This is a genomic window from Burkholderia sp. b14 (assembly GCF_900156195.1).
In the GTDB taxonomy this organism is placed as follows: Bacteria; Pseudomonadota; Gammaproteobacteria; order Burkholderiales; family Burkholderiaceae; genus Mycetohabitans.
The window spans coordinates 514,522-572,192 of the sequence record NZ_FTPJ01000003.1 but is presented as its reverse complement, the minus strand read 5'-3'; the positions used below and the strand labels follow the sequence as shown (position 1 = coordinate 572,192).

Sequence of the window (57,671 nt, the reverse complement as noted above, 5' to 3'; positions counted from 1 at the left end):
GTACGCCGGCCTGTTGAGTCGCCACCTGGGCCTCAAGTTGACACCAGAGCTGTTTTTTAGCCATTCTACCCTTGCGAAAATCGCCGCCTATTTACTAACACACCACCGGCAGGCGGTCGAAGCTTGTTATCGCGGTGAGGTGATCAGCGTAGCGGAGCCGTTGCCGATACTGGCTCCTGTCGTCGCGTCAACATCGAACGCCGACACGATCGCCATTATCGGGATCAGTGGCCGCTTCCCTGGCGCTCGCAATGCCGATGAACTGTGGCGCGTGCTGGCCGAAGGACGCGACATGGTGGGCGAGATCCCGACTGATCGTTACGACTGGCGTGATTATTACGGCGATCATCGCGAGGATCCCAGCAAGACGCGCTGTATTTGGATGGGCAGCGTGCCAGGAGTCAGTGAATTTGACCCCCTGTTTTTCGAGATTTCGCCCCGCGAGGCGAAAACATTAGATCCCAGGCAGCGGCTGTTGTTGCAGGAGTCCTGGAACGCACTGGAAGACGCCGGCGTCGGCCCGCGTCACCTTGAAGCGCAACGGGTTGGCATGTTCGTTGGCGTTGAAGAGGGCGACTTCCAGCGATTAGCGAGCGAAGAAAGCTTAACCTCGGGCCATAATGGTATCTTGGCGTCGCGGCTTGCCTATTTTCTCAACTTGACCGGGCCGACGATGGCGATTAACACCGCCTGCTCGTCAGCGTTGGTGGCGCTGCACCAAGCAGCGTTGAGCCTACGTAACAACGAATGCGAGATCGCGGTTGTCGCCGGAGTCAACCTCATTTTCTCGCCGGACGCTTTTATTGGCATGACTCAGGCAGGGATGCTGTCACCGGACGGTAAATGTTTTGCCTTTGACCGCCGGGCCAATGGCATGGTGCCGGGCGAGGCGGTGTGCTGCGTCGTGCTCAAGCCTTTGGGCCGAGCCGAAGCCGACGGCGACCCGATCTACGGCGTATTGCGAGGCAGTGGCATCAACTACGACGGCAAGACTAACGGTATTACTGCGCCAAGCGGCGCTTCTCAGCAGCGCTTATTGGAAGAAGTTTACCGGCGCGCGGGGATGAATACTGAAGCGGTGGAATATATTGTGACCCACGGTACCGGCACGCAACTGGGGGATCCGGTAGAGATTAACGCGCTCAACGATGCGTTCCGAGGCAACAAGCCAGGCCACTGCGCACTGACCTCCACCAAAACCAATCTCGGCCATACTTTTGCCGCGTCGGGCTTGGTTAGCGTGATTAGTCTGTTGCAGGCGTTCCGCCACGAAACCATTCCGGCCAGCCTACACTGCGAGCAGGAAAACGACTATATCCACTGGCAGCAAAGTCCGTTTTACGTGAACAAAACGAACAAGGCTTGGCCGGCGGCAGGCCGCGACAGCGAGCGGTTGGGCGCGGTCAGCGCATTCGGCATGAGCGGCACGAATGCCCACGTGGTATTGGAAAGCTACAGCCGCGAGCGTGACGCCTCACCGCTGCGCCGGCCCTGTTACTTGCTTGTACTATCAGCCAAAACCACTGAGGCACTGAAAGAAAAAATCGAACAACTGAGCGCGGCCTTGCAGCATGGTGGATACCGCGATCATCAGTTGCCGTCGATTAGCTATACCTTGCTGGAAGGGCGGCACCATTTTCGCCATCGCCTGGCGCTAGTGGCGGCGGATTTGGAAGAAGTGCTTTACACCCTTGAGCAATATCGGGCGGGTGAAAAGCGTCCCAACCTATTTGTCGGCGAGGTGGAGCGCGAATTTACTGCGCAGAAGACGATTGCGCGCTATATTAATCAGCTGCTGGACGACAGTCGCAATGCCAGCGAAGACGAGACCAGGGAGTTATTGTTTGGCCTCGCGGACTTCTATCGCCAGGGTTACGACATCGATGGCCGGCGACTGTTTGGCGAGGCACAAAACGGTGCTTATAGCATGCCGCCGCGTTTGCCACTGCCGGGCTATCCGTTCGCACGCGAGCACTATTGGCCCGAAGTCCGTCAGCGCCAACAACAGCCCACGCTCGTGGCGAACCAGCCTATGGATCGGCTGCACCCGCTGGTGCATCACAACATTTCGACGTTGGCGACGCAGCGGTTTGTCAGCCGCTTTAGCGGTCGTGAGACGTTCCTGGCCGATCACCGTATCGGCGACCAGCTGATCTTCCCTGGTGCCGCGTACCTCGAGCTGGCGCGTGAGGCGATCGTCAGGGCTAGCGAACTGCCGCCGCAGCAAGTCACGCTACAGAACGTGGTATGGCTGCGGCCGCTGGCTTTTGCGGTCGGTGGCAGCGACCGTGAGGTCGAACTGTACTGCGAGCTGGCCGTAAACGGCAACGACAGCGTGTCATTCAAAATTTACAGCGTGGACGGCGGGACGCAGCAACTGCACGCCCAGGGTGACGCACAGTTAGCGGCCGTCGCCGCACCGTTGCCGCAACCGGTCGACCTGGCGCAATGGGCTGCTCAATGCAATGCCAGTGAGCGAAGCCATGACTTGCTGTACCATGATTTCGACACGATGGGAGTCCATTACGGCGTGACATTCCGCGCTGCCGGCCAAATCCGCATCGGCCGTGACCGGGTGATCGGCCAGTTGACCCATGACGCGCTGGATCCCCAATTAGACGGTGTTCTGTTGCCGCCGGGCGTACTCGACAGTGCACTTCATATCGCAGCCTCATTGGAGCGCCGCCAGCAAGGCGCTGCTGAGCCGATGCTGCCCTTTGCGCTGGAGAGCCTGCGACTGTACGGTTCAGTGGAACAGGCGCTGAGAGCCGGGCCACTGACGGTTACCGCTGCTTACAGTGAAGCTCAGGGTGGCGGCGCGGTCGAGAAAATTGATCTGCAAATCTGCAATAACGCAGGCCAATGTCTGGTTCAGCTAGATGGTTTTAGCTCACGCAAGACGGGTGTTGAACCACAACCGGCCCAGGCGCAAGCCATCGTAGACAGCGACGAGGCTCTTGGTCGCTTGATTCGGACGCCGTTTTGGAAGCCCGTCGAAAGCCTCGGTGAATGGCTGCCGGCTGATGCCAAGTCGCAATGGCTGCTGCTTGGACTGCCGGAGGCGACGGTTAGCGAGATACGCCGGCAGTTTGGCAATCAGGTGAGCGTACTGCCGGGTATGCCAGGCGAAAATGACGCCGCGGCCTACCAAGCGGCAGCGCTGGCGCTGCTCGAGTGGTTACAGCGGTTGCTCGACGGTCATGCCGGCGGCTATTTGCAGCTCTTTGTGGGGCAGGGCCAAGACGATCTGCGCTTGACCGCACTGGATGCGATGTTGAAAACGGCGATGATCGAAAACAGCGCGTTGAAAGCTCGCTTGGTCGCGCTCGATCTTGAAATGGGCAACGACGCGATGGTCAAAGTGATCGTCGAGCAGAGCCGTTATCACAGCAACGAACTGGTGCGAGTCTTCGCTAACGGCAGCCTGTATAGCAGGCAGTGGCGTGAGCTAGCACCAGCGCAGCACAATGAGCAGACGCCGTTGCGCGACGGCGGTATTTATGCGATCACCGGTGGCGCGGGTGGGCTGGGCTTAATTTTCGCTGAACATATCGTTAGCAGCTGTCGCAACCCGGTGTTTTACTTGGCAGGACGCTCAATTGTTAGCCAGCCGTTGCAACAAAAAGCCGATCGGTTGCGAGCACTGGGCGCCCAAGTTCACTACCAGGCACTAGACGTCGGCAACGCAGCGGCGGTTAAGCAGTGGATTGACGACATCTATGCCAAAGAAGGTTCGTTACATGGGGTGATACACAGCGCGGGAGTCATCCGCGATAGCATGATCATCAATAAGTCTGCTAGCGAGTTTGAGCAGGTGCTCACGGCAAAGGTGGCCGGTATTGAGGCGCTTGATCAGGCGATCAATGAACGTGCGCTGGACTTCTTTGTAGTCTGTTCGTCTCAGGCGGCGATGGGCAATCTTGGGCAGGTGGACTATGCCGCCGCCAACGCCTATATGGACGCCTTTATGCAGTACCGCCAAAATTTGGCTGGCGACGGCAAGCGCAAGGGGCGTTCACTGAGCATTAACTGGCCGTTGTGGCGCGACGGCGGCATGAAGCTGGCTCCGGTGATCGAGCAGCAGATGCGGCAACGGTTTGGCATTGTGCCGATGCCGGTGGAGGAGGGCGTCAACAGCCTGTGGCAACTGTTGAATAACCCGGTCAGTGCTCAAGGCTGGGTAATTTATGGCGAGTTATCGCGGCTAGCGGGCATTGGTCAGCCGGCGGACGCCAAACCGCAGGCCCTGGCCAAGCCGGCACCGGGACGGGCTGCTGGAACGACGAGTCTCAGCGATCACGAACTGAGAAAAAGAATCGAAGCCTTTGTCACCCGGATTATCGCCGACGTAGTTCAGATCGATACGGCGAAAATCCATCCGTCGGAAAAATTCGAGGTCTATGGCTTCGATTCCATCATGGCAGTGGGCGTAACCAATGAGCTGGAAAAACATCTCGGCTCGCTACCCAAAACTCTGTTGTTCGAGCATGTCAATATTGCCGGCATGGTTGACCATTTCGCGGTGAAGTACCGTGACCATTTTGTCGCGATGTTCAGCGGTAGCGAAGATCAGCTGGAGACGCCGCATGGCGCTCAACTGCCAACCATTGAACCAAGTGCCGCCGAGCCTGCGTCAGCGCAGTCGTTACCAATGAATCGTTTCGCTGCTGCCCATTCCAACGCCAACAGTCCAACAACGCCAAGCGTCACGCCCGTTGCGACCGTCACGCCCGTTGCGCCGGCTGCCTCTGGTGAACGCGTCGAGGACAACGAGTTAGAAAACTATATCGCAGTGATCGGCCTTGGCGGTTATTACCCCGGGGCGGACAGCATCGATGAGCTTTGGCAAAACTTAGCCAATGGCGTTGACTGCATGAGCGACTTCCCTGTAGACCGGTGGGACCACAGCAAAATCTATTACAAGAACCGCAAGGTGCTAGGCAAGACCACCTGCATAAATGGCTCCTTCATCAAGGACGTTGACAAGTTCGACTACAGCTATTTCAAAATGCCCAAGGTCTATGCCGACCATATGTCGCCGGAGGTCAGACTGTTCCTGCAGGTGGCGGTGCATACCTTTGAAGACGCCGGTTACTCGAAAGAAACGCTGTTGAGCCGTTATAACGGCGATGTCGGCGTGCTGTTGGGTACCATGACCAATGATTACCACTACTACGGCTTCGAGAGCAACGTGTTCCGCGGCTCGATGGCTTCCGGGTCGGGCATGGCGACCATTCCGATGACGGTGTCTTATTTCTACGGCCTTACGGGTCCGAGCCTGTTTATCGATACCATGTGCTCGTCGTCCTCGACCTGTATCCACACCGCTTGCCAGATGCTCAAGCATGACGAGACCAAGATGGTGCTGGCGGGTGGCCTCAATTTGATGTATCACCCATACACCACGGTGAATACCTCCCAAGGCAATTTCACATCGATCACCTCGGAGTCGGTCAACAGCTACGGGGTGGGTGCTGATGGTACGGTGATTGGCGAAGGAGTCGGTGCGGTACTCCTGAAGCGTTTGGATCGGGCCATTGCCGATCGGGATCAAATCTATGGCGTAATCAAAGGCTCAGCGATGACTAACGCCGGTGAGCGTAACGGCTTCAACGTGCCTAACCCGGATTTGCAAACCCTGGCAATTCGCCAAGCGATGGAACAGGCCAAAGTGCACCCGTGCTCGATCTCCTATATCGAGGGCCATGGCTCTGGCACTAAGCTAGGGGACCCGATCGAGGTGTTAGGGCTGAATAATGCGTTTCGCTGGGCGACTGACGACAAGCAGTTTTGCTATCTGGGTTCGGTCAAATCAAATATCGGTCACCTGCTGGCGGCGTCGGGCATTGCCGGTTTGACTAAAACCTTGCTGCAACTCAAACATAAGCAGATCGCGCCGTCGATCCATTCGAGCCAGCTCAACCAGGATATCGATTTTGCCGATACGCCGTTTATCGTGCCACAGCAGTTAATCGAATGGCGCCAGCCGGAGCGCATCATCAATGGCCGCAAGCAGGTATTCCCGCGTCGGGCGGGGCTCACCTCGATTGCCGCTGGCGGCATGAATGCTCATATGATCGTCGAGGAATATCCAGAGCCAGCGGATAGCGCTGGACAAATCTCAGAAGATCAGCTGGTGTTTGTCTTCTCGGTGCACAAGCTGGCGTTGTTGGCGGAGAACCTGACAAGCTTTAGAGATTGGCTGGCGAGCAGTGAGGCACCGCTGGCGCAAATCGCCTATACGCTACAGGTGGGCAAAAACAACCTACGCAACCGGTTGGCGATTCGCTGTCGCACCCGCCAGGCGCTGTCCCGTGCGCTTAACGCTTGTATTGACGGGCATTATCAATCCAGTGCGGACAGCAAGATCTTCTATCGCTTCCAGGAAAGCGACGCGGTGCAGCTGCTGGAGCACGACTTAGACGATCCGTTGACACCGCTGTTGACCCAGTGGCTGAACGGCGATAGCCAAGTCGATTGGGCCAGTCTCTATGCCCAACTGCCGGTGCGGATCAGCTTGCCGGCCTACCGTTTCGAGAAAACGCGCTGCTGGTACACCGACGAAGGTTACGAGTCGTCGATCGTCAATCCTCTGATGTTTAAAAACAAGCTGCATCCACTGGTAGCAGAAAACTGCTCGACTCTGCAGCCAGGCGCGATATTCCGCACCGATTTCGTCGAAGACGAACTGCTGGATTACGTCTACAGTGGACGGGGCGGCCGGCGCTTTAGCGCTTTCAACTTTGCCGATGTCGCGCTGGCGATGCCGGCATTGGCATCTCGGTTTGACGGCCGCACGCTGTCGGTGTCTTGTGCTTTTGAACACTATATCGCCGACTGGGCAACGGTAACCGGGCTGGAGTACCGGCTATTCGAGATTGACAGCGAGCAACTGGAGCTGGAGTTCGATTTCCGTCGCAGTGGTGAACAGTCCGCCAACCTAGGCTTTGCCGTGATCAATCCACTGACCGGCGACGAGCCGCCCCTACCGCAACAGTGGTTGGACGATGCCCGCGAGCTGCTCAATCGCCAGGCGCTGCAGGCGGGCCGCCAGTTCAGTGCCGCCGAAGTCAGTCGGCGACTGGCACAAGCTGGTTATGATTTCGCCCCTTATCTGGACCATGACGGCGAATTAGCGATTGGCCGCAGCGGCTTGTTGCTGAAGGGCCGGCCGCCGGTTAACCGTCACAACCATTATGCTGACAATGTTCAGCTATCGCCTTACTTGGCGACGACCATTGACAAAGCATTTTACTTGTTGCTGGATGAGCTAGGGTTGCCGCAAGGCCGGGTCATTGTGCGTAATATCGAACGGCTTTGCTGCTACAACACGCCGGCAGCCGGCTTTTCCGTGGTGCTATCGGGAATCGGGCTGCACGATAACGAACTATCGCTTAGCTTACTTGTACTGGATGAGCGGGAGCAAATTTGCGTCAAGGTAGACAAAGTCAGCCTGTATCTTGGCAAACAAGAATTATCAAGTGTTAATAAAAACCACGACTTACTGACTGGGACAGTCGAAACGGCCAATATGCCGGCCGCTGTTCTCGCCCGGCCACTGCTTGAGCCGGCGGGACAGCTTACCGCAGCTAGGGTGGGAAAGCAGGATGCGAAGCCACAGGCCGATGAGGGCGAAGCGGGCTTGGGTGAAGCAATTCTGGCTTTTATCCAACAGGAGTTACAGGACAAGCTGGGCTTTGCGGCGCAAGACATCGGCGAATCAACCCAAGTGCATGACCTAGGGCTGGATTCGATTATGGTTGTGCAGCTGACCGATAGCGTGAACAAGCGCTTCGGTACAAAACTGATGCCTGATTTATTTTATGAAAAGCAGCAGCTCGGCGAGTTGGTGGCAAGGCTGGAAGCTGCCTAAGTCGATTGACTGCATCTGACGCATCGGCCCGGTAAGCAATGTTGCCGGGCACACCCGAACGGGAAGGGCATTTGGAGCCATGGAAAAGACAATTGCAAACGATCTAAGTGACATCAGCCTGCCCACCCAGCGGCGTGCCGGACAACGGCAAACCGTACAGCAGCAGACCCGACGGCAAATCGGTGCTAGCGTAGACAGCGGTGCCCAATCGGATCCGAACGCTAGCAAAGTGGCGATTGTGGGTTTTGCCGGGCGTTTCCCCGGCGCGGACAATACTGAGGAGTTTTGGCATTTACTGGTGCAGGGGCGCTCGGCAATCGGCGAGTTTCCTTATTGGAACCTGCCAGGCATCGCCGAACGTCGCCACCTGCGGAAAGAATTTGCATGCCCGGGCGGCTTCATCAAAGACCCGATGGCGTTTGACGCCGATTTCTTTAAGATCTCCGCGCGTGAAGCCGAAGCGATGGATCCTCAGCACCGCATCGTGCTGGAGCAAACCTGGGCGGCTTTCGAAGATGCGGGGATTCCCCCGCAAAGCCTGCGCGGTAGCGATACTGGGGTTTATATCGGCGTATCGTCAGCCGACTATAACGGCTTATTGGCCCGCACGGCGGCAGGCGCCCATGATGCTACCGGTAACGCCCACTCGATCATTGCCAACCGTATCTCTTACTTGTTCGATTTTCACGGCCCCAGCGCGCCGGTCGATACGGCCTGCTCCAGTTCATTGGTGGCGGTGTACAAGGCGGCACAAGCGATTCTTAACGGTGACTGCATGGTAGCGGTCGCCGGTGGGGTCAACCTCTGTTTTGAGCCCATGGTGTTCATTGGCGCTGCGAAGGCAGGCATGCTAAGCCCTAACGGCCGTTGCAAAACCTTTGCCGCCGATGCCGATGGTTATGTTCGGGGCGAAGGCGTTGGCGTGTTGATTCTCAAGGATTATCAACAAGCACTGGCCGATGGTGACAACATCGTGGCTACTATTATTGGCTCGGCGAGAAACCATGGCGGCCATGCCAATTCGCTGACTGCGCCTAACTCCACGGCGCAGGCCAATCTGATCAAACAAGCCTGTCGAAACGTTGATATTAACAGCATAGGCTATATCGAGGTCCATGGTACAGGCACCCGTCTCGGAGATCCCATTGAGATCAGCGGGCTCAAGCAGGCATTTGCCGAGCTGGGCCGTAGCAGCGCGCGGCGTTGTTACCTCGGATCGGTAAAAACCAATATTGGCCACCTCGAATCTGCTGCTGGTATCGCCGGATTGATCAAGACGTTGCTGGTTCTCAAGCACGGTTACCTACCCAAGAGTTTGCATAGCGAGCAACTCAATCCCTATATCGACTTGGCCGGCAGCCCTTTTAAAGTGTTGCAGCAAGCGCGGGAGTGGCCACAGTCCGACACGCCCCGTCGTGCGGGTGTCAGTTCATTCGGTTTTGGCGGTACCAATGCGCACATCGTACTGGAGGCGGTTGAGTCCCCCGTCGGCGTAACGGCACAAGGCAGTGCGGCGACGATCTTTCCAATATCGGCCAGGACGCCCGAAGCGCTCAAGTCGCGAATCAAGCAGTTGATTGACTTTATAGCGCAACGGCCTCAGCTTGCGTTACCGGATTTGGCCGCCAGTTTGCAGTTGGGCCGTGAGGCGATGGAATGCCGGCTGGCAATAGTGGCAGACAGTCGAGACAGTCTTCTGGACCAACTCGGGCACTATCTTGCCAACGGCTACGACCAGCGTGACGAACCTGCCGGCGACGTTGCGACGGGTGAGGTGCTCCGAGCGCTGCAACAACAGGATCGCGACACGTTGCTCGCGTTATGGTGCCGGGGGGCAACCGTCGACTGGCGTCAGCTTTATCCAGATGGTCGGGCGCGTCGAATCCCGCTGCCGACCTACCCGTTTAACCGTGAAATTTACTGGATCAGCGAGGCTCCGGTGGTTGAGCACTCGGGCGAGCCGATCCTCCATCCTTTAGTGCAGCGTAATACCTCGGATCTGGCGGGGCAGCGTTTTAGTAGCCGATTTAATGGCAACGAATTCTTCTTTGACGAGCATCGGGTCAATGGCGTCAAAATCCTGCCAGGGGTCGCTTACTTAGAAATGGCCAGGGCCGCGGTCGAACTGTCGCTTGCCGACGATGACGCGCTGGTCCAGTTCAAGCATATCGCGTGGCAGCACCCGATGCGCCATGACGGTGGTGAGCTGGCCATCGACATCGAGCTGTCAGAGCAAGACAATGGCGAGATTCTGTTCGAGATTGTCGGCGCTAACGTTGACGGTCCAAGCTACTGCCGCGGCGTGGCATTGGTCGGCGCCACTCAAGCCTTACCGCAGCTGAATTTGCTGGCAATCGCCGCTGCCACCGAGCAGCAGCGACTGGAGCCACAGCAGTGCTATCAAATCTTTGGCGAGATGGGGCTGGACTATGGAGAACACTTCCGCGGGATCAGCGAATTACAGGCGGGCAATGGCCAGGTGCTGGCTAAATTGGCGTTGCCTTGCGAGTTCTCAGAAGCCGGGGAGTGCGACGAGTCGCTACGTTTGCCTCCCGGCCTACTCGATTCCGCGTTGCAGGCAGCGTTAGGACTGGCGTTGGTGGATCCGGCTCAGTCGGACGCTCGCCGTCAGCCACTGGTGCCCTTTGCGCTGGATGGCGTGATTTTGGGTGATCTGAACCTGCTTGGCAATGGTTGCTATGCATGGGTACGTTATGCCGTTAATCACCATCCGGGACGGATTAACAAATTGGACGTGGATCTGTGTGACCCGCAGGGCCGGGTGGCGCTGCGTCTGCTTGGCTTCTCGTCGAAAAGATTAGATAGCGGCCAAGCTAAGCCACTGGTAATGGCGCCGGTCTGGCGGGATAAAGCGCCACGCCAGGACGGTGAACAGCACTATAACCGGCAATTGATTTTATTGGCAGGTAGCCAACCCATTGTATTGGACAAACTGGCAGACTGCTGCCAGGAACGGATATCGGGCCGGCAGATCAACGTTGAGCGATTGCCTGCCGCTGCTGAGGATCCCGCTTGCGCGTTGCAATCGTTGGCTAGCGTTTTGCTTGGTTATTTAAAAGAAAACCGATCGGATAGCTTGGTGCAGTTGGTTCTGCTTGACAGTGATCATGGCCCACGGCTCAGCACCTCAGTCTTCGCTTCATTGCAAGCGCTGCTCAAGACCGCCAAAAACGAAGGACTGATCGCTGCCGCCCAGTCCATCGAGGTGTCTGGAAGGCATTCGCCTGAGTTGCTGGCGCAGTTATTGATTGAGAATAGCTACCAGGAGGACGAGCGGGTCCGTTATCAGCATAGCGTTGAGACTCGGTATCAGCGCCAAGTGGCGTCTTGGCAGGAAACGGCGTTGGCCGCTACCGAAACCGCGCCGTGGCGCGCCGGCGGCGTCTACTTGCTGACCGGCGGCGTAGGTGGATTGGGGCTGTTGCTGGCCGAAGCGATTGCCCGGGAAGCGCATGGCGCCAAGCTGATCCTGGCTAGCCGCTCCGCTGACCAATTGTCGTCTAAAACCGCCGAGCGGATCGCCCATATCAAAAAGTTAGGCGCTCAAGTGCAGCTCGAGGCGCTGGACGTGGCTGATCGGACCGCGGTTGACGAGCTAATCGTGACGTGTGAGCGGGAGTTTGGCGGTATTCATGGCATTTTTCATTGTGCCGGTCTTACCCGAGACAGCTTGCTTAGCAATAAGAGCGAGGCCGATTGGGCGGCGGTGCTGATGCCTAAGGTGGCGGGGGCGCTGAATCTGGACCGGGCTAGTGCTCACCTTGCGCTAGATTGTTTTGTCCTGTTTTCGTCGGTTTCCGCGGTGATTGGTAATGTCGGCCAAGGTGACTATGCGCTGGCCAACGCCTTTTTGGACGAGTTTACCGGTTGGCGTAACCGCCAGACAGCTGCTGGTCACCGCCATGGCCGCACGCTCGCGGTTAACTGGCCGTTATGGCGCAATGGCGGGATGCAGATTGATCCTCAACGCGAGCAACTCATGGTTGAGCACACTGGCATCGAACCGTTGAGTGACCACGGTGGCCTGGAGTTGCTGCGTCGGGCGCTTGCCGATGCCAACGCACCCGAGCGGTTGATGGTTTTGGAAGGCGATACCGCCAAAATTAAAGCATTTATTGCGGCTCAGTGGCATGAGCCGGTGGCGGCTATGTTTGATGAGCCAGGCGCGGCCGAACAGTCTGCTGCGCCGACGACACAAGTTCTAGTTGACGAGCCGTCGCCGACAGCCAACGTCAATGACGAACCAGTGCATCGGGATTTGACCGAGCCGGCGATCCGTTATTTCAAGCAATTGCTCTCGACGACGCTGAAGCGGCCTGTAGAAAAAATTGATAGCGATGGCTCGTTCGAACGCTACGGCGTTGACTCGATCATCCTCACCGAGTTGACCACTAAACTGGAACAAAGTTTTGGCTCGCTACCGAATACTTTGTTATACGAATATCAAACGGTGCGTGAACTGAGCGAGTACTTTATTCACCATCATCGCGATGCGTTGCAGCAGCGGGTGTTGGGCGAGCCGGTTAATCGGCACACGACCGCTAAGCACGGAACAAAGGTAGCGCAGGCAGAGAGGGTAGAGCCAATAGCAATTGCTACGCAGCTGCCCGCGCGCAAGCGCCGTCGCCGAACCGCGCAGCAGGATACACCGTCTATGGCCAATTCAAGCCGTGAACTGGCGATCGTCGGTATAAGTGGACGTTACCCTGGCGCTGAAGATTTGGAGACGTTTTGGCATAAGCTGGCAGGCGGCGAAGATCTCATCAGTGAAGTGCCCACGCAGCGCTGGGACCATCAGGCTTATTTTGCTGAACAGCGCGACCGGTTTGACAAGACCTATTGTAAATGGGGTGGTTTTCTCGATGGGGTTGAAGATTTTGACCCGTTGTTTTTCAACCTGTCGCCTCGCGAGGCGGAAATCATTAACCCCAATGACCGGCTGTTCATCGAAACTTGCTGGAACTTACTGGAAAGCGCCGGGCTGACTCGACAACGGTTAAAACAGCAGTATCAGCAGCAGGTTGGCGTGTTTGTCGGCGTAATGTATCAACAGTACCAAGCGTTTGAAGCGGACTTCGTCAAAGAGTCGTTGGTATCCGTGACTTCATACAGCGCGATTGCGAACCGGGTATCTTATTTCTTTGATTTTCAGGGGCCGAGTTTGGCGATCGACACGATGTGCTCATCGTCGATCTCCGCAATCCATGCCGCTGGTGAGGCCCTGCGCAATGGCGATTGCAGATTGGCAATTGCCGGCGGCGTTAACCTAACGCTGCATCCGAAAAAATACATCGGCCTGAGTATCGGTAAGGTGCTTGGCAGCCACGCCAGCAGCCGTAGTTTCGCCGACGGCGATGGTTACTTGCCGGCGGAAGGGGTCGGCGCAGTCTTGCTTAAGACACTGGCCGACGCCGAACGCGATGGCGATCGGATCCTTGCGGTGATCAAGTCGACCGCCGTCAATCATGGCGGCCATACCCATGGTTTTTCGATGCCAAGCGCCAAGGCGCAGGCGGCGCTGATCGACAGCAACTTCAAGCGAGCAGGGGTTGACCCGCGCACGATCAGTTATGTGGAGTCAGCGGCTAATGGATCGGCAATGGGCGATGCTATCGAGCTCAGTGCGTTAAACCGAGTCTTTGGCCAAGCCGGCGTTGCCAACCAATCCTGTGCAATTGGCTCGGTCAAGTCGAATATCGGCCACGCCGAGGCGGCTTCGGGCATGTCCCAACTCAGCAAGCTAGTCTTACAACTGCAACACCAGCAACTGGTGCCGTCTCTATTGCTCGGCCCGCTTAATCCTAAGCTGGACTTCGAGAATTCGCCTTTTGTATTGCAACGTGAGTTGGGCCATTGGCCTCAGCCCGTGGTGGACATGGACGGGATGAGGCGACAATATCCGCGCCGGGCGGCACTCAGCGCCTTTGGTGCTGGTGGTTCCAATGCCCACCTGGTGCTCGAAGAATATCAAAAGTATCAGGAGAACCAAGGACATCTGGGGGACGATGTAGCACAGATCCAGAACGGCGCTCTTTATATCGTGCCGATGTCGGCGAAAAGCGTCCGCTCGTTGCACCAGGGAGTGATGAGGTTAGCACGTCATCTCGATACGCATCCGAATTTACGGCTCAACGACGTTGCCTACACCCTGCAAACTGGCCGTGAGGCGATGCAGTGGCGGCTAGCATTGCTAGTGAAAAGCATGGACGAGTTACGTGCGGCACTATGCGAGATTGGGCAGGTGTTGAACCAAAGTGATGGCATAGCCGCGTTAGCAAAGCTCAATTTGCCGTTGTTTTTTGGCAATATTGACGAGGTGCCGGCGACGACGGCTAGCCTGTTGTGCGGTCCTGGCGCAGACGCGTTAAGCCACAGCTTGATTGCCGCCGATGAGCGACAACAGCTGGCGCTATTGTGGACGCAGGGCGGTGAGATTCCTTGGGACAAGCTGGCGGAAAATACCTCCGCTGGCTATGGCGTAAAAATCGTCCCATTGCCGACTTATGCATTTGATAAAAAACGCTATTGGCTAGAGCAGTCTAACACGCCAACAACGTTGCAGGGCAACGCCATAGCGGCCAGCGTGACGCAGCAGGCCTCAACTAGTACGCCAGTGAACGTAACCGATGATCATGCCAGCCACACGGAGACTGCCGCTGAACGTGGGCTACGCGTGTTGGCTGGTTTGCTGGGTATGCAGCCGGAAGAATTGTCGCCGGCCAAGCCTCTCAGTGTCTATGGGGCTGACTCCATCGTCATGGTTCAGTTGGCGATGCAGCTACAAGCGGAAATGGATCCTGAGTTAGCGTTAGCCAAAATCCAGCAGTGCGTTACGATTCAAGACTTGCTAGATTTGCTGGCCGAACGTGGTGAGCTGGCAAGCGCAAAAGGGCCAGGGCTGCCAGTCAAAATCAGTGAGCTTTTTACCCGTCCGACGACACGCTTTTTGGAGCTGCAGCGACTCAATACGGTGGACGATGGCCAGCCCATCTTTTGGTTCCACGGTGCGCTGGGCGGCAGTGAGATATACCAAGAACTGGCCCATCACATCGACCGGCCGTTTTTTGGACTTCAAGCCAAAGGATGGATGACCGAGCGCGAACCGCTCCAGGGAATCGAGGCGATGGCGGCCTATTATGTTCAAGCGATTCAATCGGTGCAGCCCCATGGTCCCTACGATCTCGGCGGTTACTCGCTCGGTGGCATGCTGGCTTATGAGGTGACCCGGCAACTGCAGGCATCAGGGGAAACGGTAAAGACCCTGGTGATGCTGGACTCGCCGGATGTCACCGGTGAGCGCACCGCCAAGTTGGCCGATAAGACCAGACTACTACAGGCAGTCAATATGTCTTTGCAGATGACGATCAGTGACACGCCTGAACGTTTTGCTGAAGTGTTAATCCACCGGGACGAGGTTGATCTGTCGTTGTCGCATCCAGCCTATCGGCAGCAATTGATGACGTTGGCGCGGCAGCGAGGGTTGAAGATAAGTGATGACCGTTTGCAGCACATGATGGAGCAAGTGGCGCGGATTCAGCAATCCTACCAAGTGGAGCAGTATCGGATTCTGCCGTTGCCGAAGGCCGAGGAGGTCGCCTGTTATTATTTCCGTAATGCCAGTGGTTTGTGGATGGGAGATTTGGAGCCTTATTTCTCCACTGACAGCCGAGAATTCGCGCCCTTCAATCACACCAACTATTGGCAAGAGTGGCAACGGCAATTGCCAAGCTTTGAGATGATTGACGTGGACTCGTCCAGCCATATGACATTGTTGACCGAACCCAAAGTGTTTGACATGGTCGCAGCATTCTGCGTGTCGCTGTATGCGAAAGAGTGGGCGAAGGGGAAGCCCAGCGTCAAAACTGTCTTGACGTAGACGGTTGCTTTTGACGCTTGCGTGCGGGATAAAATGGTCAGATCGCTGCCATCACTAGGCAGATGGACCACTCTGTATAGGCGCAGATACCGCCGGCGATGTTGTGTACAGCTTGGTCGCCGGCGGTATCGTGACAGTACCGCAAAAAATAGGACTGTCTGGTTTTGTAGTTGATAAATTGTCTGCTTATTCGCTTAACCGACCGGCGGCCTTCATGGCTGAAGACAGAAGTGCGTCTGTGGCCGGTCCATTATTGGGGAAGATAACATGACGTCAAGCCTAAGTGCAGGCGCCGCCGAGCAAGCCGCGGCCGTGCCCTTTCTCTCCAAGGAGCGCATTGTCGCGAAGCCAGGCTTCAACCGCTGGCTGGTGCCTCCGGCCGCCTTGGCGATTCACTTGTGCATAGGCATGGCTTATGGCTTCTCGGTCTTCTGGCTACCGTTGTCGCAGGCCATCGGCATTACCCACCCTATGTCCTGCGGTCCCGAGATTGGCTTTTTGCAAGAGTTATTCGTGACTCACTGCGACTGGAAGATTTCCACGCTGGGATGGATGTACACATTGTTCTTTGTGCTGCTTGGCAGTTCTGCCGCTATTTGGGGCGGCTGGCTGGAACGAGCGGGTCCGCGCAAGGCTGGCGTGGTCAGTGCGCTATGCTGGTGCGGCGGTATGCTGCTTTCCGCACTTGGCATCCACTTACACCAGTTCTGGCTGATGCTGCTGGGCTCCGGCGTGATTGGCGGTATTGGTCTGGGTCTCGGGTACATCTCGCCAGTCAGTACACTAATCAAATGGTTCCCCGATCGACGGGGCATGGCCACCGGCATGGCTATCATGGGATTTGGCGGCGGTGCGATGATTGGTTCGCCGCTAGCCACGGAACTTATGGCGGCCTTTGCTGCATACGAAGGGGGGGGCGTGACGCAAACTTTTGTCGCTATGGCTGTGCTGTACTTCGTTTTTATGATGAGTGGCGCACTGGCCTATCGCATACCGCCGTCTGGGTGGGCACCTGCTGGCTGGAAGTCTGCTAAGGAGCAGGCAGACGATACCATGGTGACTCAGCACCATGTCCATGTGAAGAAAGTGTGGGGTATCCCGCAGTTCTGGCTCGTTTGGATGGTGCTCTGCATGAATGTCTCGGCCGGAATCGGCGTTATCGGCATGGCCAGTCCGATGTTGCAAGAAGTATTCGGCGGACACCTGATTGGCCAAGCTGTACCATTCTCCGAACTTGGCAAAGAACAATTGATGTCAATCGCCTCTGTGGCAGCCGGTTTTACCGCGCTGCTGAGTTTGTTCAATATCGGCGGCCGATTTGTCTGGGCCAGTCTTTCCGATAAGCTCGGGCGCAAACGGACCTACACCATTTTCTTCGTGCTGGGCGGGCTTCTATACGCCAGCATTCCGTCGAGTATTACCGCCGGATATTTAATACTCTTTGTTGCTGCTGTCTGTGTCATCGTCAGTCTGTACGGCGGAGGGTTTTCCACGGCTCCTGCTTATTTGGCCGACTTGTTTGGCACTCAGTTTGTCGGGGCCATTCATGGCCGGCTGCTCACAGCTTGGGCAACTGCCGGCGTCCTTGGGCCTGTCGTAGTGAACTATATGCGTGACTACCAGCTGGCTCGCGGCCTGCCGCGTGAGCAAGTTTACAACCAGTCAATGTATATCTTAGTTGGCATGCTGTTAGTGGGCCTAGTGTGCAATCTTCTGATAAAGCCAGTGCACCCGAAATATTTCATGAGCGAGCAGGAACTTGCGGAGGAAAAACGCGTTGCGCACCCTACGCCACCCGTGTGCGAACTTTCTGCCGAAGCTCCCGCTATGCGGGCGTTCGGCAGTGGTGCGCTGGTCGTGCTTGCTTGGGTCGCGGTTGGGTTGCCACTCATGTGGGGCATCTATCGCACGATGCTCAGCATTGTAGCATTCTTCCACGGCTAGTGCCCGTCAGGTTCAACCCGTCATGAAGCGCCACTGCTGCAACCGATGCGTGACATTGGCTGTAAGACGTGGCGCCGACACCGTCTTGCTTTAGCATGGCGGCCTTTGTACCGAGATTGCCAAGATGCCAGTGGAGCCACGTTTGGTAGCGAACCGAGTTGTCGCCATAGCGACGCCGAAGGCTGCGTTCGTTACCTGGATCAACAGCGTCGATTCTGCTGCGGGCATGGCATTGACGCTGGCGCAAGCTAGCGAGAATGCAAACGCCTTCCTGGTTCCTGCAGCCGGTAACGATCCCGAGGCCGCTGTCAAGCGTTGGTTGCACAAGCACTGGCAGGTCATCTTCGAACGCATGCTCGAGGATTGGTATGTCGACGAGTGTCTATGGCCGCAAGCTCGTACGCTAAAGATGTTCAAGGAGTGGTGCGAGATCCGTATGCACTCGATTGTCCTGGATTGCGCCGAAGTACCGATCGCGTACGACGACTAAGCCAGGTCCTGTGCCAGGCGCCAGGGCGCAGCTCATCGATCCGGTTGACCGGCTTGTCGCGGATCTCTGCCTTGACCTTGTACAACGCGCCGATGCGTTCCAGCGCTTCGGTGTTCAAGGCATTCGGCCGCGCGGCATGCAATTCCACCAAATTTTGGGGCGGATTACCCGGTGACCGGGTGTACACCCGTCACCCATGATGCAGATCCGGACATTTGTGGCTGCAACGTTTATTGCCGTGACGAACTATAGTAAGGTGCTGCCCTTCTATTTCTAACCGCATCATTGACTATCTGTTAAGCGGAGATCGCATGAATACTGCCAGCGGAGCGGGCCTCGCTGACATACTTCGTCAACATCGCGCTGTGTTGTTATCCGAATGGATCGATCAGCATTTGCCGGTTGCATTGCGTCGAGGGTTGGCCACGGAAGCCGAGGCTCGGGATCAATTCCGTGGATTTCTCGATGTGTTTCTCGATACGCTTGAGTGCACGTCGTCGTTGGACGCAAGCGATGCACAGTGGGAGCCGGTGCGTGCATTCCTTGCCGAAATGTCCGGGCACTGCGCTAAGCTTGGGTTCACGCCGGTCGAGACGGCGACTTTTGTGTTTTCGTTGAAGCGGCCGCTGTACGCGCGACTGAGCGCCCAATTCGCTGACAATCCCGCCATGCTCGCCGATACCGGGTGGGCAGTGAACGAATTGCTTGACGCGTTGGGTCTTTATACGACTGAAATCTATCAGCGCAGCCGCGAGGCGATTATCTCTCGGCAGCAGGAGGAACTGCTGGAGTTGTCGACGCCCGTTGTGCAATTGTGGCATGGAATTCTGGCGTTGCCATTGATCGGTACGCTCGACTCCGGTCGCACCCAAGTGGTAATGGAAAGTTTGCTGCAGAAAATTGTTGAAACCGGCGCGAGCCTAGCAATCATCGACATCACGGGCGTGCCAACCGTCGATACGCTGGTGGCTCAGCATCTGCTCAAGACCGTGGCGGCAGCGCGATTGATGGGTGCAGATTGCATTATCAGTGGCATCCGTCCGCAGATTGCGCAGACGATTGTCCACCTTGGCGTTGATTTGACCAATGTGACGACCAAATCAACGCTCGCGGATGCTTTTGTGGTGGCGTTGCAGCGCACCGATGCGACGGTGATACCGGGTCGTCCCGCCGCGTAAGGTCAGATCATGGACCGGATTCCGATTCTGCGCTTGGGCGATTACCTGATTGTCACTATTCAGGTCGATATGCACGATCGTCTCGCTATGTCGCTGCAGGACGATTTGACCGACCGCATCGTCAAGGACGGTGCTAAAGGTGTGTTAATCGACATCTCTGCCCTTGATGTCGTGGACTCTTTTATTGGCCGGATGATCAGCAATACCGCGGCGATGGCGACCGTGCTCGATGCGCAGACGGTCGTAGTGGGCATGCAGCCGTCAGTCGCGATTACGCTGGTCGAGTTGGGGCTCACACTCAATGGTGTGTGTACGGCGCTGAACATCGAAAAGGGCATGGCGCTGCTCCAGCAGCGTCGGCGTTGACATGCCAGACGTATCGATGATCGGCGCCAACGAGGTGGCACCGCGGCTGGTAGCCGAATTAAGCCTGCGCTCGGACGAGGAAATCGTCCGGCTGCGGCAGGTGGTGCGCGATCAGGCCATCGCGCGCGGTTTCTCGTTGATCGACCAGACCAAGTTCGTGACCGCAGCCAGTGAACTGGCCCGTAACACGCTACAGCATGGCGGCGGCGGTACGGCTCAGCTGCACGTGGTGGTCAATGGCGCACGTGTCGGCCTGCGTTTGACGTTCACCGACGCCGGTCCCGGTATCGCGGACGTCGATCAGGCGCTGGGGGATGGCTTCAGTACCGGGACCGGGCTCGGTCTGGGGCTGGGGGGCTCGCGCCGCCTATGTGACGAATTCACGATCGAATCGCAGCTCGGGAACGGTACGAAGGTGATCATCACAAAATGGAAAACACGTTAGGTGCGGCGTTGCCGAGCGGTGGCGCTCACTGTTCGCTGGAGATCGCGGATGCGAGCGCAGTCGCATTTGCGCGCCGCACATCCGCTGAAGCGGCGCGTAAGGCCGGCTTCGGAGAGGTGGATGCCGGCCGCTTGGCGATCGTGACCACCGAGGCTGCGACGAACATCTTGAAACACGCACGGCACGGCGAAGTGTTGATGCGGCCACTAGACGGGGCGGTTGAGTTAATTGCGATGGACCGCGGCCCTGGAATGCACGACGTGCGTGCCGCACTCACTGATGGTCATTCTACGGCTGGCACGGCCGGCACTGGCCTGGGTGCGATCCGTCGGCTTGCTGATCAATTCGCTTTATACTCGCAACCGGGCGCGGGTACGGTGGTGCGGGCGTTGCTGTGCGAGACCCGCAAGCGACTTGCACATGCCACGCTGTCTGGGCCGCAGCTCGGCGGCATTTGCGTACCCTGTCCCGGACAACAGGTGTGTGGCGACGCCTGGTACGCACAATCCGATCCGCGCGGCATGACGCTCGCGTTGGCCGATGGCCTAGGGCATGGCGCTGACGCGCACATAGCGGCGTACGGGATCGTGGACGTGGTGCAGCGCGGCGCCGGTATTTCGCCGGCCAGGCTGATGGAGCAGGCCGACGCGGCGCTGCGAGGTACACGCGGTGCCGCAATCGCACTCGTACGCCTGGATTGGGTGAAGGCGTGCATGACATTTTGCGGCACGGGAAACATCTCGGCGGTTGCGCACGGCACCGGGCATCCTCGGAGCAATGCTGGCGACCATGCTGGTGCGCCGCGCGACCGTTACCAATTGATATCGCGCAACGGCATCGTTGGGCATACGATGCGTGGCGCGCAGGAGTTCGAAATGGCGTGGAACGCCGACGCAATGCTCGTATTGCATTCGGACGGCGTGGGGACGCGGTGGGATTTGTCCGATTATCCGGGACTCGCCCGGCAACCGGCAGCGATCATTGCCGCGGTGCTTTATCGTGATTTTTCGCGTCGGCGCGACGACGCGACGGTCGTGGTCGTGAAGGCCCGAACGGGAGCCCAGTTGAGTCATGACGATGCGTTTGCTACAGATCCGGCTCGAGTGTGAGCAAGATGCCATCGTCGCACGCCGACGCGCACGCGAACTGGCGGCGGCGCTGGGCATGTCGCCATTGGATCAGGCTCGCATAGCAAGCGCAGTCCTGGAGATCGCCTGCAATGCACTCGAGTATGCGGGCGGTGGGGAAGTCACGTTTGTCATCGACGATACGACGCACCCGCACGCGCTGCGAATTGAGGTGCGCGACTGGGGGCCGGGCATCCGCGACCTGCACGCCGTGCTGGAAGGCGTCGGCGGCGAGCAGGCGGACATGCGCACTGGCGTTGCCGGTGCGCGACGCCTGATCGGCCATTTTTCGATTCAGTCGCGCGACGGCGACGGCACACTCGTGACCATGGCCGATTCGCTGCCCGCTGATCGCGCTGCCGTATCCGTCGATGCCGTGAGCCGGCTCGCGCACGAGCTTGCCCCAGCGGTTGCGCAAACCGAGGCCTTTGATGAACTGCGACAACTGAACCGCGAGCTGGTGTCCACGCTTGCCGAGTTTCGGCAACGCCAGGAGGACCTGCTGCGCTTAACCCAGGAGTTGGAAGCGACCAACCGCGGCGTTGTCGCGCTTTATGGGGAACTGGACGAGCGGGCAGAGGAACTGCGTCGTGCAGACGCGATGAAAACACGGTTTTTGTCGAACATGAGCCATGAGCTTCGCACGCCGCTCAGTTCAATTCGAGCGTTGGCGAAGTTGCTGCTGAACCGGCTTGATGGCGACTTGACGGGCGAACAGGAGCGACAAGTCACCTTGATCCTCAGTGCGGCGGAGCATCTTGCCGAGATGGTCGACGATTTGCTCGATCTAGCCAAGATTGAAGCTGGCAAGACCGATGTCGTACCCGTATGGTTCGACGCCGCTGGCCTGTTTGCGGCGCTTCGCGCGATGTTGGCGCCGCTGCTCAATACACCACACGTGCAGCTCGAGTTTGCGTCGGTGGCGGGTTTACCCAGGCTGTATACCGATGAACCTAAGCTCACGCAAATCCTGCGGAATTTTGTATCGAACGCGCTCAAATATACGGAGCATGGCCGCATCGAGGTCGGCGCGCGAATGGAGCCGGACGGCACCCGCGTTACGTTCTTCGTTTCAGATACCGGCATTGGTATTGCGCCGGAGCATCACCAGATCATCTTTGAAGAGTTTAGCCAGGTGCAGAATCGTCTCCAACAACGTACAAAGGGAACGGGGCTCGGTTTGCCGCTGTGTCGTAAGCTGGCCATGCTGCTGGGTGGCGACGTCCGCGTATGCAGCGAACTGGGGGCGGGCTCCACGTTTTACGTCACCGTGCCAGTATGTCTGGTACAAGCCGGGGAAGCGCCGCATGCGACGGCCGGGACGATACACATGCGTGGATGCAGCGGAGGGCAGGCAGCATGAGCACTGCAGCGACACTGATCGTCAATGTCGATGACAATGAGGGTGCCCGCTATGTGAAGTCGCGCATCCTGAGCCATGCGGGGTTTGCGGTGATCGACGCGTCGACCGGATATGACGCGTTGCAGGTTGTGCGTGAGCGCGAGCCGGCGCTTGTGTTGCTCGATGTGAGACTACCGGACATCAGCGGCATCGAGGTGTGCAAACTGATCAAGCAGGACGCGGCAACGAGTTCGACGCTTGTGCTACAAACGTCAGCGGCTGCTGTGCAATCGCACGACAAGATTCTCGCGCTAGACGGCGGTGCGGACAGCTACTTGACCGAACCGGTCGATGCAGCCGAGCTGGTCGCCAACGTGCGGGCATTGCTGCGGCTGCATGCGGCCGAGAAAGCGCTGCGGGAGGCGGATCGGCGTAAGAACCGGTTCCTCGCGACGCTTGCACACGAATTACGCAATCCTCTCGCACCGCTTCGCAATGCAATTGAATTGCTCGATCCCAAGTACGGAGCAACCGAGGCAATGCGCGCGGATGCCCGACTTATCGCCAGTCGCCAGCTGGCGCATTTGGGACGGCTGGTCGACGATCTGCTGGACGTGTCCCGCATTTCGTACGGAAAGATCGTGCTGCAAATCGCTGCGCTGGACTTGAAGGCAGTCGTCGAGACGGCGGTCGAAACGAGTAAGCCGTTGCTCGACAGCAAGGGACACACGTTGTCGGTGACCGTGCCAACTACAGCTTGCCCGGTCGTCGGTGACAGCATCCGCATCGCACAAATCATCGGCAACCTGCTGTCGAACGCGGCAAAGTATACGCCCGATGGCGGCCGGATCGAGCTTCGGCTTGATATTGGCGACACCGATGTTGCCGTTTGTGTGCAGGACAACGGCATCGGCATATCGTCGGAAGAACTACCGTCTGTGTTCGACCCGTTTATGCAGTCGAGCAAATCGATGGAACAGGCTGGCGGGGGCCTGGGCATCGGACTAGCGTTGGTGCGCGAGCTTGCGGAGTTGCACGGCGGATCGGCGACTGCGTATTCGGACGGGCCCGGACGGGGCTCTAGATTCGTAATTCGATTGCCACTGGCCGACGTGGTGCAGCGTGAGCGCGCCGACAAGGCGTCGCGTGAGCCCGCCGCTTGCGCTGCTGCAAACCAGCGACGGGTGCTGATCGCCGACGACAATACCGATGCGGCGATGTCTTTGCAGGTGTTGCTGGAGTTGTCAGGCCATATTGTGCGTGTCGCGCACGACGGCGTGTCGGCAATCGAAATGGCGCAAACGTTCGAACCCCAAGTGGCGATACTGGATATTGGGTTGCCGCATGCAAACGGCTACCAGGTGGCCAAAGCGCTGCGTGCGCAACCACGGACCGCACGCGCGCTGCTGATCGCATTGACTGGTTATGGGCAGCAGAGCGACAAGCGGGCTGCATCCGATGCCGGGTTCAATCTGCATTTGGTCAAGCCGGCTCGGCTGGATGAACTGTTGCGGGAGATCGAACGCGCAGAGGTGACGTGATCCTAGATTTTGTACGGGACGCGCACGCCTGGTTCGTCCGCAGGGAAATCTTTCGTATTTCGTGAAACAAGCAGCAGCGAGTGCACCTGTGCCGTCGCCCACACAATGGCATCCGGCAACCGAACCCGTTTGGTCTTCCGAATCTCCACTGCCCGGTTCGCAATCGCATTATCGAGGGCGACTACATCGAATGAGCCGAGCCATGCTCGAATTACGGATTCTTCCTCTGTGGCGGCACCAACAAGAATCTCCATCCAGGTAATCGTGCTGATTGCACGATATTCATAGCGCTCCAGCTCCTTCCTTGCAGCGCTGATCCCGCTTAGATAGTCGGTCAGGATGTTCGTGTCGAAGAGTGCCTTTACCATTCGGAGCGAAGCTTCTGCTGGTAGGCAAGACCGTCGAGCTTCTTGTTCTCCCACAACCCGAAGACGTCTGCCCCAAGTGTGCGCTTGCGCTGGGAGATATACGACTCGATCGCGTCACGAATGATGGCAGCGCGTGGACGATGTTCGGTCTCCACGATAACCGCCAACGCCTCGACCTGCGAATCCGGTAAGTCAACGAGGATACGACTCATAACGGCTCCTTTGGATGATACATACATCATATATCGTAAGGGATGTAGTACAAAATTCGTATCGCGTCTTGCGCCGGCAGCGTTCTCGTCAATCGTGCCTGGCGGATATAGGCTTTGAGTAGCCTACTCGATAACAAAAAGTGCGGCATGTGAGCCGGGCTAATGACACGTTCGGCATGCCTCGCGCGCATCCCGCGTCAATGCGCGTCAACAGCTGCCGTGGCCAACTGCCGTCCGCACGCAACGGCTTTTCCCATTGCTGCAACGATTGCTTCCCGCGCCGCAGCGCCGTCTACCCGCAGCGCATAGGACGGGTGCCACGTGGCGATCAACCACGCGTCACCGAGCCGCACAGGAGCGTGCAGATAGTCGTGCAGGTTGACGTTGCGACGCAGGACTGCACCGAGTGCCGTGGCGCCCAGTGTGACGATGACGGCCGGCCGCACACGCGCCAGTTCTTGCTCTAACCAATGAGCACAAGCGTGGACCTCGCGTTGTGCTGGCGTTTTGTGCAAACGCCGCTTGCCGCGCGCAATCCATTTGAAGTGCTTGACCGCATTGGTCAGGAAGACCGCGTCGCGCGGCACACCGGCGCGGCGCAACGCCTCGTCCAGTACTTGACCGGCAGGGCCCACGAATGCGCGGCCAGTCAAGTCCTCATGATCGCCCGGTTGTTCGCCGATCACCATCATCCGAGCGGTTTCTGGACCGTGGCCTGGCACCGCCTGCGTGGCATTGCGCCACAATTCGCAGCGACGGCATTCGTCCAGCGAAGACGGGATCGGCCGTGACGGCTGCGCGCGCTGCGCGTCCACGGCGACTTGCTTGCCTGTCATCGCGCGCACTGCGCTGGCTTGCGCCACACGACGCGCGCCACTTCGCGCGTCGGCGATCATTGCTGGTATCAACGATCCCTCGGGTAAATGCTTCCAAAAGCGCACCGGCATATGCTGGTGCAGCGCCGTTTCGTTCAGCCGTGCCGGATTGAAAGTGCTTTTGTAGTAGGCGAGCCACAGCGACTCGACTTCGTCAACAGCGGCACGGGTCCGTATTGTCGCTGCATCGCCAGATACGGCCGACAACTGCAGCGTCGCGCCATCCCACAGCGCTGCGCCCTGTGGCGTGCCGATCCACCAGGACGACGTTCCCATGCGGTGTGCAAAGTGCTCTGCGGCGTACGCCAACACCTCATGCTCGGGCTCGTACCAGGCCAGGTATTCCGGCATCCCAGCGCCGCCACATCGATGAAAACGCACATACGCGATCATGTCGTGCTTGGCACGCCGCACGGACCTGGCCATCGCGTGCAATCGCGCGCCGTCTTCGTCGGCCGCCGACGCCACCGCTCGATCGCCATGCCACCATCGCCACAGGATTTGATACAAAAGCGCCCAACGTTGCGGCGAACGATACAGCGCGGCGTCCTGCAGCAGGGACGCCAACGCGCTCGAGACGCTCACGCGCAAGCTGGCGCTGTCGCTGTGCGCACCGGATCCCTGCGTCCGATCATCGTACACGACCGGTGCGGCTGTCGGGTAGTCCAGCGGCATTTGTGCCGTGGTGACGCTTGTTACCGAACCGCGCTCGACCCATGTCACGGCCTCTGGCGGCCAACCCGCCGCGAGCGCGCGCAACGCCTGCGAGCGCCAGCTGGCGTAGCCACCGTCGATCAGCAGCGTGGACGGGCACGCGCCGTTCATAACAACGCCAATTGGACGGGGGCGCGCGACAGTGCATGCCGCAGCTGTTCCGATGGCATATCGACTCGTGCGGGCCTGTAGTCTTGCGCCACAATAAACGATTTGACCTGATCCATCACGCAACGCAGGCGAATCAAATCGTGATAGCGGATAGCGCGCACGCGACGCAGCTGCGCCAGCCGCTTTGCATTGCGTACACCGATGCCCGGTACGCGTGCGATTAGCCATGATGGCGCGCGATTCAAATCGACCGGAAACGATTCACGGTGCGCCAACGCCCATGCCAGCTTAGGGTTGATATCCAGCGGCAGGTCGCCGTCGTTTTGAAACAGTTCTTCGGCACGAAAACCATAACCGCGTAACAGGAAGTCCGCCTGATACAGCCGATGCTCGCGTAGAAGCGGCGGAGCTTGCGAAGGGAGCGCGGACGGGCTATCCGGGATCGGGCTGAAAGCGGAGTAATACACGCGCTTCAATTGGTATGCACCGTACAGCGTTTGCGCGGTGCGTAAAATGGTGCGGTCATCGGCATCATCAGCGCCCACGATCATTTGTGTGCTTTGCCCGGCCGGCGCGTTCAGTGACGCATGCTTCTCGCTTTGCGCTTGTTCCCGAGCCAGACGGATGGTTCCCATGGCACGCTTGATCGTTGACGCGTTTTTCTCGGGCGCCAGCCGTTGCAGGCCGCGGTCGGTCGGCAGTTCGATGTTCACGCTAAGCCGGTCGGCATATCGGCCGGCCTCTGAGATGAGCCGCGGATCGGCGTCCGGGATCGTCTTCAAATGGATATAACCGCGAAATTGGTGCTCTTCACGCAGTGACCGTGCCACGTGGACCAACTGCTCCATCGTGTAGTCGGCGCTGCGGATCACGCCGGAACTGAGGAATAGGCCGTCAATATAATTGCGCCGGTAGAAGTCCATTGTCAGGTTGACGACTTCCTGCGGCAAAAAACGCGCGCGCGGGACATTGCTGGAGCGCCGGTTCACGCAATACTGACAATCGTACTGGCAAAAATTGGTCAGCAAGATCTTTAGCAACGACACACACCGGCCATCTGGCGTATAGCTATGACAAATTCCGGCGCCCACGTTCGCACCAAGCCCGGCACGCGCTCGCGCATCTCGTTCAGGCGCGCCGCTGCTGGCACATGATGCGTCGTATTTCGCCGCATCTGCCAAAATTTCGAGCTTCTTCAGCAATTCCATCGCGCCGGTAATGCTGTATGCATATACAGTATTATACGCAATTGCACGTTGACCGCAACTTAGGCGTCACCACACAGTCGGGCTACGCGACACTGTAGCCATGAGCCGCTAGCTCACCTTCTTCAGCGCATCCGCTTTGTGGATTGCAGTTTTGCCGGTACGTGCGCTTTTGACTTCGTACTGAGGGTCGCGCGCAGACGCCTTGACAACGTGGCGGCCCGCCTTAGCGGTACCGGTCAGCTTACGGGTGACGACGCCATCCGTGCGTCCCCGCGAAGTTTGCCATTGGACTTTGTCGCCTTTGGATAAAGTAGCCATACCGATCTCCCGAAAACGCGGCGGCCGGATGGGCCCCCCGACGATCGGTTGACACGCAACAAGTGTGCCGTTGGTGGCGATTAACCGATTCGATAAATCCGATGCTACGGTGAAGGCTTGCAAACTTTCTTCGTCAACGAGCAAGCGCAGTTTCTGTTGCTCGGCAGCGCTGCTCTGAGCCGTTTGGTTAGTGCGTATGCGGGCCGCCCCCCGTGCGACTGCCAACGAGTCCGCGGCACGCGTTCATCGGCGCCACATCGACCTGCGGTTCAATCGGGAGCGTGCGTAAAACGCATCGCAGTTCCATCGCGCGTGATGCGCTCCCAGACCATGCGCTTTTCATCGTCGGTCATCAATACCCAGTTCGATACCTCCGCCGCTGTCCGACCACAGCCTTTGCAGACTTCGTCAAACAAGGTGGAGCATACGCCGATGCAAGGGCTGTCCGGCTGCGAGTGAAGGGGGGAACTCATCGGTGAAATCGTGAAGGACGGAAAGAGGCAAAAATTGGGGGCGGCGGGCACGCTAGCTCGACAGCTTGCGGGCGTAGGTTAGGTGCTGGTACAGCGTATCGGCGTCAGTGTTAGTGCCGCACAGTAGCACGCCGACGCGCTTGCCTTCGAGCACATCGCGCAGCGGCCCAAGCAGTGCGGCGAGCGCCGCCGCGCACGCAGGCTCGACAGCCAGTTTCAGTTGCTCGAACAAGCGCAGCATAGCCACGCGCAGCTGGTCATCGGACACGGTGACCATCTGGTCGATGTGCCGGCGGCACAACTCGTAGCTGTACGCCTCGGTGTGCGGCGCCATCAGCGAATCGGCGACACTGCGCATCGGGCCCATCTTCACCGTATGGTTTGCCGCAAAGCTTTTGCTCATCGCGTCGGCCCCTTCCGGCTCGACGCCATAGACATGAATGCACGGGTTCACCAGGCGCAACGCGGTGGCGACACCCGCACCGAGCCCGCCGCCGCCGACCGGCACGATCACCGCGTCCAGTGCCGGCGTCTGCGTGGCCCATTCGTAGCCGAGCGTCGCCGTGCCGAGCACGGTGCGATACCCATTGAACGGATGGATGAAGCAGCGCCGCTCGTCTGCCCCGATGCGTCGGACCTTGTCGAACGCCTGCGCGCCGTCGTCGGCGAACACCACTTCGGCGCCGTACTGCCGACACAACTCGATGCGCGTCGGGCTGGCTGTCTTAAGCATCACCACCTTAGCGCTGATACCCAGACGCATCGCGGCGTGCGCGACGGCGGCCGCGTGATTGCCGGCACTCACGCACGTGACGCCAGCGCTACGCTGCGCGTCGTTCAGCGCCAGTAGGTTGGAGAACGCGCCGCGCACTTTGAAGGAGCCTGCGGCCTGGAATAACTCGAACTTGAAGTTGATCGTTGTGCCTTCGAGGGACGGAAAATCGCTGCGATCGAAGGTTGGCGTGCGAATCACCCAAGGGGCGAGCGCTAGGTGCTGCGCGGCGATATCATCCAGCGTCGGTACGCGTTGGCCGTCGATCGACGCGGGCGTTGTCGATAGGTTCGCCGCGGACGCGGGCAACGGCTTTGAAACAGGCGGCGGCGCGGCCCAGTCAGACATGTGCATGAACCTCGAGACTGGTGATCAGTTTGCGAATGAACGACTCGCTCGCGCCAAGTTGCTCGAGCGAAACAAATTCGTTTGGCTTATGGGCTTGCTCGATATTGCCCGGACCGCAGACGACGGTCGGGATCCCGGCACGCTGGAACAGGCCGGCCTCGGTGCCGTAGGCGACCTTGCGCTTGTCCTGATCGGCGGTCAGCGCCCGTACCAGTTGCGTGATCGCCGCCTGCTCGCTGGCATCCAGCCCCGGGGCAGCGGCGATCTCTGAGATCTCGATGGCTGCGTCCGGATGCTCGCGGCGCATCTGCGGCAGCAGCGTATCACGCGCATACGTCTCGATTTGCGCCAAGATGGCTTGCGGATCCATCGTCGGCAGGTTGCGGAATTCGAACTGGAATTCGCAGTGCGCTGGGACCGTATTGATCGCATTGCCGCCCATGATCGTACTGGTCTGGGCAGTCGTAAATGGCACGTCGTAGAGCGTGTCGAACGGCCCCTGCGAGCGGTAGCGCTGCGCGACGTCGCGTATGTGGCAAATCAGCCGCGCCGCATACTCGATTGCATTGAGTCCCTGTGGCGTCAGCGATGAGTGGGCTGCGTGCCCGCGCACGCAGCAGCGGTATGCATTGATCCCCTTGTGGGCAATGATCGGGCGCATGCTGGTCGGCTCGCCGACGATGCATCCTTCGGGTCGCAGGCCGCGCTTTTGCAGATCCGCGAGTAGCAGGGGTGCGCCGGCGCAACCCACTTCCTCGTCAAATGACAGCGCGAAATGAATCGGCTTGGCGAGCTTGGTCGACTGCATGTGCGGCAGCAGCGCGAGCGCGGTGCCAATGAACCCTTTCATATCGCAGCTGCCGCGCCCGTAGAGTTTACCGTCGTCGATGCGGGCAACGAAAGGATCGCTGTCCCATTGCTGTCCGTCGACTGGTACCACATCAGTGTGGCCGGATAGCACGATGCCGCCGTGCGTGGTGCCGTCATGAGCCGGCACGGTGGCGAACAGATTGGCCCATTGCCCTGTTTCGTCGTACGTCAGCGTCGCGTCGAGACCGACTGAGCGCAGGTAGTCGCGTACTGTTTCAATCAATCCGAGGTTGGGCAGGCGGCTCGTGGTATCGAAGCTAATTAGCTTCTCGGTCCACGTAATGGCGGCGGCGCTGGCGGGCAGGTCAGACGAGGGCGGAGTACCCGGCGGTGCCGCCGATGGACCGGCCGGTGCCGATGTCGCGGATGCAGACATAGTGTGGCTCCCATTGATCACGAGTCGATCATACCCAAAAACGAATTCGTTCCAAAGCTGCGGGACGTAAATTCCCTAGTGTCGTGCACACGGCATTTGACTCAAACGGTTACACGACATGCGTGAGCGGTACAGCGTGGCGCCACTCACGCGTTGGCTCGCTGCTTGCCCGGTGCGCCCAGCGCCCGCAGCGTTTCCTTGACTGTCGCGACCCGGCTCGCCAGGTCAGGACTGTGCAGCTCGATCCGCAACTTGTCTTGCCCCGCCAGCTTGATGTGCCGGTGTTTTTGCACCATTTCGATGATGCGTATCGCGTCGATCGGCGGATTCGGCACGAATTGCAGCCCGATTGCGCTTTCCGCTGCGTCGATCTTGATGATGCCCAGCGGCTTGGCGGCCAGCCGCAGTCGATGCGTTTCAATCAGCGCCTGCGCCTGTGCTGGCAGCTTGCCGAAGCGGTCGATCAGCTCTTCATGGATGGCGTCGATAGCCTCGTCAGCCTCGCAACTGGCCAGTCGCTTGTACAGTGACAGGCGCTCCTGCACGTCGCTGCAATACTCGGCCGGTAGGATGGCCGGCACATGCAGGTTGATCTCGGTGGTAGCGGCCAGCGGCGCGTTTAAGTCCGGCTCGCGGCCATCCTTCAACGCGCGCACGGCGTCGTTGAGCATATCGGTATAGAGTTGGAAGCCAATTTCCTGGATGTCACCGGACTGCTTGTCGCCCAGCACCTCCCCAGTGCCGCGGATCTCCAGATCATGCATCGCGAGATAGAAGCCGGCCCCCAGTTCCTCCATTTGCTGGATCGCTTCGAGGCGGCGCTGCGCCTGCCGACTCAGCGACTGCGGGTCGTTGACCAGCAAGTAGGCGTACGCTTGGTGATGGGAGCGACCGACACGGCCCCGCAACTGGTGCAGTTGGGCCAAGCCGAATTTGTCGGCGCGATGAATCAGGATTGTGTTGGCGCTCGGCACGTCGATCCCCGTTTCGATGATCGTCGTGCACAGCAGCACATTGGCCCGTTGCGCCACGAAGTCGCGCATCACGCGCTCAAGCTCGCGCTCATGCATCTGGCCATGCGCGACCGCAATGCGGGCTTCGGGCACCAGCGCTTCGAGTGCCGCGCGGCGGCTGTCGATCGACTCAACCTCATTATGCAGAAAGTAGACTTGGCCACCGCGCTTCAGCTCGCGCAACATCGCTTCGCGGATCACACTGTCTTCCTCGCGTCGCACGAAGGTTTTGATGGCCAAGCGTTTTTGCGGCGCGGTGGCAATCACCGAGAAGTCCCGCAACCCTTCCAGCGCCATGCCCAGCGTGCGAGGGATTGGCGTAGCGGTCAATGTCAGCACGTCGACTTCCGCGCGCAGCGCCTTGAGGGCCTCCTTTTGCCGCACGCCGAAGCGGTGCTCCTCGTCGATGATCACGAGCCCCAGGCGCTTGAAGCGCACCTCTGCGGATAGCAGCTTGTGGGTGCCGATCACAATGTCGACGTTGCCGTCGTTGATCGCCTGGATCGAAGCACTGACCTCCTTGGCGGACTTGAACCGCGATAACTCGGCAATGCGCACCGGCCAGTCGGCAAACCGGTCGGTGAAGGTTTGCATGTGCTGCTCGGCCAGCAGCGTCGTTGGCGACAACAACGCCACCTGCTTGCCGCCGAGCACCGCGATGAAGGCCGCACGTAGCGCCACTTCGGTTTTGCCGAACCCGACGTCGCCGCACACCAGCCGGTCCATCGGCTTGCCACTGGTCATATCGCCGATCACTGCGGCGATGGCGGCGGCCTGGTCCGGCGTCTCGTCGAAACCGAAGCTTTCTGCAAAGCGCACGTAATCGCGCGGGTCCAGCTCGAACGCGTGGCCCTGGCGCGCTGCGCGGCGCGCATACAGGTTCAGCAGCTCCGCTGCGGTATCTCGGATCTGCTGGGCGGCGCGCCGCTTGGCTTTCTCCCATTGGCCCGAGCCGAGCGAGTGCAACGGTGCACTGTCCGGATCGGCGCCGCCGTAGCGAGAGATCACGTGCAACTGCGACACCGGCACGTACAGCTTGCTGTCGCCCTGATACGCCAAGTGCAGAAACTCGGTATCGCCTTCGCCCAGATCCATCGTCACCAGGCCCATGTACCGTCCGATTCCGTGCTGGCTATGAACGACAGGGTCGCCGACCTTCAGTTCAGACAGATCGCGCACCATCGAATCGACATCGCTGGCCTGTTCCTGGCGCCGACGGCTGGCGCGGCGCGCGAGCGGCCCGTATAGCTCGGTTTCGGTGACCAGCGCAATATGTTCGGCCGGTAGCACGAAGCCGGATGCAAGAGGCGCAACGGCCAGCCCGAACGGCGCGTCGCCTTGTACGAACGCGTCGAACGAATCGAACAGCGACGCTCGCAGATGGTGCTCGGCGAGCAATTGGGCGATGGTTTCGCGGCGTCCAGCTGACTCCGCGACGAGCAGAACCCGCTGACCCGCCGTGTCGAGATAGCGGCGCAGCGCGTCGAGCGGATCGTGCGCGTGCCGGTCGACTGCCAGCGACGGCAGCGGCATCGACCAGCGCTTGGCGTCGTCCGAGGGCTTCGCACCCAGCGAGAGCCGCGCAAACGGCTTGGCCAATGTGAAGAAGTCCTGCTCGGATAGAAATAGTCGCGCGGGCGCCAGGATCGGGCGCTCGCGATCATGCGACAGAAACGCGTGCCGCTGCTTCGTCTCGTCGCTGAACTGCCGGATCGACGCCTCGATATCGCCGACCAGCACCAAATGCGTGTGCTCGGGCAGGTAGTGGAACAGCGTCGCGGTGTCGTCGAAGAACAGGGGCAGGTAGTATTCGATACCTGCCGACGGCACGCCATTGCCGATGTCCTTGTAGATCGGCGCGCGGGACGGATCGCCTTCGAATTCGGCACGCCATCGACTGCGAAACGCAGTGCGTGCGGCTTCGTCGAATGGGAACTCGCGTCCCGGCAGCAAGCGTACGTCGCGCACCGGGTAAAGACTGCGCTGCGTATCGGGATCGAATGCGCGAATCGAATCAACTTGGTCGTCGAACAGGTCGATCCGGTACGGCAGCGATGAGCCCATCGGGAACAAATCGATCAGCGAGCCGCGCACGCAATATTCGCCCGGACGCACGACCTGACTCACGTGCTCGTAGCCGGCCAGCGTAAGCCGCGACTTGAGCTTGGCTTCGTCTAACCGCTGGCCTTGCTTGAACTCGAAAGTGTACGCGGCCATGAACGTGGCCGGCGGCATCCGATACAACGCGGTCGTGGCCGGCACGACGAGTATGTCGCAGCGTCCTTCGCCCAGGTCGTGCAGCGTGGCGAGCCGTTCCGAAATCAGGTCCTGGTGCGGCGAGAAGGTATCGTATGGCAGGGTTTCCCAGTCTGGTAGAAGCCGCACGCGCACACCGGGCGCAAAGCAACCGATTTCCTGCTGCAGGCGCTGCGCATCGACCGCGCTCGCGCAGATCAGCGTGAGCATCGGCATGCGGTCACGATACGCCAAATAGTAGCGCGCAATCGCCAGCGCATCGGCGGACCCCGATGCGCCATCGAACGCATAGCGATGGCCTTCCTTGATGAATGGAACGGGGCAGGAGAACGGGGCGGACGGTGAGTCGGGCGGGGTAGCGGAATAATCTGGCATGAGCAGGCAATGAGGGCTGCGGGCGGCAACTTGAACCGTCTATTATAAAATCCGTCTTTCATTTTGACTCTGCACAGATTGTGCGACTTTCGTGACCTCCCGCCTGTTTGCCCTGATTCCTTGCGCCGGCACCGGCTCGCGCGCGGGTTCGCCAATCCCAAAGCAGTACCGGACGATTGCCGGACGCAACCTGTTGTACTACTCGCTGGCGGCGTTCGATGCATGCTCGGAGTTTACCCAAACCCTAGTGGTGCTCGCGCCCGACGATGGCTATTTCGATCCGCGGCGCTTCGGCGCGTTGCGCTACGCGGTCAAGCGCTGCGGCGGCGAAACTCGGCACGCATCGGTGCACAACGGGCTGCTCGCGCTGGCCGAATTCGGCGCGCGAGACGATGACTGGGTCCTGGTCCACGATGCGGCCCGACCGGGTATTACGCCGGGGCTGATCCGCGCGCTGGTAACCGCTGTGCGGGACGACCCGGTTGGCGGCATCGTGGCGATGCCGGTGGCCGACACACTCAAGCGGGTCAATCTGTCGCAGTGTGCTGCGGGCAGCGACGACCCGGCGACACCGCGTATCGGCGCCACCGAGCCGCGCGACCATCTGTGGCAGGCGCAGACGCCGCAAATGTTCCGCATCGGCATGCTGCGCGAGGCGCTCGTGCAGGCACAGGCGCGTGGCCATGCAGTGACCGACGAGGCTTGTGCGCTCGAATCGCTCGGTTACGCCCCTCGGGTCGTGCAGGGCAGCCTGCGCAACTTCAAGGTGACGTATCCGGAAGATTTCGCGCTAGCCGAAGCGTTCCTCACGCATGATGCGGCGCGCTGAACACTGCTACGCCCGTCGCGCCACGCTCAGCTTGCCGCGGCGCGCAGTCCACTCAACCCAGCAGGAGAGCGACAAATGAATTTGCGAATTGGCCAGGGCTACGACGTGCATGCGCTCGTGCCGGGGCGGCCGCTGATACTCGGCGGCGTGACGGTGCCCTACGAATGCGGGCTGCTCGGCCATTCGGACGCCGATGCGCTGCTGCACGCGATCACTGATGCGCTGCTCGGCGCTGCGGCGCTGGGTGACATCGGCCGTCATTTCCCCGATACCGATCCGCACTTTGCCGGCGCCGACAGCCGGGTGCTGCTGCGCGAGGCGGCGCAGCGGGTGGCGCAAGCGGGCTATCGCATCGTCAACGTGGATAGCACGGTGATTGCGCAGCAACCCAAGCTGGCCAAACATATTCCGGCGATGCGCGAGAACATTGCGGCGGATCTTAGCCTGGGCGGCGACGCGGTCAACGTCAAGGCGAAGACTAACGAAAAGCTAGGCTATCTCGGTCGCGGCGAGGCCATTGAGGCACAGGCCGTAGTGCTGCTCGCCAGCTACTGAGACGCCGCTGCTGCGGCAAGCAAGGGTGTGGCGTCGGGCGCTGCCGTCCGCCGGCATCCGCCCGAAGGTGCAATCGGCCGCGTGTTGGCGTTGCGCCGAGGGTGGCCTTCATGCGCCGATGCGCGTATCAGACCGACTCTGGACGGCCATTGCGGCTGAGCGGAAAATCGATCGTGACCTCCAGCCCCGGGCCGGGCACGCGATTGCGCAGCCGCAGCGAGCCGCGGTAGCGACTGACGAGTCGCTGCACGATCGCCATGCCCAGCCCGGTGCCATCGGCCTGGCTGCGGGCCGTATCCACACGGTAGAACGGGCGGGTCACCAAGCTGAGTTGGTCATCCGGGATGCCCGGACCCTCGTCCAGCACCGATAACTCGACGCGGGCCTGCACGAGCTGCGTCTCGATCGTGATGTGCGGGATGCCATCCTCCGCGTTGCGTCCGTACTTGCGGGCGTTTTCGAGCAAGTTGCCGACCACGCGGCGCAGATCTGTTGCGTCTGCGTCGACCAGTGCGCCTTGCGACAGCCGCGTGGTGATGCGCACGCCATCTTCCGATGCCATACGCGTGACTGCTTCGCTAGCGATCATGGACAAATCGACGCGCTCTGGCGCTCGCTGCACCGGACGCGCATAGTCGAGGAAACGACCGATAATCCTGTCCATCTGCTCGATATCATCGATCATCGCGGCTTTCGTCGTGTCGTCCGACGGACTCATTTCGGTTTCGAGCCGCAGGCGGGCCAGCGGCGTGCGCAAATCGTGCGAGATGCCGGCAAGCATCAGCGCGCGGTCCGCCTCGAGTTGCTGCAAATCGCGAACCATCTGGTTAAAGCTGCGGTTTGTCTCGGCTGCGACGCCGAGCCCACGTTCGGGCAGCGGCCCCGGCGTCTGTCCCTGGCCGACGCGGCGTGCCGCCATCGCCAGCCGCGAGAACGGCCGGTTCACTAGACTCGTGATAAATGCCGCCCCGAACAGCGACAGTGCCAGCGCAAACGTGCCCCAGCCGAACCATTGTAGGCCGGTGACGGTGTCGAGCTGCTCCCGGTCCAGCGCGACCCAGTAGTCGTCGTCATCGATTTTGAAGCTGATCCACACGCCCGGTATGTCATTGACCGACTGGGCGACGATAGTATCCTCGCCGAGCCGTGCGCGAATATTCTTCTCGATCAGCCGCGTCAATAATTCGTCCGGCTGTAGCGCGTACACATCGGTGGGCTCGCGCGGGTAGACCCGGACGCCCTCGTTGCTTTCCAGGTCCTGCAGCAGCGCGCGCCGCAGATCCGGGTCAGAGTACAGCAGCGCAGTGCGCGTAAGCTTGACGATCGCCACCAGTTGCATCGCGACGCGCTCGGCGCGCGGCTCACGCTCGATCACCCGGAAACTCTGGAACCATGAGGCTAAACTCACTGCGATCAATAAAGCAATCAGCAGGAAGGTGCGCCAGAATAAACCGCCGAACGCGAGCGTTAGTAACCGACGGTCGATGCGCATCGTAGGAGGGCGTTAGTGTAATGAGCCGTCAAGCCGGGACGTGTATCGCGCGGTGCATGTTCAGGCAGCGCCATTGGGAATGAACACGTAGCCCAAGCCCCACACGGTCTGGATGAAGCGCGGGCTGCCCGGATCGGGCTCGATTAGCTTGCGTAGTCGCGAGATCTGCACGTCGAGGCTGCGGTCGAATACCTCATATTCGCGGCCGCGCGCCAGCTCCATCAGCTTTTCTCGCGACAGCGGCTGGCGCGGATGGCGCGCAAACACCTTTAGCACCGAAAACTCGCCGGTGGTCAGCGGGATCTCCTGCCCATTCTTGGTCAGCGTACGGGTGGCCAGGTTCAGCGCGAACTCGCCGAACTCGAACACTTCCGCTGTCTCTGATGGCGCGCCGGGCAACTCCGATGGCGCTTGGCGACGCAATACCGCATGAATGCGCGCAACAAGCTCGCGAGGATTGAACGGTTTCGGGAGATAATCGTCCGCTCCCATTTCGAGGCCAACGATGCGATCCACATCCTCTCCCTTTGCGGTAAGCATGATGATCGGCGTGCGGTCGTTGCTGCCGCGTAAGCGGCGGCAGATCGACAGGCCGTCCTCACCAGGCAGCATCAGGTCGAGCACGAGCAGGTCGAAGCGCTCGCGGACCCACAGCTTGTTCATCGAAGGCGCGTTTTCCGCCACATATACGTTGAAGCCCTGTTCGCCTAGATAGCGACGCAACAGGTCGCGCAAACGAGGATCGTCATCGACCACGAGAATTTTTGATGGGCTTTTGGTTTCCATGGCGGAATCTTAGCGCGTTAGGACCGAACACGAGGTGGGCTTCATTATAGGGTTACACAAGGTTACAAAATTTACCCATGCCGACGCATGTGGTAAACCGGCCACGCGTAGACTTCGTTATAAGCAAGGGTCCTATGGTCGCAACGAAGAGCAAGATATTGTCGCAAGCAACGAAGGGAACGACATGACGGAGTGGGTGCGATACGTCAGGGCAGGCGCGCTCGGGCTTGCCCTGGGCGGTGCCGTAACCGGCCCAATCGTCCACACGAGTCCGGCGTTTGCGCAAGATAACCGCGAGCGGCCGTCGCCTCCCAAGGGGCTACACTGGTACACGCCGCCCAAGCCGGCCCAGCCGCCTACCAGCGAGGCGGCGAATCGCTCCGCCGTGCCCACCGAGTTCGACCAGCAGCGCAGACGCGATGGACGCATGACACCGGAAGAGCGGCGTTTGCTGCGCCAGCATATCGAAGATGCCGTGCGCGAATTGTACAAGCGATAAGCTTGGCCGCCGCGCGATCATGATGCTGCGGCGCTGACGGATTCTCATCAAGCGTTTTGAACGCCAGCTAACCTTGCCAGACCGTGCATCGGAGACAATTTCTTACTGTTGGTGGCGCCGCGCTGTGCGCACTGTGCGTACCCGGCTCGCCGGGGCTACTTGCGGCGCGGGCGCCACATGCAATGGTTGCCGCGCGTGGCCGTGAAGCGCCGGCCCACCGGATGACGTTGATCCTGATCGAGCTTAGTGGCGGCAACGATGCGTTGAATACAGTCATTCCGTATGAGGATCCGCGCTATCGGCAGCTAAGGCCGACGATTGGGATCGCGCGCGAACAAGTGATTCCGCTTAACGGGGGCACCGGCCTGCATCCGTCGTTGGCCGCGCTGAAGCCGTGGTGGGACGACGCGTCGCTCGCCATCGTGCAAGGCGTGGGCTACCCGCGGCCGAACCTGTCTCACTACCGTTCACGGGAAATCTGGGAAACCGCATCGGCATCGCACGAATACTGGCATGACGGCTGGCTGGCCCGAGCCTTCGCACCATCGGCGGGGCAACCGCCGTCGCCAGGGCAGTCGCCATTGTCAGTGCAGCTACCGTTGCCAGGAGAGGAATTGCCTGGGCCCGGACCTTCGCGAGAGCAGGGGCGATTACCCAGGCGGGGGCCATCGCCCGAATATGGGGATCTCGGCGATCAGTTTGCGACCCGCTTTGCCCGTGACGCGTTCGGCACGGCAATCAGTCACGCTATGCAGCGGCTTGCTCTCGCGCGCCACGATCCGACGCATGCCCCACCCGTGATTCGGCTTACGTTGAGCGGTTTCGACACCCACCATAATCAGCCGGCACGGCATGCCGCGTTGCTCGCACAGTTGGCCGATGGCATGGTCGCGCTGCGCGGCGCGTTGACAGAACTCGGCTGTTGGGAGTCAGCGCTGATCATGACATATGCGGAATTCGGCCGCCATGCCGACGAAAACGCCGATGGCGGCACCGAACACGGTACCGTTGCCGCACACTTCGTTGCCGGTGGACGCGTGCGGGGCGGATTCTATGGTGTCGCGCCGCAACTGAGCCAGCTCGATGGTGACGGCTATCTGCCTCTCGGTATCGATTTCCGCTCGCTTTATGCGACGGTGCTGCAGCAGGGGTGGGGTATCGAGGCCGCCCCCGTGCTTGGTGCACGGTTTGATAGGTTGCCGGGGTTGTTGCGCTGAGCAGGCGCCCGGAGATGACGGGCGCCCGGGGATGGGTGCCGTTGCGGGCAAAAGTGCGTCAGCGCGTGCACCAGGCAATCCACAACTTGCGCAGCGGCGTTAGCGCGATGCGCTGATGCAGCACGCGATAGTCTTCTGCCTCGAGTTCGTGCAGCAGCGCCAGCGACATGGCGGCTTGCGCGCGGAGCACGCGCTGCGTCCGGTGCTCGGCGGCCGGCATCGCGCCGAGCGCCTCGGTGAGCGCGCGACGCGCACGCTCGACCTGGAACGACATCAATTGCGTGAAGCCTTCGCCGTAGCGACGATGCAGGATGTCGGCGGCTGTCACGCCGAATCGCTGCATTTCATCAATCGGGATGTAGATACGGCCGCGTCGCGCGTCCTCGCCGGTGCGCTCGACGATATCGGCAAGCAGCAACGCCCGCCCGAGCGCCGGGGCCCATGACGCTAGGCTGGCCGGCTCGCGCGCGGTGACCCCGGCCACAGTATTTGCCAATGCAGCGCCCACCTGCTCCACGTAACGGTGCAGTCCCGCGAAATCGAGATAGCGTGCCTGGTCCAAGTCCATTTGGTAACCGGACAGCCACGTCATGAACGTTCCGACCGGCGCCGTGTTAGCGTAATGGCGGGCGATCGCCTGCGTCACCGGATGGGTCGGCGCATCCTGTGCGAGGGCGCCGAATTCGCTCTGCCACCAGGCGAGTTTGGCGCGCCCGACGGCGGGGTCACTCACCTCGCTGACGCTTTCAGCCAGCTCCCGATGCAATGCGTACAGCGCGGTCAACAACGGCTGCGCGGTCAGCGGCGCCCGCCGCAGCGCATAATACGTGCTGGATCCGGCCGGGGCCGCCTTTTGCTGGCAATAATCGTCGATATTCACGCGAAGCGAAACATGCAAGAGCGCGCGCGGCGTGTACCACGCGCAAAGCACCAAAGTTTAACATTGCCCGTACACGCGATGCAGACAACGCGCGGCGAATCGGTTAGAATCTTGTCCTTGCAGCGCTCGGGTCAGGCTGATCGACCTTCGGCGACGCAGAACAGCACAACCGGGTGGCGTGCAATGCGCCCCTGGATGCGAGGATGGCGAAATTGGTAGACGCACCAGGTTTAGGTCCTGACGCCCGCAAGGGTGTAGGGGTTCGAGTCCCCTTCCTCGCACCACAGATCTATCGCCAGCGTACCTCACGGCCGCTATCAGGGCGCCGGCGAGGGCCGTGCGCGAGCAGCGGGCCGTGTGCCGGGCCGAGCTACGCCCGCGTGCCGATCGTGCCGTCATCGTCGGCAACCCGCTACCCCTTTGCAGGATAATCAGATGGCCGAAAGGATCGTCGGCAATTTTATCGTTCGCACGATGCAGAGTTCGACGCGGCCAGGCGAATGGACGTCCACTTACTTCATTTCTCGGCTTGACGCGAAGCTGCGCGAGGGGTGGGTCATGCGGCAGATGATCGACGCGATATTCGACAATCAGAATGCCGCCGCTGAGTATGCGCTTGATGCCGGCGTCAAGGCGGCCGCCCGGCTTGCGCCCGATGCGCGCGGCGCCGGCCGCGAGCGCGGCTAGCGTGACGACGCGCTCGCGCGTTTGGCGCGCGGTTTAATCGTTTTCTGTGCCGTCAATACCTCCGCGTGGCGCGCTGCGGCAATCACCTTATCGAGCAGCCGGCTCAGTTGGGCATGCTCGCGCTCGCCAAGCACAGCGAACATGTCGTCGTTCCAGCGCCGCGCGATCGGCATGATTTTGCGATACAGCGCACGCCCGGCCGGGGTCAGCGACACGACGACGATACGTCCATCGTCGCGGCTTGCTTGGCGCTGCAGTAGCGCGCGCCGCATCAAGGCTTCCGCGGCGCGGCTTGCCTGGCTCTTGTCGAGATTGGCGTGCCGGGCCAGTTCCATGACCGAGAACGGCCCGAATGCGCCGACGGCTGCGATCACGCGCGCCTCGGCGATCGATATGCCGATTTTGCGCTGATAAAGCTCGCTGATGCCGCGCTCGGACAGCTTGTTGAGCACGTGTATGCGGTAGGTGAGGAACTGGGTCAGGCCGGATTGGTCGGCAGAAGTCATGTCGCTCCTGTTGAAGAGTCTAGCGTAGAGAGGGGAATTTGACGCATCGACGCTGCTCCGCGGTATCGTTGAGCAGCGTCGGTGCGTTGCGAATGGCCGAATCCAGCGACATGGGGCCCGGCACCGGCGAAAAGCAGCGGGCGAAATGCTCGCTTAGCTGCGCCAGCGCGTCGGAATCGAGTGCGCCGGACAGCAACGTGGTCGGCATGTCCGCGTGCAGCCTCCAGCAGCGTGGCATAACGGGTGCGCCATGCCGGGTCCCGGCATGGGGTGGCTGCACAGCCGTGGCGGCAGCCGGGCGAGCATCGGTGCGATGAGATGAAGAAGCAGGCATCGGAACAACCTGTCTCCTAGTGTCTTGGGGTTGACCGCTCGACAACGGGGTGAACCGAAGCTTACCAAACGCGGCGCGCGCTGCCATCCGTAGCGTAGGCACGACGCCGCGCGGTGCATGGGCAAAATCGTGCGCCAGACGGAGTAAAACCGCGATTTCCGACGTCACGAGTCAATAGTTTGCTAAACTATCTGGCTTTCCAGACCCGACTGGCTGTGCCACCGCGCGCGTTCCCTGGTATCGGGCCGCCGGTCGCCTGGCGCACGGAGAACCAGACGCTCGAACACTTTAGGACGGATTGAATTCATGGCTAACGTTGTAGAAAACCTCGGCAAACTCGAACGGCGCGTGACAATTTCGCTGCCGAAGGAGGTCGTTCAAAAGGAAATCGACGCGCGTATCCGCAAGCTGGCGAAGAATGTCCGCATGCCTGGTTTCCGTCCCGGCAAAGTGCCGCTGAAGATGGTCACGCAGCAGTACGCCGGCCAGGTTGAGGCGGAAGTGCTCAGCGACAAGATTGGCAAGGAGTTCTTCGACATTAGCCGCGCGGAGAACCTGCGCGTGGCGGGACAACCGAGCTTCGCGGCGAAGCAGGAACCGGCGCAGGACGACGCGTATGCGTTTGATGCGACGTTCGAGGTCTATCCGGAAGTGAAGCTTGGCGACATCTCGAGCGCGGAAATCGAGCGCAAGACGACGACGATCAGCGACGCAGAGATCGACCGTACCCTCGACATTCTGCGCAAGCAGCGGGTGCATTTCCACCCCCGCGGCGAGGCGGGCGAGCATGGCACAGGCGGCGACGAGGTCAGCGCGCAGAATGGCGATCGCGTGACAGTCGACTTCGTAGGCAAGATCGATGGCGAGGCGTTTGCCGGCGGCAGTGCCGAGGACTTCGCGTTCGTGCTCGGCGAAGGCCGGATGTTGCCGGAGTTCGAGCAGGCGGCGCTGGGCATGAAGGCGGGCGAGTCGCGAGAATTCGACCTGAAGTTCCCCGACGATTATCATGGCAAGGAAGTGGCGGGTAAGACCGCGCGTTTTACGATCACCGCCAAGAAGGTCGAATGGCCCCATCAGCCCGAAATCGACACGGAATTTGCGAAGTCGCTCGGTATCGCGGATGGCGATTTGACGAAGATGCGGGCGGAGATCAAAGATAATTTGGAACGCGAGGCGAAGCGCCGCACGCAGGCCATCCTGAAGAATCAGGTAATGGATGCGCTGTTGAAGCTCGCTGAGTTGGATGCGCCGAATGCGCTGATTGAGCAGGACCAGCAGCGCCTGGTCGAAATGGCCCGTCAGGATTTGGCGCAACGCGGCGTGCCCGATGCGGCGAAAGCCCCGATCCCGGCCGAGATGTTTAAGGAGCAGGCCGAGCGCCGCGTAAAGCTCGGGTTGATCCTGGCCGAGTTGGTCAAGGAGCATAAGCTGGAGGCGAAACCCGAGCAGATCCGGGCCGAGGTGGACGAATTCGCGAAGAGCTACGAGGACCCAAAGGAAGTCGTGCGCTGGTATTATTCGAACCAGCAGCGCCTTGCCGAGATGGAAGCGTACGTGGTCGAGAGCAACGTCGTTGACTTTGTGCTGAGCAAGGCGAAGGTGACCGATAAGGAAGTCGACTTCGAGGAACTGGCGAACGCCTCGCAGGCGGCTCAGGCGTAACGGCGGCGCAACAGGGCGGCGGGCGAAACGGTCGAATAGACGGTTTCGTACGCCGCTTACCATTTGTGCGCAGTTTTGGCATTCCGGTTATCGTTGTATCACCGAAGCATCGAACCACTCCAAACAGAAGGACAGACGCATGACGTTCCGCGCAGATTTGCTGAATCAACTCGCCACGCACGCGCCTCGGGATTTTGAGGCCCAGGCCCTGGGCCTTGTGCCGATGGTCGTCGAGACGAGCGGCCGGGGTGAGCGTGCCTACGATATCTATTCGCGCCTGCTCAAGGAGCGGCTGGTCTTTCTGGTGGGCGAAGTGAACGACCAGAGCGCGAATTTGGTCGTTGCTCAATTGCTGTTTCTCGAAAGCGAAAATCCGGACAAGGACATCAGCCTGTACATTAACAGCCCGGGCGGCTCGGTGTCGGCCGGCATGGCGATCTACGATACGATGCAGTTCATCAAGCCGGATGTGACCACGCTGTGCATGGGTCTGGCGGCCAGCATGGGCGCGTTCCTGCTCGCCGCTGGCGGGAAAGGCAAGCGCATTGCGCTGCCTAATGCGCGCGTGATGATTCACCAGCCGCTGGGCGGCGCGCGCGGCCAGGCGTCCGATATCGAAATCCAGGCGCGCGAGATCCTGTTTTTGAAGGAGCGCCTGAACAACCTACTCGCGCAGCATACTGGGCAACCGATCGAGCGGATCCAGCGGGATACCGATCGCGACAATTTCATGTCAGCCGAGGACGCGCAGGCCTATGGGTTAATCGACCAGGTGTTGCATAAGCGTCCGTGATGCGGCACTTGTTACAGGGGCCCGCTGTTGTGTTGGGCGGGATTTCACCGATAGGTGCCGCCAGAAAACCGCCGACAATGGACTGATGACCGGTTTCGCACTGCTGGGGGTGGTCAATCGGCGTATGATATGAAAGAAGTGTCCGGAGGCTTATATATTTATGGCGGACAAGAAAGGTTCGAATAGCGAGAAGCTGCTGTACTGCTCGTTTTGCGGAAAGAGTCAGCACGAGGTCAAGAAACTCATTGCGGGACCGTCGGTCTTTATTTGTGATGAATGCATTGACTTGTGCAACGAAATCATCCGTGACGAGGCAGCCGGCGCGTCCGGCGATGCGGGGATCACCCGGTCGGATCTGCCCAGCCCGCTGGAAATACGGGAGATTCTCGATCAATACGTGATCGGGCAGGAGCGCGCGAAGAAGATTCTCGCGGTGGCGGTGTACAACCACTACAAGCGTCTGAAGCATCTCGACAAGAAGGACGACGTCGAGTTGTCCAAGAGCAATATTCTGTTGATTGGGCCGACTGGGTCGGGCAAGACGCTGCTCGCACAAACGCTTGCAAGACTGCTGAATGTGCCGTTCGTGATCGCGGACGCGACCACGCTAACGGAGGCGGGGTACGTCGGCGAGGACGTCGAGAACATTATTCAGAAGCTGCTGCAAAATTGTAACTACGAGGTCGAAAAGGCGCAGCGCGGCATCGTTTACATCGATGAGATCGACAAGATCAGCCGCAAATCGGATAACCCGTCGATTACCCGTGACGTATCGGGTGAAGGTGTGCAGCAGGCGCTGCTCAAGCTGATCGAGGGCACGATGGCGTCGGTGCCACCGCAAGGTGGCCGCAAGCATCCGAACCAGGACTTTATCCAGGTCGATACGACCAACATCCTGTTCATTTGCGGGGGAGCGTTCGATGGCCTCGAAAAAGTGATCACGAACCGTACCGAGAAGACCGGTATTGGTTTTGGGGCCAGTGTGAAGAGTAAGCAGGACCGCGACGCAGGCGAGGTGCTGCGGGATGTCGAGCCGGAAGATTTGATTAAATTCGGCTTGATTCCCGAACTCATCGGCCGCCTGCCGGTTGTCGCGACGCTGGGCAAGCTCGACGAGGCCGCGCTGATGAAAATCCTAGTTGAGCCGAAGAACGCGTTGGTCAAGCAGTATCATAAGCTGTTCAACATGGAGCGGGTGGAGCTCGAGATTCGGCCCACGGCGCTGCAGGCGGTCGCGAAAAAGGCGATTCGCCGCAAGACCGGCGCGCGTGGCTTGCGCTCGATCTTGGAACAGGCATTGCTAGATGTAATGTACGAGCTGCCAACGCTTAAAGGGGTCAGCAAGATTATTATCGATGAGAACGTCATCGACGGTGATGGCAAGCCATTGCTGATCTATGAAGACACGCCAAAGGTAGCTGGGAGCAATTGATCGGCGACGCGCCTGCGTGGCGAGGGCCGTTCATGGCGACGTGGACGGCTTTTTTCGTTTAAAGTGGAGCGGTCCCAAACTTTTGCGCATCCTGCGACTCGGATTGGAAGTTTCTGCATCTGTCCGCGCCCCGAAGCTTGCAATACGGCGTTATTGCCTCAACTTTCGAACGAACTGATTCCACACTGGGGATAGAAATGTCAGGAAGCCAACTTCTCCCGACTGAACGCACCACTTTGCCGCTGCTTCCGCTGCGAGATGTGGTCGTGTTCCCGCACATGGTGATACCGCTGTTTGTTGGCCGCCCGAAATCGATTAAGGCCCTCGAAGCAGCAATGGAAGGCGGCAAGCATATTATGCTGGTCGCGCAAAAGGCTGCTGCGAAGGACGAACCAACTGAAAAGGACCTCTATGAGGTCGGATGCGTCGCCAATATCCTGCAAATGCTGAAGCTGCCGGACGGCACTGTGAAGGTGCTGGTCGAGGGGCTGCAGCGAGCCAAGACATTGTCGATCGAAGAGCAGGAGACGATGTTCTCGTGCGAATTGATGCCGCTGGAGCCGGACCGTGCCGACAGCGCGGAGACCGAGGCGCTGCGACGCGCAATCGTGTCGCAATTCGACCAGTATGTGAAGCTTAACAAGAAGATCCCCCCCGAGATTCTGACGTCACTGTCCGGCATCGACGAGGCTGGGCGCTTGGCCGATACGATCGCCGCGCATCTGCCGCTGAAGCTGGACCAGAAGCAAAACATCCTGGAGATGTTTCCTGTTGTTGAGCGCCTGGAGCACTTGCTTGCGCAACTCGAAGCCGAAATCGACATCCTGCAGGTCGAGAAGCGCATCCGTGGGCGCGTGAAGCGTCAGATGGAAAAGAGCCAGCGCGAGTATTATCTGAACGAGCAGGTCAAGGCGATCCAGAAGGAGCTCGGCGAGGGCGAGGATGGCGCCGACATTGAGGAACTCGAGAAGCGGATCACGGCTGCGCGTATGCCGAAGGAGGCGAAGAAAAAGGCGGATGCTGAACTCAAGAAGCTGAAGCTAATGTCGCCGATGTCCGCCGAAGCCACGGTGGTGCGCAACTACATCGAGACGTTAATCGGCCTGCCGTGGCGCAAGAAGAGCAAGGTCAACAACGACTTGGCGAATGCCGAACGTGTGTTGGACGAAGACCATTTCGGTCTCGAAAAGGTGAAGGAGCGCATCCTCGAGTATTTGGCGGTTCAGCAACGCGTGGACAAAGTGAAGGCACCGATCCTGTGCCTGGTCGGGCCTCCCGGCGTGGGTAAGACCTCGCTTGGGCAGTCGATTGCGCGCGCAACGAACCGCAAGTTCGTGCGCATGGCGCTCGGTGGCGTGCATGACGAGAGCGAGATTCGCGGTCACCGTCGCACTTACATCGGATCGATGCCGGGCAAAATCCTGCAGAGTCTGACGAAGGTGGGCGTACGCAATCCGCTGTTTCTGCTCGACGAAGTCGATAAGATGGGGATGGATTATCGCGGCGACCCATCGTCCGCGTTACTCGAGGTGCTGGATCCGGAACAGAACCACACGTTCGCAGATCACTACGTCGAGGTCGATTTCGATCTGTCGGACGTGATGTTCGTGGCGACGTCGAATTCGCTGAATATTCCGGCGCCATTGCTGGACCGGATGGAAGTGATCCGGCTGTCCGGCTACACCGAAGACGAAAAGGTCAACATCGCGCAGCGCTACCTGCTGCCTAAACAAAAGCGCAACAATGGGCTGAAGGAAGGCGAGATCGATGTGACCGAAGCGGCGATTCGCGACATTATCCGTTACTACACACGCGAGGCGGGGGTGCGCTCGCTTGAGCGCGAAGTATCGAAGATCTGCCGCAAGGTCGTGAAGATGCTGCTGCTGAAGAAGGCGGATGGCGCGATCACGGTCAATGGCGGCAACCTAGATACGTTCCTGGGCGTGCGCAAGTTCGACTTCGGGCTGGCGGCGAAGGAAAACCAGATTGGCCAGGTCACTGGGCTCGCATGGACGGAAGTCGGCGGCGACTTGCTGACGATTGAGGCGGCGCTGATGCCCGGCAAGGGCAACGTGATACGTACCGGCTCGCTCGGCGATGTGATGAAGGAGTCCGTCGAGGCCGCCCGCTCGGTCGTGCGTTCGCGCTCGCGTCGGCTGGGCATCACGGATGAGGGGTTCGAGAAGAGGGACATCCACATCCACGTGCCGGAAGGCGCGACGCCGAAGGACGGTCCTTCCGCGGGCATTGCGATGACGACCGCGCTGGTGTCGGTGTTGACCGGCATCCCGGTGCGCGCTGACGTCGCGATGACCGGCGAGATCACGCTGCGTGGTGAAGTACTGCCGATCGGTGGACTGAAGGAGAAATTGCTGGCTGCGCACCGCGGCGGCATCAAACTCGTGCTGGTTCCGGAAGAGAACGTGAAGGATCTCGCCGAGATTCCGGATACGGTGAAGAACAGCATCGAAATCGTGCCGGTGCGTTGGATCGACAAGGTGTTGGAACTGGCGCTCGAGCGGATGCCGGATGCGCTGCCGGAAGAGGACACCAAGCCTGCACCGGTTGCGGAGGCAAAGAAGGAAGCGAGTAGCGAAGTCGTCAAGCACTGAAACCCGGGTAGCGCCGTGCGCTGGGCGCACTGGAGTGCGACACAGCGCAAAGAACTTGCAGCGAGCCGCTTGCCGTGGCTCAGTCGTGCTACCGAACACCCCGCATGCATAAGCCGTGGGGTGTTTTCTTTGGATTCAGGGATGTTCCGGATACGCCTGCGATCGCCTTGATGGAATGCTTCTAATGGCTCCGCGCGGCTTGCGGCCGGCGCATCACCTCGGGCGTACACCCGATGCGCCTGCAACCCATGCCCAACTCATGCTAGGGGCAGAAATGAACAAAACGGACCTGATTGATCACATTACAGCACACGTGGATATCTCGAAGGCCACTTTGGCGGGCTGAGGGACAAAAAATAGGAGGGGGGAGTAAGGAGCCGTCAGCGAGGCTGCACGCAAGCCGTCAGGTTATGAGAAATCTCTGCTGCTTCTAACGCGCATAGCTTCGGCAACGCGCTGCGAATGTGTACGAGCGCGTGGGCTATCTGTGTGCCGTTTATTGGGGTTTGCTTGTTGTTCGCCCGTTTGTAACGCATTGTCGGCTATGGGTTAATTTCAGCTACTTGATCGGCACAACGCATCACCCATTGCTCGCTGCCAGGAAGCTTCCTGACGTTGTCGAAGTTGCTTATCTGTGCCGCACTTCTGGAGCGAGCAAGGCAACGAGGGCCAGTGACAACGGTGGACGCCAGCGACCGAAGGAGCAAAGTGCTCCTGTGATACAGGGGCAATAGTGGAACGCTCCATAATGAGAGTATCTCGACTTGCAAGTCTTGTATTCATATGATTGCGTGTCGGTTTATGCTCAGTTTAATGCCGATCCGGAACACGTGTGTTACTAAGTCGACATTTATCATGGTTTATTTGCCAACGATACTTGTTACCAAAGCGACGGAGAAATATGCTGGGTAAAGCACGCTAATAAGCATGCTAATCATGAAAATTTTAATTAATTCATCCTGGCGAGGCGGCAATGTGCAGAATAAATGCAATTATATTGATAATTTTGTTTACGCTTGTATCAGCACCGGCTTGGTCAGGCGGAACACCTGCTTGGTCAGGCGGTGGACAATACTGGTTGAGCGATCAACAATCCACCACGACTATGTCCGCTCCACAGGGTGGGGTAATGCGAGTTCAAGGAATTCAAATTACGGATATCGTAGCAGAAGATACTGCTTGTCCTGAGAACGGTCGTATAGCAAGAGATGCCAATGGAACGCCTCTCTTTTGTCAGTCCGCTCGCTGGTCCTACGCAACCGCTAGTAGCGGAAAATATATTTGTAGGGGGGAGGAGAAGAATGTGGTTTCTCAGCTAGCACGTGGCCACAACCGTGGGACAGAGGTACAGTTTATAATTTAACTAAAAAAATACATCAGGACAGACTCAGTGGTTTATGATACACAGCTCTCGCCAAGGATGTGTTGCGGGTGGTTTTGTGACCAAAGAGAAGCCGTCGGAAGAATTATTTGGAAAGCCTGCCAATTTGGAATTTAATGCGCTCGACTCGGACTTGGTTCATCGGATGATAAGTGGAGATCAAAGGTGCAGTGTAATTATTCCCGTTCCATCCGAATCATTCGGATCACTTTGGGTCCGGGAACATAAAAATGGAAAGGAAGGATTAGAAAGACTTTTTGAAGTCGCTATATATCAGTGAGCGGATTATCAATAAGAAGTGGCATATATCGCGATGAACGTTGCCTATCCAATGCATGATGATCGTAAGCATCCGGCGAAGGCATTCCAGGGCGTAAATGGCCGTCAATCAAGCTGCGGTGGGCACCCAGCGATGTGGTAGAAGCGAGGCGATGTCGTCGGCTCGATGGGTGGGCAATCGATTGAGCACGTCTTTGAGATAGACGTACGGGTCATGATCATTGAGCTGCGCGGATCGAATCAGGCTCATGATTGCCGCGGCGCGTTGTCCAGCGCGCAACGAACCGGCAAACAACCCGTTCGAGCGACTGATAGCCCAGGGACGAATCTGATTTTCCAGCCAGTTATTGTCGATGGGCACATGCCCATCGATTAGATAACGCGTGAGCGCCTCCCAGCGCTTGAGACTGTAGTCGAGCGCTTTGGCGATCGCCGATCCTTCACTGACCCGTTTGCGCTGAGTGAACATCCACTCATGTAGCGCATCGGCAATGGGCCCAGCGCGCTGCTGACGCACTTCCCCCCTGCGATCAGGCTCAAGTTGTGCAACGTCGCGCTCGACAGCGTAAAGTGCGCCGAAGTATTCCAGCGCCTGTTCAGCGATCTGACTCTTGTGGTTGGCGTGCAACTCAAAGAACTTGCGTCTTGCATGAGCCATGCATCCGATCTCAGTGATGCCCAGCTCGAACCCGGCTTTGTAGCCGCTGTGATCGTCACATACCAGTTTGCCGCGCCAGTCACCGAGGAACTGGCGAGCATGTTCGCCCGCGCGACTATCGGCGAATTCATAGACGACAGCGCGCACGTGGGCGAACTGCGTCGTGGCGTATGCCCAGACGTATGCGCGCTGCGTCTTGCCTTTACCGGGAACGAGCATTTGCACCGGCGTTTCATCGGCGTGCAGCACACCGTGTTGCACAAGCTCTTCGCGAAGCGCCTCGACCAGCGGCTGCAACCTCACACCACAAACGCCAACCCACTGACCCAGCGTTGATTGAGCGATGGCAAGGCCGGCGCGCCCGAAGATGCGTTCTTGACGGTATAACGGCAAGTGATCCCCGTACTTGGCAACGAGCACTTGCGCGAGCAAGCCTGTGGTCGGCATGCCCTTGTCGATCACATGGGGCGGCACAGGTGCCTGAATCAGCGTCTCGCACGCCTTGCAGACCCATTTGCCGCGGATATGCCGTTCAACCGTGAACACCCCCGGCTTATAGTCCAGCTTCTCGCTGATGTCCTGGCCGATACGCACGCGCTGACAGCCGCAGGAGCAGGTGAGCTCGTCAGGTTCGTGATGGATCTCGGTGCGCGGCAAGTGTGGCGGCAACGGCGCACGCTTGGGCTTTTGCTGCTGCTTGTGCGCAGGCGTATCTGTGTGCAATTGCTCGAGCTCGATTTCGAGCACAGCCAGATCGGCGTCGATGGCCTCATTGAGCAGACTCATCTGCTCAACGTTCAATTGCTCGCTGCGCTTGCCAAATTGCAAGCGCTTGAGCACGGCAATCTCATGGGTAAGTTGCTCAATGCGCCTCTGGCGGTAGCGCAGCTCCCGCTCCTTCTCGCTCACCTGAACCATCAATTGCGCAGCTAGCGTACGCAGTTCGTCAGGGCTTAAAGCGTTGAGGTTAGCCGATAGGTTCATGCGGCCAGTCTGCCAGAACCCACCGCGCTGCGGCAAGCAAGACAGTTTACGGCTTTGGGGATATTACACGACGCTGATCGCGTGATCGTGTGCGAGCGTGTGCCAGGGCAGCCCGGTTACCAGCGCTCGCAACTGTGCCAGATTCAGCGCAGTGGCAATCGCCTGGTCTCCAGCCGTCCAGATGAATCGCCCCTTATTCAGGCGCCGCGCCGCCAGCCAGATACCGAACCCGTCGTACACGAGTACTTTTAGGCGCGTCGAGTGACGATTGGTAAACAAATAGGCGTGGTGCGGCCGCGCCGCGCCAAACACCTTCACGACACGCGCCAGAATCGTATCGATGCCCGCGCGCATATCGATCGGCTCGGTTGCCAGCCAGATTTCGTCAATGCGCATCATCGCAGCCACCCTTGCAACCACGCCGCGCAATCGGCTGCAGCACAAAGCGGCCAGCGTATCGTCACGCTCGCCGCCCCTCGGCGCACTTCGATCTGAATCACCGTCGAGGCAGGCGCCACGCCCGGCCTCTGCCATTGCAGCGGCACGAACTTCGCCGCGGGCACGCTCATCGACTGGCGCGCTTCGCGCGCCACGTCCTGCTGCTGCGCGGCCAACCACCGACGCAACAGGTTCGCATTCAACTGGTAATGCAGCGCGACTGCGGCGATCGACACGTTTGGCTGCATCGCCGCACGGACCACCGTCTCCTTGAACTCCTTGCTGTGGCGCCGCCGCCGTGTCGGCTGCACCGCTTTCGAACCCACTTCATTCTCGTTCATAGCGTGCACGTGTCCATTAAAAAATGAGGTGAACACGATCGTCGCTTCATGACACGGCGGGTTCAAGGTGACATTGCCGGGTGCTTACTGATGATCTCCCTGTAATAGATGCTTCTAGCGTAGGCAGTGCAGAGGTACGGCGGCGTATCCGTCGTTAAGCACATATTCGAGCGGACTGCGAGGAATGCTATAGAGGGTGTCCAATCACAACTGGATTACTCGGACGTGGGCTGATGCGGTTTCCAAGGCCGTTGAGGAGACCGGCTTGGATGTGTTCCCTGACGCCTGCCCGTGGTCGATGGATCAGGTGCTGTCCGTGTCATCCTATCCTGATTAACTGTAATAGATAAGTGCGCGCTTGGTGCAACTGCGTCAACGTACGCTCATGCGGCGGACACGGCACATCCGCTGCTGTTCAGGGGAAGGTGTTTCCGCCGGCTTCCAGCGGTCCATTACAGGCCTGACGTGGCCCCTACACCTGCCGCCCGAACCACGCCACGCGCCCAATGACAGCGAACTTCCACTGATCATTCGCGTTCTCTATCGGCACCTCATACGGCGGGTAGTCCGCGTTTGCGCAGATGACCCGACGATAAGGGCCGTGCAAGCGTTGCAGCTGCTTCACAAGTACCTGGCGTCCGCCCGAATAACGTAATGCCGTCCTGCGGCGACGTAAGCGCAAGATGGATGAGAGCGTCGTGCAGAACAGGATACAAGGAATCGCCGTATCCGTAGCCCCCTTAAACGCTGCAAAACCCTGGTAAAGCGCTGAAAGATGCGTTAAACTAGCATACTTTGTTGGACGCGACGTCGAACGGGTGCTTAGCTCAGTTGGTAGAGCGGCGCCCTTACAAGGCGTAGGTCGGGGGTTCGAACCCCTCAGCACCCACCATTCCGTTTCGCAAAGCCGTCCAACTCAGTCCGAGGAAGTCTGCTGTCGTCCTGAAACCCGCATGGCTATGGTTCTGCGGGTTTTTGTTTTCGTATCTGTTGCTGCTAGTGTTGTATCTGCCGGCACGGTAGCGGAATCTGGTGCAATGCGTGACGGCTCACGTGGTTCCTCTCAAGCTTCACACTGTCACTGTCATCGAGCATTGCCCCGCGTGGGTTGTGCCGTACTGCCGCGCCCGTTTCAACGGACGGAGTCAGACGCTTTGCCGCCCACGCGATTTGCCCGCTCGCCGCGGTAAGGTAATATCGAGCGTTTATTGATTGTCGGCCTTGCCAGCTGCGTAACGTACTCAACCGATCTCATGCTCGACTTCTTTCGTAACCACAAGCGCCTGATGATGTTCCTGCTGGTGATCCTCATTGTGCCAGGGCTCGGCTTCGTCGGCGTTCAGGGCTTTCGTAACTTCTTTGACGACAGCGTGGACGTCGCGAGCGTCGCCGGCCGCAAGATTACCCGGGCCGAATACGAAGGCGCCATGCGCGAGCAGCTCGATCGCGCGCGCCAGGTACTGGGCGCAAGCTTTGATGCCAAGGCAATCGATACACCGGAAATACGCCGTGCGATCCTCGACAGTCTGGTGCAGCAGCGCGTGCTGGCCAAAGCGACCGAGGATCTGCATCTGAGCGCGTCTGACCAAGCAGTGCTGCGCGCGGAGCAGAGCATCCCGGCGATTGCCTCGTTGCGCAAGCCCGACGGCACATATGACGTAGACCAGTACAAGCAATTGCTGGCGATGCAGGGCATGACGCCGGAATCGTTCGACGAGCGTGTACGCTACCAATTGGCGAGCCGCCAGTTGCCGGACGGCATCCAAGCAAGCGCGTTCGCGCCCAAGGCCCTCGCGCAGCAGCTGGCGAGCCTGTCGGAACAGAGCCGTGAGGTGCAAGGCCTGGCACTGCATGCGACCGACTATGCAGGCAAGGTGCAACCGAGCGACGTCCAGCTCAAGCAATACTACGATGCGCACCACGATGCGTTCGCGACGCCAGAGCGCGCGACCGTTGAGTATTTGACGCTGTCGGCCGATGCGCTTGCGCAGCGCGCGCAGCCGAGCGAGGCGGACCTGAAGAAGTACTACGACGACAACGCGACAAAGTTCAAGACGCCCGGCGAAGTGCGCGCCAGCCACATCCTGATCGCAGTCGCCGCCAGTGCAAGCAAGGGGGAGCGTGACAAGGCGCGGCAGAAGGCCGAGTCGATTCTCGCTCAGGTTACCGCGCATCCGGAGCAGTTTGCCAAGCTGGCGCAACAGAATTCGGACGACCCCGGTTCCAAGGACAAGGGCGGCGACCTCGGCTTTTTTGGGCCGGGCATGATGGTCAAACCGTTCTCCGACGCCGCCTTCAAGCTGAAAAAGGATCAGGTCAGCGGCATCGTGCAAAGCGATTTTGGCTATCACATCATCAAGGTGACGGACATTAAGCCGGAACAGATCAAGCCGTTTGGCGAAGTCAACGCGACAATTGCGGCCGAGTTGAAGACCGAACAGGCCACCAAGGCCTATGCGGAACAAGCCGATGCGTTCACGAACATCGTCTACGAGCAAGCTAACAGCCTGAAGCCGGCTGCGGACAAATTCAAGCTGACGATCCAGACCGCGACATTAACGCGGGAAGGCAATCCTGCATTGCCACCGACTAGCCCGCTAAACAATCCAAAGCTGCTTGCCGCCGTGTTCGCTGACGACTCCGTCAAGGCCAAGCACAACACACTGGCGATCGACGTCGGCAACAATACGCTCGTATCGGCGCGCGTGGTGGACTACCAGCCAGCCTCCGTTCAGCCGTACGACACGGTCGCTGTGCAGGTGCGGCAAAAGGTGGTCGCGCAGCTGTCGGCAGACAAGGCTCGCGAGCAAGGTGAAGCGAAACTGGCCGAAGTTCGGAAATCGGCATCCACGGCCGGATTCTCGGCAGTCACCAAAGTGACGCGGGCCGATACCCAAGGAGTACCGCCGCAAGCGGTTGCCGCGATATTTAAAGTCGATCCGCAAAAGCTGCCCGCTTACGTCGGCGTTGATCTGGGTGATGCCGGCTACGCGATTTACCGCGTGAACACGGTGAATATGCCGTCCAGCATCGACCCGCAACGCTTAAGCGGCGCGCAGCTGCAAATCGGCCAAGTGCTCGGCGACGCCGAATGGACCAGCTATGTCGATGCGCTGCGCGCCCGCTCGCGGGTGAAGCTGTACGGCACGCCGGTCGCGGCGAATCAGTGACGCCGCGCAGCAGCGACCGCTGCACCAGCGGCTGCTGCTGCATGGCGCGCCGCTACAGGCAGCCGTTCACGTCAGCCGTTGCGCCCGGATAACCGATGCCGCGGATGCCGACCCACGACCCCTTGCCGGACGGGTCGGGTTGGATGACCACCGCGGCGCCTCCAGGACGTTCCCCCGGCAGCAGCACGTCGAACGCCTGATCGTCCGCGAGCCTGTTCTGTAGCGTAACGGGCTGCTGCGACTGATCGGCCCATTTCTGCGACACGCATTGCGCGACTTGTTGAGGCGAGCGGGCACTCTTGCCAACCGGTTGCACGCCCGCCGGCGGTTGAGCCGCGCAAGCGGCAACGGCGACCGACACGGCGAGAATCGGCAAGTGTTTCATGTTTACTCCTTATAAAAGCGCTCAGCGTCGGACCATTCGAGGACGGTGGCATCGGATTGAACGGCTGAGCAGTAATCCCGTCCGATCGATGAGCCATGCTTCCCAGCCGGCATGAAGTCACCGTCCCGCGGTGCTATCGCAATCCGCATGCCCGCACTGGCTGACAGTCAGCTTGATGAGGACGCGTGTACCGCACTGCGCAGAGGGCATGCCGGATTTGTGTTCCAGTCGTTCCAGTTGATGCCGCACCTGAGCGCGTCGGAGAACATGATGTTGCCGCTGGAGTTGACCGGCGCCGCGCAACCTCGTGATGTGGCGCGGCGCGCGCATTCGCTATTCGAGCATGTTGGCCTTGCGGCGCGGGTCCACCATTATCCGAAGCACCTGTCGGGCGGGGAGCAGCAGCGCGTCGCGCTGGCGCGCGTTCGTGATCGAACCGGACATCCTGTTCGCCGATGAGCCTACCGGCAGCCTCGACGCGGCCAACGGGCGTGCGGTAATCGACCTGCTGTTCGAGCTGAATCGCGCAAGCGGCGCAACGCTGGTGCTCGTGACACACGATACGGAGCTTGCGCAGCGCTGTGACGCAATCTTGGCACTCGAAGCAGGGTGGCTCGTCTAGATTTGCACAAAGGGTTGCGCGACTTCTTTGAGAAAGGCAGCAAAGCCGGCATCCAGCCGCACCACGCTGCACGGCTCGCCCGTCAGCTACGCCAGCTCGACGATGCAGCCGGACCTGACGACATGAACGTGCCGGGCTGAAAGTTGCATCCGCTGCATGGTGACCTTGAAGGACATTTTTCGGTATGGGTCAATGGCAACTGGCGGATGACGTTTCGCTTCGAAGGTGCCAATGCCGTGCTGGTTGATTACCAGGACTATCATTAGGAGTTGTTTTCATGAGCCGTATGTTCAATCCGCCACACCCCGGCGACACGCTGCGCGAGGACGTGCTGCCGGCGCTTGGCCTGACGGTCACACAGGCTGCGCAGCAGCTCGGCGTCACGCGTTCCGCGCTCTCGCGTGTGCTCAACAAGCACGCTGCGATCTCGCCCGAAATGGCGCTGCGTATCGAGGCATGGCTCGGCGTCGAGCGCGGCGGCCGCGCCGATGTGTGGCTGGCCGGACAGGCCGCCTATGACCTCTGGCAGGCGCGTCATAACAGTGGCAAGCTGCACGTCAAGCATGCCCCGGCCGAACCTACTCGTTGACGGAGAGTGAAACGATAGGGTAGGGGATGTTTTTGGAGGGTATCCAGG

The 57,671-nt window shown here is 59.6% G+C and carries 39 protein-coding genes, 2 tRNA genes and 3 pseudogenes (1 of these 44 running past the window's edge); 26 read left to right on the top strand and 18 right to left on the bottom strand.

The annotated features are described in order from the left end of the window. The 10 genes from B0B13_RS07270 to B0B13_RS07220 form a co-directional block, all read left to right on the top strand. Positions 1–7,873 carry the 3' portion of an SDR family NAD(P)-dependent oxidoreductase gene (locus B0B13_RS07270; RefSeq protein ID WP_076795377.1) on the top strand. It extends 4,775 nt beyond the left edge of the window, so the window shows 7,873 of its 12,648 coding nt (coding positions 4,776–12,648); its start codon lies off the left edge, out of view; it ends in the stop codon at positions 7,871–7,873. 79 nt (positions 7,874–7,952) lie between these two features. Next, entirely contained in the window at positions 7,953–15,770 is a 7,818-nt protein-coding gene (locus B0B13_RS07265) for a type I polyketide synthase (RefSeq protein WP_076795375.1), read from the top strand. Between the two features lie 267 nt (positions 15,771–16,037). Beyond that, the gene (locus B0B13_RS07260; protein ID WP_076795372.1) at positions 16,038–17,714 is read left to right on the top strand and encodes an OFA family MFS transporter; all 1,677 of its coding nucleotides are present in this window, start codon (positions 16,038–16,040) and stop codon (positions 17,712–17,714) included. Positions 17,715–17,856: 142 nt separating this feature from the next. Continuing rightward, positions 17,857–18,204: a hypothetical protein gene (locus B0B13_RS07255; protein ID WP_237573872.1), complete on the top strand. Its 348-nt coding sequence runs from the start codon at positions 17,857–17,859 to the stop codon at positions 18,202–18,204. 311 nt (positions 18,205–18,515) lie between these two features. Further along, positions 18,516–19,382, top strand: a complete 867-nt coding sequence (locus B0B13_RS07245) for an STAS domain-containing protein (RefSeq protein ID WP_076786980.1) — start codon at positions 18,516–18,518, stop codon at positions 19,380–19,382. Between the two features lie 9 nt (positions 19,383–19,391). Further along, the gene (locus B0B13_RS07240) at positions 19,392–19,748 is read left to right on the top strand and encodes an STAS domain-containing protein (RefSeq protein WP_076786982.1); all 357 of its coding nucleotides are present in this window, start codon (positions 19,392–19,394) and stop codon (positions 19,746–19,748) included. Position 19,749: 1 nt separating this feature from the next. After that, positions 19,750–20,193, top strand: coding sequence for an ATP-binding protein (locus B0B13_RS07235; protein ID WP_370642962.1), 444 nt, complete (start codon positions 19,750–19,752; stop codon positions 20,191–20,193). Further along, positions 20,178–21,302: an ATP-binding SpoIIE family protein phosphatase gene (locus B0B13_RS07230; protein ID WP_076795367.1), complete on the top strand. Its 1,125-nt coding sequence runs from the start codon at positions 20,178–20,180 to the stop codon at positions 21,300–21,302. The genes B0B13_RS07235 and B0B13_RS07230 overlap by 16 nt, the downstream gene beginning before the upstream one ends. Continuing rightward, positions 21,271–22,683 (top strand): sensor histidine kinase, encoded by a 1,413-nt coding sequence (locus B0B13_RS07225; RefSeq protein WP_237573870.1) that lies wholly within the window; start codon positions 21,271–21,273, stop codon positions 22,681–22,683. Before B0B13_RS07230 ends, B0B13_RS07225 begins: the two co-directional genes overlap by 32 nt. Next, a complete protein-coding gene (locus tag B0B13_RS07220; protein WP_076795362.1) occupies positions 22,680–24,203 on the top strand; it encodes an ATP-binding response regulator in 1,524 nt (507 codons plus the stop codon). Before B0B13_RS07225 ends, B0B13_RS07220 begins: the two co-directional genes overlap by 4 nt. Before the next feature lie 2 nt (positions 24,204–24,205). On the opposite strand, the gene B0B13_RS07215 is transcribed toward B0B13_RS07220, so the two are convergent. From B0B13_RS07215 to mfd, 9 genes and pseudogenes are all read right to left on the bottom strand, one after another. After that, a complete protein-coding gene (locus B0B13_RS07215; protein WP_076795359.1) occupies positions 24,206–24,571 on the bottom strand; it encodes a type II toxin-antitoxin system VapC family toxin in 366 nt (121 codons plus the stop codon). Continuing rightward, positions 24,565–24,783: a ribbon-helix-helix protein, CopG family gene (locus B0B13_RS07210; protein WP_076797202.1), complete on the bottom strand. Its 219-nt coding sequence runs from the start codon at positions 24,781–24,783 to the stop codon at positions 24,565–24,567. Before B0B13_RS07210 ends, B0B13_RS07215 begins: the two co-directional genes overlap by 7 nt. Before the next feature lie 88 nt (positions 24,784–24,871). Then, a pseudogene (locus B0B13_RS07205) lies at positions 24,872–26,483 on the bottom strand (UdgX family uracil-DNA binding protein). Next, positions 26,480–27,691: a putative DNA modification/repair radical SAM protein gene (locus B0B13_RS07200; RefSeq protein WP_076795354.1), complete on the bottom strand. Its 1,212-nt coding sequence runs from the start codon at positions 27,689–27,691 to the stop codon at positions 26,480–26,482. Before B0B13_RS07200 ends, B0B13_RS07205 begins: the two are co-directional and overlap by 4 nt. 108 nt (positions 27,692–27,799) lie before the next feature. Further along, the gene (locus B0B13_RS07195; protein ID WP_076797201.1) at positions 27,800–28,009 is read right to left on the bottom strand and encodes a hypervirulence associated TUDOR domain-containing protein; all 210 of its coding nucleotides are present in this window, start codon (positions 28,007–28,009) and stop codon (positions 27,800–27,802) included. A 269-nt stretch (positions 28,010–28,278) separates the two neighbouring features. Then, positions 28,279–28,482, bottom strand: coding sequence for a DUF1289 domain-containing protein (locus B0B13_RS07190; RefSeq protein WP_076795352.1), 204 nt, complete (start codon positions 28,480–28,482; stop codon positions 28,279–28,281). A 52-nt stretch (positions 28,483–28,534) separates the two neighbouring features. Next, positions 28,535–29,608 (bottom strand): pyridoxal-phosphate dependent enzyme, encoded by a 1,074-nt coding sequence (locus B0B13_RS07185; protein WP_237573869.1) that lies wholly within the window; start codon positions 29,606–29,608, stop codon positions 28,535–28,537. Further along, complete coding sequence (gene argE, locus B0B13_RS07180) at positions 29,595–30,848, bottom strand: acetylornithine deacetylase (RefSeq protein ID WP_170872407.1); 1,254 nt, start codon at positions 30,846–30,848, stop codon at positions 29,595–29,597. The genes B0B13_RS07185 and argE overlap by 14 nt, the downstream gene beginning before the upstream one ends. A gap of 146 nt (positions 30,849–30,994) precedes the next feature. Continuing rightward, on the bottom strand, positions 30,995–34,492 hold the full coding sequence (gene mfd / locus B0B13_RS07175; RefSeq protein WP_076795349.1) for a transcription-repair coupling factor: 3,498 nt from the start codon (positions 34,490–34,492) through the stop codon (positions 30,995–30,997). Positions 34,493–34,583: 91 nt separating this feature from the next. On the opposite strand from mfd, the gene ispD reads away from it, so the two are divergent. Next, on the top strand, positions 34,584–35,321 hold the full coding sequence (ispD, locus tag B0B13_RS07170) for a 2-C-methyl-D-erythritol 4-phosphate cytidylyltransferase (protein ID WP_076795347.1): 738 nt from the start codon (positions 34,584–34,586) through the stop codon (positions 35,319–35,321). A gap of 75 nt (positions 35,322–35,396) precedes the next feature. Further along, the gene (gene ispF, locus B0B13_RS07165) at positions 35,397–35,876 is read left to right on the top strand and encodes a 2-C-methyl-D-erythritol 2,4-cyclodiphosphate synthase (protein WP_076787010.1); all 480 of its coding nucleotides are present in this window, start codon (positions 35,397–35,399) and stop codon (positions 35,874–35,876) included. Positions 35,877–36,003: 127 nt separating this feature from the next. Here ispF and B0B13_RS07160 read toward each other — a convergent pair whose 3' ends face one another. Further along, positions 36,004–37,368 (bottom strand): ATP-binding protein, encoded by a 1,365-nt coding sequence (locus tag B0B13_RS07160; protein WP_076795344.1) that lies wholly within the window; start codon positions 37,366–37,368, stop codon positions 36,004–36,006. A 60-nt stretch (positions 37,369–37,428) separates the two neighbouring features. Then, the gene (gene ompR / locus B0B13_RS07155; RefSeq protein WP_076787014.1) at positions 37,429–38,154 is read right to left on the bottom strand and encodes an osmolarity response regulator transcription factor OmpR; all 726 of its coding nucleotides are present in this window, start codon (positions 38,152–38,154) and stop codon (positions 37,429–37,431) included. A 184-nt stretch (positions 38,155–38,338) separates the two neighbouring features. Between ompR and B0B13_RS07150 the strand changes: the two genes are divergently transcribed. Together B0B13_RS07150 and B0B13_RS07145 are read left to right on the top strand one after the other, a co-directional pair. Continuing rightward, the gene (locus tag B0B13_RS07150) at positions 38,339–38,653 is read left to right on the top strand and encodes a hypothetical protein (RefSeq protein ID WP_076795341.1); all 315 of its coding nucleotides are present in this window, start codon (positions 38,339–38,341) and stop codon (positions 38,651–38,653) included. Between the two features lie 83 nt (positions 38,654–38,736). Beyond that, entirely contained in the window at positions 38,737–39,870 is a 1,134-nt protein-coding gene (locus tag B0B13_RS07145; protein ID WP_076795338.1) for a DUF1501 domain-containing protein, read from the top strand. A gap of 58 nt (positions 39,871–39,928) precedes the next feature. On the opposite strand, the gene B0B13_RS07140 is transcribed toward B0B13_RS07145, so the two are convergent. Next, the gene (locus tag B0B13_RS07140) at positions 39,929–40,750 is read right to left on the bottom strand and encodes a squalene/phytoene synthase family protein (RefSeq protein WP_076797198.1); all 822 of its coding nucleotides are present in this window, start codon (positions 40,748–40,750) and stop codon (positions 39,929–39,931) included. A 197-nt stretch (positions 40,751–40,947) separates the two neighbouring features. Between B0B13_RS07140 and B0B13_RS07135 the strand changes: the two genes are divergently transcribed. Then, positions 40,948–41,034 (top strand) — tRNA-Leu (locus tag B0B13_RS07135). 151 nt (positions 41,035–41,185) lie between these two features. After that, complete coding sequence (locus B0B13_RS07130; protein WP_076787020.1) at positions 41,186–41,437, top strand: hypothetical protein; 252 nt, start codon at positions 41,186–41,188, stop codon at positions 41,435–41,437. Here the strand turns inward: B0B13_RS07130 and B0B13_RS07125 are convergent. Next, positions 41,434–41,943, bottom strand: coding sequence for a MarR family winged helix-turn-helix transcriptional regulator (locus B0B13_RS07125; protein ID WP_076795336.1), 510 nt, complete (start codon positions 41,941–41,943; stop codon positions 41,434–41,436). The two genes, B0B13_RS07130 and B0B13_RS07125, sit on opposite strands and share 4 nt — an antisense overlap. A 19-nt stretch (positions 41,944–41,962) precedes the next feature. Further along, on the bottom strand, positions 41,963–42,277 hold the full coding sequence (locus tag B0B13_RS07120) for a hypothetical protein (protein WP_170872405.1): 315 nt from the start codon (positions 42,275–42,277) through the stop codon (positions 41,963–41,965). Between the two features lie 306 nt (positions 42,278–42,583). Here B0B13_RS07120 and tig point away from each other — a divergent pair, with 306 nt between their 5' ends. The 4 genes from tig (at position 42,584) to lon (ending at position 48,776) form a co-directional block, all read left to right on the top strand. Beyond that, a complete protein-coding gene (gene tig, locus B0B13_RS07115) occupies positions 42,584–43,939 on the top strand; it encodes a trigger factor (RefSeq protein ID WP_076795331.1) in 1,356 nt (451 codons plus the stop codon). 139 nt (positions 43,940–44,078) lie between these two features. Next, positions 44,079–44,732: an ATP-dependent Clp endopeptidase proteolytic subunit ClpP gene (gene clpP, locus B0B13_RS07110; RefSeq protein ID WP_076795328.1), complete on the top strand. Its 654-nt coding sequence runs from the start codon at positions 44,079–44,081 to the stop codon at positions 44,730–44,732. Between the two features lie 160 nt (positions 44,733–44,892). After that, on the top strand, positions 44,893–46,164 hold the full coding sequence (gene clpX / locus B0B13_RS07105) for an ATP-dependent Clp protease ATP-binding subunit ClpX (RefSeq protein WP_076787030.1): 1,272 nt from the start codon (positions 44,893–44,895) through the stop codon (positions 46,162–46,164). 197 nt (positions 46,165–46,361) lie between these two features. After that, positions 46,362–48,776, top strand: coding sequence for an endopeptidase La (gene lon, locus B0B13_RS07100; RefSeq protein WP_076795326.1), 2,415 nt, complete (start codon positions 46,362–46,364; stop codon positions 48,774–48,776). A gap of 1,769 nt (positions 48,777–50,545) precedes the next feature. On the opposite strand, the gene tnpC is transcribed toward lon, so the two are convergent. The 3 genes from tnpC to B0B13_RS07085 all read right to left on the bottom strand — a co-directional run bounded on the left by tnpC (position 50,546) and on the right by B0B13_RS07085 (position 52,857). Beyond that, positions 50,546–52,078, bottom strand: coding sequence for an IS66 family transposase (gene tnpC, locus B0B13_RS07095; protein WP_076797197.1), 1,533 nt, complete (start codon positions 52,076–52,078; stop codon positions 50,546–50,548). Positions 52,079–52,141: 63 nt separating this feature from the next. Further along, positions 52,142–52,477 (bottom strand): IS66 family insertion sequence element accessory protein TnpB, encoded by a 336-nt coding sequence (tnpB, locus tag B0B13_RS07090; RefSeq protein WP_076795323.1) that lies wholly within the window; start codon positions 52,475–52,477, stop codon positions 52,142–52,144. Beyond that, positions 52,474–52,857, bottom strand: coding sequence for a transposase (locus B0B13_RS07085; protein ID WP_237573822.1), 384 nt, complete (start codon positions 52,855–52,857; stop codon positions 52,474–52,476). Before B0B13_RS07085 ends, tnpB begins: the two co-directional genes overlap by 4 nt. A 196-nt stretch (positions 52,858–53,053) precedes the next feature. On the opposite strand from B0B13_RS07085, the gene B0B13_RS07080 reads away from it, so the two are divergent. From B0B13_RS07080 to B0B13_RS07070, 3 genes are all read left to right on the top strand, one after another. Then, the gene (locus B0B13_RS07080; RefSeq protein ID WP_237573824.1) at positions 53,054–53,194 is read left to right on the top strand and encodes a DUF29 family protein; all 141 of its coding nucleotides are present in this window, start codon (positions 53,054–53,056) and stop codon (positions 53,192–53,194) included. Between the two features lie 479 nt (positions 53,195–53,673). Further along, positions 53,674–53,749: transfer RNA gene (locus tag B0B13_RS07075), tRNA-Val, on the top strand. A gap of 361 nt (positions 53,750–54,110) precedes the next feature. Next, positions 54,111–56,027 (top strand): SurA N-terminal domain-containing protein, encoded by a 1,917-nt coding sequence (locus B0B13_RS07070; RefSeq protein ID WP_076795318.1) that lies wholly within the window; start codon positions 54,111–54,113, stop codon positions 56,025–56,027. A gap of 52 nt (positions 56,028–56,079) precedes the next feature. On the opposite strand, the gene B0B13_RS07065 is transcribed toward B0B13_RS07070, so the two are convergent. After that, positions 56,080–56,412: a hypothetical protein gene (locus tag B0B13_RS07065; RefSeq protein ID WP_076787034.1), complete on the bottom strand. Its 333-nt coding sequence runs from the start codon at positions 56,410–56,412 to the stop codon at positions 56,080–56,082. A 165-nt stretch (positions 56,413–56,577) separates the two neighbouring features. Here B0B13_RS07065 and B0B13_RS07060 point away from each other — a divergent pair. From B0B13_RS07060 to B0B13_RS07045, 3 genes and pseudogenes are all read left to right on the top strand, one after another. Next, positions 56,578–57,034: pseudogene (locus B0B13_RS07060) on the top strand (ABC transporter ATP-binding protein); the annotation flags it as partial. Then, positions 57,022–57,300 (top strand): annotated as a pseudogene (locus B0B13_RS07050) (type II toxin-antitoxin system RelE/ParE family toxin). The pseudogenes B0B13_RS07060 and B0B13_RS07050, both read left to right, overlap by 13 nt. Positions 57,301–57,311: 11 nt before the next feature. Further along, the gene (locus B0B13_RS07045) at positions 57,312–57,623 is read left to right on the top strand and encodes a HigA family addiction module antitoxin (protein WP_076795310.1); all 312 of its coding nucleotides are present in this window, start codon (positions 57,312–57,314) and stop codon (positions 57,621–57,623) included. Positions 57,624–57,671: the final 48 nt, after the last annotated feature.

What these genes read in the sequence shown, in the direction of transcription:
- B0B13_RS07265 (WP_076795375.1), top strand. Translation starts at nt 7,953, where the DNA reads ATGGAAAAGACAATTGCAAACGATCTAAGTGACATCAGCCTGCCCACC.
- B0B13_RS07200 (WP_076795354.1), bottom strand. Translation starts at nt 27,691, where the DNA reads ATGGAATTGCTGAAGAAGCTCGAAATTTTGGCAGATGCGGCGAAATAC.
- B0B13_RS07220 (WP_076795362.1), top strand. Translation starts at nt 22,680, where the DNA reads ATGAGCACTGCAGCGACACTGATCGTCAATGTCGATGACAATGAGGGT.
- B0B13_RS07070 (WP_076795318.1), top strand. Translation starts at nt 54,111, where the DNA reads ATGCTCGACTTCTTTCGTAACCACAAGCGCCTGATGATGTTCCTGCTG.
- B0B13_RS07215 (WP_076795359.1), bottom strand. Translation starts at nt 24,571, where the DNA reads ATGGTAAAGGCACTCTTCGACACGAACATCCTGACCGACTATCTAAGC.
- B0B13_RS07240 (WP_076786982.1), top strand. Translation starts at nt 19,392, where the DNA reads ATGGACCGGATTCCGATTCTGCGCTTGGGCGATTACCTGATTGTCACT.
- B0B13_RS07065 (WP_076787034.1), bottom strand. Translation starts at nt 56,412, where the DNA reads ATGAAACACTTGCCGATTCTCGCCGTGTCGGTCGCCGTTGCCGCTTGC.
- B0B13_RS07125 (WP_076795336.1), bottom strand. Translation starts at nt 41,943, where the DNA reads ATGACTTCTGCCGACCAATCCGGCCTGACCCAGTTCCTCACCTACCGC.
- B0B13_RS07260 (WP_076795372.1), top strand. Translation starts at nt 16,038, where the DNA reads ATGACGTCAAGCCTAAGTGCAGGCGCCGCCGAGCAAGCCGCGGCCGTG.
- B0B13_RS07160 (WP_076795344.1), bottom strand. Translation starts at nt 37,368, where the DNA reads ATGCGCATCGACCGTCGGTTACTAACGCTCGCGTTCGGCGGTTTATTC.
- tnpB (WP_076795323.1), bottom strand. Translation starts at nt 52,477, where the DNA reads ATGATGCGCATTGACGAAATCTGGCTGGCAACCGAGCCGATCGATATG.
- lon (WP_076795326.1), top strand. Translation starts at nt 46,362, where the DNA reads ATGTCAGGAAGCCAACTTCTCCCGACTGAACGCACCACTTTGCCGCTG.
- B0B13_RS07245 (WP_076786980.1), top strand. Translation starts at nt 18,516, where the DNA reads ATGAATACTGCCAGCGGAGCGGGCCTCGCTGACATACTTCGTCAACAT.
- clpX (WP_076787030.1), top strand. Translation starts at nt 44,893, where the DNA reads ATGGCGGACAAGAAAGGTTCGAATAGCGAGAAGCTGCTGTACTGCTCG.
- ompR (WP_076787014.1), bottom strand. Translation starts at nt 38,154, where the DNA reads ATGGAAACCAAAAGCCCATCAAAAATTCTCGTGGTCGATGACGATCCT.
- B0B13_RS07085 (WP_237573822.1), bottom strand. Translation starts at nt 52,857, where the DNA reads ATGAACGAGAATGAAGTGGGTTCGAAAGCGGTGCAGCCGACACGGCGG.
- clpP (WP_076795328.1), top strand. Translation starts at nt 44,079, where the DNA reads ATGACGTTCCGCGCAGATTTGCTGAATCAACTCGCCACGCACGCGCCT.
- tnpC (WP_076797197.1), bottom strand. Translation starts at nt 52,078, where the DNA reads ATGAACCTATCGGCTAACCTCAACGCTTTAAGCCCTGACGAACTGCGT.
- B0B13_RS07190 (WP_076795352.1), bottom strand. Translation starts at nt 28,482, where the DNA reads ATGAGTTCCCCCCTTCACTCGCAGCCGGACAGCCCTTGCATCGGCGTA.
- B0B13_RS07185 (WP_237573869.1), bottom strand. Translation starts at nt 29,608, where the DNA reads ATGCACATGTCTGACTGGGCCGCGCCGCCGCCTGTTTCAAAGCCGTTG.
- ispF (WP_076787010.1), top strand. Translation starts at nt 35,397, where the DNA reads ATGAATTTGCGAATTGGCCAGGGCTACGACGTGCATGCGCTCGTGCCG.
- B0B13_RS07150 (WP_076795341.1), top strand. Translation starts at nt 38,339, where the DNA reads ATGACGGAGTGGGTGCGATACGTCAGGGCAGGCGCGCTCGGGCTTGCC.
- B0B13_RS07045 (WP_076795310.1), top strand. Translation starts at nt 57,312, where the DNA reads ATGAGCCGTATGTTCAATCCGCCACACCCCGGCGACACGCTGCGCGAG.
- B0B13_RS07195 (WP_076797201.1), bottom strand. Translation starts at nt 28,009, where the DNA reads ATGGCTACTTTATCCAAAGGCGACAAAGTCCAATGGCAAACTTCGCGG.
- B0B13_RS07230 (WP_076795367.1), top strand. Translation starts at nt 20,178, where the DNA reads ATGGAAAACACGTTAGGTGCGGCGTTGCCGAGCGGTGGCGCTCACTGT.
- B0B13_RS07235 (WP_370642962.1), top strand. Translation starts at nt 19,750, where the DNA reads ATGCCAGACGTATCGATGATCGGCGCCAACGAGGTGGCACCGCGGCTG.
- B0B13_RS07120 (WP_170872405.1), bottom strand. Translation starts at nt 42,277, where the DNA reads ATGCCTGCTTCTTCATCTCATCGCACCGATGCTCGCCCGGCTGCCGCC.
- B0B13_RS07130 (WP_076787020.1), top strand. Translation starts at nt 41,186, where the DNA reads ATGGCCGAAAGGATCGTCGGCAATTTTATCGTTCGCACGATGCAGAGT.
- mfd (WP_076795349.1), bottom strand. Translation starts at nt 34,492, where the DNA reads ATGCCAGATTATTCCGCTACCCCGCCCGACTCACCGTCCGCCCCGTTC.
- argE (WP_170872407.1), bottom strand. Translation starts at nt 30,848, where the DNA reads ATGTCTGCATCCGCGACATCGGCACCGGCCGGTCCATCGGCGGCACCG.
- B0B13_RS07210 (WP_076797202.1), bottom strand. Translation starts at nt 24,783, where the DNA reads ATGAGTCGTATCCTCGTTGACTTACCGGATTCGCAGGTCGAGGCGTTG.
- tig (WP_076795331.1), top strand. Translation starts at nt 42,584, where the DNA reads ATGGCTAACGTTGTAGAAAACCTCGGCAAACTCGAACGGCGCGTGACA.
- B0B13_RS07225 (WP_237573870.1), top strand. Translation starts at nt 21,271, where the DNA reads ATGCGTTTGCTACAGATCCGGCTCGAGTGTGAGCAAGATGCCATCGTC.